The organism is Bradyrhizobium cenepequi, assembly GCF_020329485.1.
Taxonomy (GTDB): domain Bacteria; phylum Pseudomonadota; class Alphaproteobacteria; order Rhizobiales; family Xanthobacteraceae; genus Bradyrhizobium; species Bradyrhizobium cenepequi.
In genome coordinates, this window is sequence record NZ_JAGKJI010000017.1 from 1 (window position 1) to 56,663 (window position 56,663).

At 59.8% G+C, this 56,663-nt stretch carries 54 protein-coding genes and 9 pseudogenes (1 of these 63 running past the window's edge); 37 read left to right on the forward strand and 26 right to left on the reverse strand.

The features are described from left to right. The 5 genes from J6497_RS18855 to J6497_RS18875 form a co-directional block, all read left to right on the forward strand. Positions 1–374, forward strand: a 374-nt coding sequence (locus tag J6497_RS18855) for a PaaI family thioesterase (protein ID WP_225705789.1), incomplete at its 5' end; no start/stop codon positions are given. Positions 375–496: 122 nt separating this feature from the next. Beyond that, entirely contained in the window at positions 497–748 is a 252-nt protein-coding gene (locus J6497_RS18860; RefSeq protein ID WP_225705790.1) for a hypothetical protein, read from the forward strand. Positions 749–1,000: 252 nt separating this feature from the next. Continuing rightward, on the forward strand, positions 1,001–1,564 hold the full coding sequence (locus J6497_RS18865) for a GNAT family N-acetyltransferase (RefSeq protein ID WP_225705791.1): 564 nt from the start codon (positions 1,001–1,003) through the stop codon (positions 1,562–1,564). A gap of 65 nt (positions 1,565–1,629) precedes the next feature. Beyond that, positions 1,630–2,466: a DMT family transporter gene (locus tag J6497_RS18870; RefSeq protein WP_446479927.1), complete on the forward strand. Its 837-nt coding sequence runs from the start codon at positions 1,630–1,632 to the stop codon at positions 2,464–2,466. Positions 2,467–2,811: 345 nt separating this feature from the next. Further along, entirely contained in the window at positions 2,812–3,459 is a 648-nt protein-coding gene (locus tag J6497_RS18875; protein WP_225705793.1) for a hypothetical protein, read from the forward strand. Positions 3,460–4,824: 1,365 nt separating this feature from the next. On the opposite strand, the gene J6497_RS18880 is transcribed toward J6497_RS18875, so the two are convergent. From J6497_RS18880 to J6497_RS42450, 3 genes are all read right to left on the reverse strand, one after another. After that, complete coding sequence (locus tag J6497_RS18880; RefSeq protein WP_225705794.1) at positions 4,825–5,289, reverse strand: YybH family protein; 465 nt, start codon at positions 5,287–5,289, stop codon at positions 4,825–4,827. Between the two features lie 236 nt (positions 5,290–5,525). After that, positions 5,526–5,774: a hypothetical protein gene (locus tag J6497_RS18885; protein WP_225705795.1), complete on the reverse strand. Its 249-nt coding sequence runs from the start codon at positions 5,772–5,774 to the stop codon at positions 5,526–5,528. 354 nt (positions 5,775–6,128) lie between these two features. After that, positions 6,129–6,374: a hypothetical protein gene (locus tag J6497_RS42450; protein ID WP_249793636.1), complete on the reverse strand. Its 246-nt coding sequence runs from the start codon at positions 6,372–6,374 to the stop codon at positions 6,129–6,131. A 938-nt stretch (positions 6,375–7,312) separates the two neighbouring features. Between J6497_RS42450 and J6497_RS18895 the strand changes: the two genes are divergently transcribed. Beyond that, positions 7,313–7,807, forward strand: coding sequence for a DUF3455 domain-containing protein (locus J6497_RS18895; protein WP_225705796.1), 495 nt, complete (start codon positions 7,313–7,315; stop codon positions 7,805–7,807). A gap of 246 nt (positions 7,808–8,053) precedes the next feature. Here J6497_RS18895 and J6497_RS18900 read toward each other — a convergent pair whose 3' ends face one another. The 4 genes from J6497_RS18900 to J6497_RS18915 are packed head-to-tail and all read right to left on the reverse strand — an operon-like array spanning position 8,054 to position 12,358. Continuing rightward, positions 8,054–8,209, reverse strand: coding sequence for a hypothetical protein (locus J6497_RS18900; RefSeq protein WP_225705797.1), 156 nt, complete (start codon positions 8,207–8,209; stop codon positions 8,054–8,056). 18 nt (positions 8,210–8,227) lie between these two features. Continuing rightward, positions 8,228–9,550, reverse strand: a complete 1,323-nt coding sequence (locus J6497_RS18905) for an MFS transporter (RefSeq protein WP_225705798.1) — start codon at positions 9,548–9,550, stop codon at positions 8,228–8,230. 26 nt (positions 9,551–9,576) lie between these two features. Continuing rightward, positions 9,577–11,268 (reverse strand): FAD-binding oxidoreductase, encoded by a 1,692-nt coding sequence (locus tag J6497_RS18910; protein WP_225705799.1) that lies wholly within the window; start codon positions 11,266–11,268, stop codon positions 9,577–9,579. 10 nt (positions 11,269–11,278) lie between these two features. Beyond that, positions 11,279–12,358 carry a pyridoxamine 5'-phosphate oxidase family protein gene (locus J6497_RS18915; protein ID WP_225705800.1) on the reverse strand — a complete coding sequence of 360 codons (1,080 nt, stop codon included), beginning with the start codon at positions 12,356–12,358 and terminating at the stop codon, positions 11,279–11,281. A gap of 444 nt (positions 12,359–12,802) precedes the next feature. Between J6497_RS18915 and J6497_RS41990 the strand changes: the two genes are divergently transcribed. From J6497_RS41990 to J6497_RS18930, 4 genes and pseudogenes are all read left to right on the forward strand, one after another. Continuing rightward, a complete protein-coding gene (locus tag J6497_RS41990) occupies positions 12,803–13,015 on the forward strand; it encodes a globin family protein (RefSeq protein WP_376708232.1) in 213 nt (70 codons plus the stop codon). Between the two features lie 81 nt (positions 13,016–13,096). Beyond that, positions 13,097–13,280: pseudogene (locus J6497_RS41995) on the forward strand (hypothetical protein); the annotation flags it as partial. A gap of 256 nt (positions 13,281–13,536) precedes the next feature. Continuing rightward, on the forward strand, positions 13,537–14,796 hold the full coding sequence (locus tag J6497_RS18925) for an NAD(P)/FAD-dependent oxidoreductase (RefSeq protein ID WP_225705801.1): 1,260 nt from the start codon (positions 13,537–13,539) through the stop codon (positions 14,794–14,796). Between the two features lie 19 nt (positions 14,797–14,815). Beyond that, positions 14,816–17,521 carry a nitrate reductase gene (locus tag J6497_RS18930; protein WP_225705802.1) on the forward strand — a complete coding sequence of 902 codons (2,706 nt, stop codon included), beginning with the start codon at positions 14,816–14,818 and terminating at the stop codon, positions 17,519–17,521. Between the two features lie 203 nt (positions 17,522–17,724). On the opposite strand, the gene J6497_RS18935 is transcribed toward J6497_RS18930, so the two are convergent. Next, on the reverse strand, positions 17,725–18,324 hold the full coding sequence (locus J6497_RS18935; RefSeq protein WP_225705803.1) for a TetR/AcrR family transcriptional regulator: 600 nt from the start codon (positions 18,322–18,324) through the stop codon (positions 17,725–17,727). A 1,288-nt stretch (positions 18,325–19,612) separates the two neighbouring features. Between J6497_RS18935 and J6497_RS42000 the strand changes: the two genes are divergently transcribed. The 7 genes and pseudogenes from J6497_RS42000 to J6497_RS18975 all read left to right on the forward strand — a co-directional run bounded on the left by J6497_RS42000 (position 19,613) and on the right by J6497_RS18975 (position 27,991). Continuing rightward, positions 19,613–19,810 carry a twin-arginine translocation signal domain-containing protein gene (locus J6497_RS42000; protein WP_225705903.1) on the forward strand — a complete coding sequence of 66 codons (198 nt, stop codon included), beginning with the start codon at positions 19,613–19,615 and terminating at the stop codon, positions 19,808–19,810. Continuing rightward, positions 19,738–20,333 (forward strand): annotated as a pseudogene (locus J6497_RS18945) (superoxide dismutase). The gene J6497_RS42000 and the pseudogene J6497_RS18945 overlap by 73 nt, the downstream one beginning before the upstream one ends. Before the next feature lie 677 nt (positions 20,334–21,010). Further along, on the forward strand, positions 21,011–24,220 hold the full coding sequence (locus tag J6497_RS18950; protein ID WP_225705804.1) for an efflux RND transporter permease subunit: 3,210 nt from the start codon (positions 21,011–21,013) through the stop codon (positions 24,218–24,220). Between the two features lie 78 nt (positions 24,221–24,298). Beyond that, positions 24,299–25,492 (forward strand): efflux RND transporter periplasmic adaptor subunit, encoded by a 1,194-nt coding sequence (locus J6497_RS18955; RefSeq protein ID WP_225705805.1) that lies wholly within the window; start codon positions 24,299–24,301, stop codon positions 25,490–25,492. A gap of 117 nt (positions 25,493–25,609) precedes the next feature. Next, a pseudogene (locus tag J6497_RS18960) lies at positions 25,610–26,322 on the forward strand (IS5 family transposase). 294 nt (positions 26,323–26,616) lie between these two features. After that, complete coding sequence (locus tag J6497_RS18965; protein ID WP_225705807.1) at positions 26,617–27,108, forward strand: hypothetical protein; 492 nt, start codon at positions 26,617–26,619, stop codon at positions 27,106–27,108. Between the two features lie 586 nt (positions 27,109–27,694). Next, the gene (locus J6497_RS18975) at positions 27,695–27,991 is read left to right on the forward strand and encodes a hypothetical protein (RefSeq protein ID WP_225705808.1); all 297 of its coding nucleotides are present in this window, start codon (positions 27,695–27,697) and stop codon (positions 27,989–27,991) included. Positions 27,992–28,414: 423 nt separating this feature from the next. On the opposite strand, the gene J6497_RS18980 is transcribed toward J6497_RS18975, so the two are convergent. Continuing rightward, the gene (locus J6497_RS18980) at positions 28,415–28,642 is read right to left on the reverse strand and encodes a hypothetical protein (protein WP_225705809.1); all 228 of its coding nucleotides are present in this window, start codon (positions 28,640–28,642) and stop codon (positions 28,415–28,417) included. 621 nt (positions 28,643–29,263) lie between these two features. Between J6497_RS18980 and J6497_RS18985 the strand changes: the two genes are divergently transcribed. Continuing rightward, a complete protein-coding gene (locus J6497_RS18985) occupies positions 29,264–29,473 on the forward strand; it encodes a cupin domain-containing protein (RefSeq protein WP_225705810.1) in 210 nt (69 codons plus the stop codon). 590 nt (positions 29,474–30,063) lie between these two features. Here J6497_RS18985 and J6497_RS18990 read toward each other — a convergent pair. Next, positions 30,064–30,402: an ATP-dependent DNA ligase gene (locus J6497_RS18990; protein WP_312010335.1), complete on the reverse strand. Its 339-nt coding sequence runs from the start codon at positions 30,400–30,402 to the stop codon at positions 30,064–30,066. Positions 30,403–30,466: 64 nt separating this feature from the next. On the opposite strand from J6497_RS18990, the gene J6497_RS41565 reads away from it, so the two are divergent. Next, a complete protein-coding gene (locus J6497_RS41565; RefSeq protein WP_312010321.1) occupies positions 30,467–31,102 on the forward strand; it encodes a hypothetical protein in 636 nt (211 codons plus the stop codon). Here J6497_RS41565 and J6497_RS19005 read toward each other — a convergent pair. Beyond that, complete coding sequence (locus J6497_RS19005) at positions 31,065–31,448, reverse strand: hypothetical protein (protein WP_225705918.1); 384 nt, start codon at positions 31,446–31,448, stop codon at positions 31,065–31,067. The genes J6497_RS41565 and J6497_RS19005 overlap by 38 nt on opposite strands. Here J6497_RS19005 and J6497_RS19010 point away from each other — a divergent pair. The 4 genes and pseudogenes from J6497_RS19010 to J6497_RS19025 all read left to right on the forward strand — a co-directional run. Next, positions 31,396–31,905: pseudogene (locus J6497_RS19010) on the forward strand (IS5 family transposase); the annotation flags it as partial. The gene J6497_RS19005 and the pseudogene J6497_RS19010 overlap by 53 nt on opposite strands. 43 nt (positions 31,906–31,948) lie before the next feature. Beyond that, positions 31,949–32,053: pseudogene (locus J6497_RS19015) on the forward strand (flagellar motor protein PomA); the annotation flags it as partial. A gap of 70 nt (positions 32,054–32,123) precedes the next feature. Then, positions 32,124–32,300 (forward strand): hypothetical protein, encoded by a 177-nt coding sequence (locus tag J6497_RS19020; protein ID WP_225705919.1) that lies wholly within the window; start codon positions 32,124–32,126, stop codon positions 32,298–32,300. Positions 32,301–32,329: 29 nt separating this feature from the next. Continuing rightward, the gene (locus J6497_RS19025; protein WP_225705812.1) at positions 32,330–33,031 is read left to right on the forward strand and encodes a LysR substrate-binding domain-containing protein; all 702 of its coding nucleotides are present in this window, start codon (positions 32,330–32,332) and stop codon (positions 33,029–33,031) included. A 786-nt stretch (positions 33,032–33,817) separates the two neighbouring features. Here J6497_RS19025 and J6497_RS19030 read toward each other — a convergent pair. Further along, complete coding sequence (locus J6497_RS19030; protein WP_312010323.1) at positions 33,818–34,222, reverse strand: hypothetical protein; 405 nt, start codon at positions 34,220–34,222, stop codon at positions 33,818–33,820. A gap of 37 nt (positions 34,223–34,259) precedes the next feature. Here J6497_RS19030 and J6497_RS19035 point away from each other — a divergent pair, with 37 nt between their 5' ends. After that, complete coding sequence (locus tag J6497_RS19035; protein ID WP_225705920.1) at positions 34,260–34,631, forward strand: hypothetical protein; 372 nt, start codon at positions 34,260–34,262, stop codon at positions 34,629–34,631. 56 nt (positions 34,632–34,687) lie between these two features. On the opposite strand, the pseudogene J6497_RS19040 reads toward J6497_RS19035, so the two are convergent. Then, positions 34,688–35,259 (reverse strand): annotated as a pseudogene (locus J6497_RS19040) (transposase); the annotation flags it as partial. A gap of 577 nt (positions 35,260–35,836) precedes the next feature. On the opposite strand from J6497_RS19040, the gene ligD reads away from it, so the two are divergent. Beyond that, a complete protein-coding gene (gene ligD, locus J6497_RS19045) occupies positions 35,837–36,760 on the forward strand; it encodes a non-homologous end-joining DNA ligase (protein ID WP_225705813.1) in 924 nt (307 codons plus the stop codon). 332 nt (positions 36,761–37,092) lie between these two features. Next, positions 37,093–37,449 carry a hypothetical protein gene (locus J6497_RS19050; protein ID WP_225705814.1) on the forward strand — a complete coding sequence of 119 codons (357 nt, stop codon included), beginning with the start codon at positions 37,093–37,095 and terminating at the stop codon, positions 37,447–37,449. Between the two features lie 184 nt (positions 37,450–37,633). Here J6497_RS19050 and J6497_RS19055 read toward each other — a convergent pair whose 3' ends face one another. Beyond that, positions 37,634–37,921, reverse strand: a complete 288-nt coding sequence (locus J6497_RS19055) for an H-NS histone family protein (RefSeq protein WP_312010324.1) — start codon at positions 37,919–37,921, stop codon at positions 37,634–37,636. A gap of 161 nt (positions 37,922–38,082) precedes the next feature. Between J6497_RS19055 and J6497_RS19060 the strand changes: the two genes are divergently transcribed. After that, a complete protein-coding gene (locus J6497_RS19060) occupies positions 38,083–38,277 on the forward strand; it encodes a hypothetical protein (protein ID WP_225705815.1) in 195 nt (64 codons plus the stop codon). Positions 38,278–38,349: 72 nt separating this feature from the next. On the opposite strand, the gene J6497_RS19065 is transcribed toward J6497_RS19060, so the two are convergent. Together J6497_RS19065 and J6497_RS19070 are read right to left on the reverse strand one after the other, a co-directional pair. Continuing rightward, a complete protein-coding gene (locus J6497_RS19065) occupies positions 38,350–38,757 on the reverse strand; it encodes a hypothetical protein (protein WP_225705816.1) in 408 nt (135 codons plus the stop codon). 20 nt (positions 38,758–38,777) lie between these two features. Then, positions 38,778–38,993 (reverse strand): hypothetical protein, encoded by a 216-nt coding sequence (locus J6497_RS19070; RefSeq protein ID WP_225705817.1) that lies wholly within the window; start codon positions 38,991–38,993, stop codon positions 38,778–38,780. A gap of 177 nt (positions 38,994–39,170) precedes the next feature. Here J6497_RS19070 and J6497_RS19075 point away from each other — a divergent pair, with 177 nt between their 5' ends. Beyond that, the gene (locus J6497_RS19075; protein ID WP_225705818.1) at positions 39,171–39,764 is read left to right on the forward strand and encodes a hypothetical protein; all 594 of its coding nucleotides are present in this window, start codon (positions 39,171–39,173) and stop codon (positions 39,762–39,764) included. Between the two features lie 7 nt (positions 39,765–39,771). On the opposite strand, the gene J6497_RS19080 is transcribed toward J6497_RS19075, so the two are convergent. Beyond that, on the reverse strand, positions 39,772–40,533 hold the full coding sequence (locus J6497_RS19080; RefSeq protein WP_225705907.1) for a COG3904 family protein: 762 nt from the start codon (positions 40,531–40,533) through the stop codon (positions 39,772–39,774). Between J6497_RS19080 and J6497_RS41570 the strand changes: the two genes are divergently transcribed. Continuing rightward, complete coding sequence (locus J6497_RS41570; RefSeq protein WP_225705921.1) at positions 40,429–40,671, forward strand: hypothetical protein; 243 nt, start codon at positions 40,429–40,431, stop codon at positions 40,669–40,671. The genes J6497_RS19080 and J6497_RS41570 overlap by 105 nt on opposite strands. 120 nt (positions 40,672–40,791) lie before the next feature. Here the strand turns inward: J6497_RS41570 and J6497_RS19090 are convergent, their stop codons facing one another. Continuing rightward, entirely contained in the window at positions 40,792–41,064 is a 273-nt protein-coding gene (locus J6497_RS19090) for a hypothetical protein (protein WP_225705819.1), read from the reverse strand. Between the two features lie 862 nt (positions 41,065–41,926). Between J6497_RS19090 and J6497_RS19095 the strand changes: the two genes are divergently transcribed. Further along, positions 41,927–42,241: a DUF417 family protein gene (locus J6497_RS19095; RefSeq protein ID WP_312010336.1), complete on the forward strand. Its 315-nt coding sequence runs from the start codon at positions 41,927–41,929 to the stop codon at positions 42,239–42,241. A 1,137-nt stretch (positions 42,242–43,378) separates the two neighbouring features. Then, positions 43,379–43,813 (forward strand): hypothetical protein, encoded by a 435-nt coding sequence (locus J6497_RS19100; protein ID WP_225705820.1) that lies wholly within the window; start codon positions 43,379–43,381, stop codon positions 43,811–43,813. 70 nt (positions 43,814–43,883) lie between these two features. On the opposite strand, the gene J6497_RS19105 is transcribed toward J6497_RS19100, so the two are convergent. Continuing rightward, positions 43,884–44,192, reverse strand: a complete 309-nt coding sequence (locus tag J6497_RS19105) for a COG4705 family protein (protein WP_225705821.1) — start codon at positions 44,190–44,192, stop codon at positions 43,884–43,886. A 59-nt stretch (positions 44,193–44,251) separates the two neighbouring features. Beyond that, on the reverse strand, positions 44,252–44,965 hold the full coding sequence (locus J6497_RS19110; RefSeq protein WP_225705822.1) for a DedA family protein: 714 nt from the start codon (positions 44,963–44,965) through the stop codon (positions 44,252–44,254). Between the two features lie 1,022 nt (positions 44,966–45,987). On the opposite strand from J6497_RS19110, the gene J6497_RS19115 reads away from it, so the two are divergent. Then, positions 45,988–46,170 (forward strand): hypothetical protein, encoded by a 183-nt coding sequence (locus J6497_RS19115; RefSeq protein WP_225705823.1) that lies wholly within the window; start codon positions 45,988–45,990, stop codon positions 46,168–46,170. Between the two features lie 430 nt (positions 46,171–46,600). On the opposite strand, the pseudogene J6497_RS19120 reads toward J6497_RS19115, so the two are convergent. Further along, positions 46,601–47,043 (reverse strand): annotated as a pseudogene (locus J6497_RS19120) (hypothetical protein). Positions 47,044–47,081: 38 nt separating this feature from the next. Continuing rightward, a complete protein-coding gene (locus J6497_RS19125; protein WP_225705824.1) occupies positions 47,082–47,303 on the reverse strand; it encodes a hypothetical protein in 222 nt (73 codons plus the stop codon). A 488-nt stretch (positions 47,304–47,791) separates the two neighbouring features. On the opposite strand from J6497_RS19125, the gene J6497_RS19130 reads away from it, so the two are divergent. Beyond that, a complete protein-coding gene (locus J6497_RS19130) occupies positions 47,792–47,971 on the forward strand; it encodes a hypothetical protein (RefSeq protein ID WP_225705825.1) in 180 nt (59 codons plus the stop codon). A 183-nt stretch (positions 47,972–48,154) separates the two neighbouring features. Then, on the forward strand, positions 48,155–49,333 hold the full coding sequence (locus J6497_RS19135) for an MFS transporter (protein WP_225705826.1): 1,179 nt from the start codon (positions 48,155–48,157) through the stop codon (positions 49,331–49,333). A gap of 1,190 nt (positions 49,334–50,523) precedes the next feature. Here the strand turns inward: J6497_RS19135 and J6497_RS41575 are convergent. The 4 genes from J6497_RS41575 to J6497_RS19150 form a co-directional block, all read right to left on the reverse strand. After that, positions 50,524–51,339: a KUP/HAK/KT family potassium transporter gene (locus J6497_RS41575; RefSeq protein WP_312010325.1), complete on the reverse strand. Its 816-nt coding sequence runs from the start codon at positions 51,337–51,339 to the stop codon at positions 50,524–50,526. Beyond that, on the reverse strand, positions 51,336–52,409 hold the full coding sequence (locus J6497_RS41580; protein WP_312010326.1) for a KUP/HAK/KT family potassium transporter: 1,074 nt from the start codon (positions 52,407–52,409) through the stop codon (positions 51,336–51,338). Before J6497_RS41580 ends, J6497_RS41575 begins: the two co-directional genes overlap by 4 nt. Before the next feature lie 785 nt (positions 52,410–53,194). Continuing rightward, positions 53,195–53,404 (reverse strand): OpgC domain-containing protein, encoded by a 210-nt coding sequence (gene opgC / locus J6497_RS42455; protein WP_312010327.1) that lies wholly within the window; start codon positions 53,402–53,404, stop codon positions 53,195–53,197. Positions 53,405–53,776: 372 nt separating this feature from the next. Beyond that, complete coding sequence (locus tag J6497_RS19150; protein ID WP_225705827.1) at positions 53,777–53,914, reverse strand: hypothetical protein; 138 nt, start codon at positions 53,912–53,914, stop codon at positions 53,777–53,779. A 1,255-nt stretch (positions 53,915–55,169) separates the two neighbouring features. On the opposite strand from J6497_RS19150, the gene J6497_RS19155 reads away from it, so the two are divergent. The 3 genes and pseudogenes from J6497_RS19155 to J6497_RS19165 form a co-directional block, all read left to right on the forward strand. Then, complete coding sequence (locus J6497_RS19155; RefSeq protein ID WP_225705828.1) at positions 55,170–55,472, forward strand: hypothetical protein; 303 nt, start codon at positions 55,170–55,172, stop codon at positions 55,470–55,472. A 105-nt stretch (positions 55,473–55,577) separates the two neighbouring features. Further along, positions 55,578–55,865 (forward strand): annotated as a pseudogene (locus tag J6497_RS19160) (DUF1614 domain-containing protein); the annotation flags it as partial. A gap of 140 nt (positions 55,866–56,005) precedes the next feature. Continuing rightward, positions 56,006–56,663, forward strand: a pseudogene (locus J6497_RS19165) (YeiH family protein); it runs 310 nt beyond the window's last position.

The window sequence follows — 56,663 nt, forward strand, 5'->3', positions numbered from 1 at the left end:
ATCTCCCCGGTCTCCTTGGGATGCGCTTTCGTAAAGTGGAGGCTGATGAAGTTGTCGCGACGCTTGAGGTAAGCCGCGCCCTCGGCGCCTGGAATGGCTATCTGCACGCCGGCACCGTGACGTCACTCGCTGACACCTGCTGTGGTTACGGGACTTTGCGCGGCCTTCCGGCCGGCGCCAGTGGTTTCACCACCATGGAGCTCAAGAGCAACCTAATCGGAACGGCACGCGAGGGCATCGTGGTCTGTACGGCGCGTCCGATACATAAAGGACGTACCACGCAAGTGTGGGACGCCGAAGTGCGCCGCGAGGCCGATGGCGTCGCAATCGCTTACTTTCGCAACACGCAATTGGTCCTGTGGCCGAAAGCGTGATTGGCAGTCGTCGGCTACGCCGTAACCCGGCTCCGTCCGGAGTGGTGTCCGTCGATCGGCTCCGCCGTCGGTCGCAGAGGGAGCAATTTTTTCTTTGGCTTCCATTCGACTGAGCTGCCGGTGTGGCGCACCCGGCACGATTCGAACGTGCGGCCTCCACCTTCGGAGGGGATGCCGAGCATGGCAAGCCGGTCGAGATCGACGCGTTGCTGACCGTGACTCGCGATTTAGGCCAAATGGTTGGGGTGCGGACGCCGTTCATCGATGGCGTTCTCGGCCTCGCTCGTCTGAAGGCAACCAGTCTCGGCCTACTCGAGAGGACTGCCGAGCTGGAAGAGTTGCATTGCCAAGCAGATCGTCAAGTCTGCGATTGATCAGTTCGTGTGATTAAAATCCAATTATTCGATATTGGATTTGAGAGCCCCGCACTGAGACCTTACGCCTATCGATAAGCCGGACCTACGCAGATTGTAATGGATCACACAGGCGTTACCCGACACATGTTCGATGCGAACGATGCTGAGGCGCTCGCCAAGGCAGAAGAACGGTTCACCGACAGCAAAGGACACTTGCTCGCCCACAGCACGACCACGTGTCTCATTTTTCGGGCGCAGAGCGATTGAGGTATGGCTTACCAAATCCAGCGTTATCCTGCCGAATTGATCGACGTGGTACGTCTGACTGCTGGCGAACGTGTCGTTATCCGGCCTGTCTTGCCGCAGGATCTGGAGCTCCTGAACACGTTCTTCCATGGTCTTTCCGCTGACGCGCGGTGCAGTCGGTTCATGCATCCTGTCAGTGAACTGTCTTCCGAACTGTTGCGGCAATTCACGCAGGTGGACTATGCCAATCATGTCGCGCTCGTTGCCGAAGTCTTCGTCGATGGCTGCGAAGTCGTGATTGGAGAGGCGCGCTATGCGCGGGCGGCCGACGCCTCGTCAGCAGAATTTGCGGTATCGGTGGCCGACTCCTGGCAGGGTAACGGCCTCGCAAAACTGCTCTTGGGCAGACTTGAACGCTTCGCGTCAGAGGCCGGCGTTCGTCAGATAACGGCTCAGACATTTGCTAGTAATAAGAAAATGCTGGCGGTGGCAGCAAAAGCTGGCTTCAAGATTTCTGCGAGTCTCGGCGCGCCGGGCGTAATGCGGCTTGTAAAGAGACTGGCTCCGCTGCAGCAGAGACCGAAATGACGCCCGATACCCCTTTTACGAATGGTCGGCCCGGAGTCATCTCCAGGTCGCACGCTTGGGGCCCGCTGCTTGTGGTCGCGACCGCCGTTGGTTGGGGCCTCGGCTGGCCCATGATGAAGATCGCCATGCACGATTGGCCGCCGCTGTTCGCCCGCGGCTGCGCCGGGCTGGCTGCCGCGCTCGGCCTCGCCATCATCGCGGTGGTGCGAGGACAGAACGTCTTACCCTCGCGCAGCCTGGCGTCGCGGCTCGCCCTCGGGGCAGCGATTAATGTGTTCGCCTGGATGGGCTTCACAGCCTTGGCGCTACTGTGGCTTACGGTGGCACAAGCTGCGCTGCTGACGTTCTCCATGCCGATCTGGGCGACGCTGCTCGCTTGGCCGATCCTTGGGGAGCGCCCCAGGTTGCGAAGTGTGATCGCCCTGTGCCTCGGCGTGGCCGGATTGGTCCTCCTTATGGGAGCAAATTTGGGAGGCGGGATCGAAACGTTTCCGGGCGTGGCGCTCGCCCTTGTCGCGGCCATCCTGTTCGCCCTGGGCGCAGTCACCTCCCGAGCGCCTATTCCGCTGCCGCCGATGGTCTCAACCGCGTGGCAGATCGGCCTCGGTTCGGCGGCAATGATCGTCGTTGACTTGACCCTCAACGGGTCGGATATCAGGCCGCTGAGCTTCGCTGGAGCAGGCGCGCTCGCCTACATGGCGGTGTGTCCCATGGCTCTCTGCTATCTCTCGTGGTTCGCTGCCCTTGAGCGTGTTCCCGCAGCGACGGCATCGACCGGGCTTCTACTGGTCCCGGTTGTCGGCGCGCTGTCTGCCGCTGCGATTCTCGGCGAGGCACTAGGTTTCCGGGAAATCTGCGCGTTCGTGCTGACTCTTGGAGGGGTGGCACTGGAGTTGCACTAGGGCATCTACACATCTTCCTGAGTCTTTTCAGCGAGTTGTCGACAGAATGCTGAAAAGCCGCGCATTTTCGCTAGACCCGACGCGGGATATCTCGTCCTCAGGTAACAACTAAGTCTTTGATCATGAGTCAGTTTTTCAGATCGAAGAGATGTGTAGATACCCTAGTGGAGTTGCAGGGACGCAGATGACGGACCACCCGGAGCAACGCGAAGAGAGACGTCCAACTAGTCAAGCCTGCGATTGATCAGTTCGTGTGATTAAAATCCAATTATTCGATATTGGGTTTGAGAGTCCCGCGCATTCTAACCTTACGCCTAGCCATACATCAAACGATAGGGTGCTCTCATGATGTTACTTACACACACCGCGGACGCCGAGGGTACCGGCGCGCTGCCGTGGCAGGAGAGTTTCACCGCGCGTCTCGAGGCGCTCGCCCTCCTGCAAACCTTGAACGCAGAGCTTCTAAGCCACGACTGCGCTACGCTGACTCTGGACCGCTGGTGTGCCGCCCACCGGTTGGCCTCGCCGGCTCGTATCGTGGCCGATCGCGCCGCTGGCGCGGAGCAAGCGCCGACGGATGAGCAGCGTCAGCTTCTCGGCGTCAGCGCGACGGAGCCTGTCCGCGACCGCAGAGTGCGCCTCATCTGCGGCGACCACATTCTCTCGGAAGCGGATAACTGGTACGTACCCGCCCGGCTGACACCGGAGATGAACCGGCTGCTCGACACCACCGACATCGCTTTCGGCCGAGCAGTGCAAGCGCTTAATTTCCGGCGCCACACGTTATCGGCGAAGCTGCTCTGGCCACCGCTGCCGCAGGACTGGGAAATGGGCGCCCCGCTGCCGGAGCGGAAAGGGGCGACGCTCACAATCCCCCACGCGGTGCTGCAGCACTGCGCTGTGCTTTCCCTGCCGGACGGCACCCCGTTCAGCGAGGTGGTCGAGACCTACACTCGGGAGGTGCTTGCCTTCCCAGAGCCACAACGGCCCTAGTACATCCACAAGGGCGACAACGTCACGATCTGTTGCGCCTCCGGCAACCGTGGCTCGGACGCGATCGATGATCCGGATCGCGTCATAGTCGATTGGCCTCGCCCGCATATGACACTCCCAGGCGGTCACCGACCGCGGCGTAGCCGCGGCCGATTCTTCAACATCGATCTGATCAACAAGCTCGAAGCGGATAGCCGTGCCGCGAGGCCACATCGCCAATTAGCCAAGCCTGCGATTTGATCAGTTCGTGTGATTAAAATCCAATCATTCGATATTGGATTTAAGAGCTCCACACGCTGACCATACGCCTATCGATACATCGACGCTCATTTTTCGGGTGACGAGACGTCAAACGGCGAAAGCAAAGAAAAAGGCAATGATGATGAAGGCAAGATCCGATCAGCGGACCGCAGAGCTCACGATCGATATTCCGATCTCACTGCGCCAGTCGCTTGAGGACGAGGCGCGACGGGCATCAACCACGCCATCCGCGGTGGTGCCCACCTGCTACAACCGTAACCGACTCGCTCGGCGCCAATTATGTCGTAACGCGCAGCCACGAAGATCGGCGCGGTAAACTGTTTTTCCGTAAGCATTCTGAGCCGTCGCCGGAGCAGCGCAGCTCCCTGTTCCCGAAAAAGAAGGGATCATGGCCAAGAAGGTCCGCGACTCCGATCGATTTCGTCGGGCCGGTGCGCGGCGGTGAATAATGACAGGCACATCGAATGCGAACGGATTTCTCGCAGCAACGAGCCCATCGTCCTGACCCAAGCGAAGGTCGAGAATGATTAGACCGGGCCGGTGTTTCCTCGAGATGGCAGCGCAGTTCAGCCCGACTGGACGCAGCCCTGGTCGGCATACCGTGCTCTTACAGAGTTCCGATCACCATCTGCCGCAAGGTGGGATCGTCATCAGCAACAATGATATCACCTACATCTACCAGCATGGTTGATCTCTTGAATTGGCAGCCACCAACCGGGATGCAGGTCTAGCCTTGAACACGAAATCTGTTGGCTATTGCGGACGGACGAAGTGAGTCCCTCCGTCACCGGAATCTATTCGCTGAAACCGGATGTCATGTGCCAACGACGTACTTTGATATGTGTCGATGACGCACAAAGATATTCTCCTTTTGACGCGATCTCATTTCGAGAGCAAACCTAAGGTCCGCGCGATCGCCGCTTCCATCGCATTCGGGCGGCTTTGACGTGACGTCAAAAACCCACGTGGTTGACGGCTTTGTCGATGCGGTCTGGTCGGAGCGGGCTTTTGGGTAGCGAAGGATAGTATAGGTCTACACTAGGCCGCTTGGTTCCGAGGCGTCGAAAAGGTCGTCCTCTGGATGATAGGCTGCGTCACTGCCGTCTATTGGTCGACCGACTCCGGCACGCTCGGTTCGACAAGGCGCATGTGCCATCCATCGGCGTCGCGCTGATAAACTGCGACGATGCTGCCGTGCTCTTTGCGAAGATGGCCATTTGTTTTCGGTACAGTGACGGTGAATTGGGTTAGGCCATACCCGCCATTGCCCTGGACGTGCGCTTCGACAACTTTGATCGAATGGTCCTGGGCACCGGCGGCGAAGCGCTTGGTATAATAAGTCGTAAGGGCCTGCCGACCACGCACGATCGACCCGGACGGTGCGACAAGCACACCGTCCGAGGTGTAGAGCGCGGCCATGCCCGCTGGATTCTTGGCGGCGTAATTGGCGTCATATTGCTGCGCCAGCGCGCTCGCAGCCTGCATCAATTCCGCCTTCGTGACATCCGCAGCCGAGGCCGGGGTGACGATAGCCCCGGCTAACAGGGCAAGGGTGAGCAATCTGATCATTTCGGGTCTCCTGGAGCTAATCTGGAGGGCAGATCACGCGCGTCCCCACAGTTGGCAGGTAGTTTTGCAAAAGTGTTTTCTGCGCGCGCGGCGGCGCCGGCATGGATCAGCAATCCTCAGCGAGCATTTGGGTGCCATCCATCTTTTCTGTAGCCGAAAACTTCAGACATTCGACGTCACTGAAACATCGGGCTGCGCCGAAGGTCGCCAAGATATCTCTTGATATCAAAGGACCCTTAGTGGTGATGTTGCCCGCGCATGTGGTGGCTTACATGGTGCTGCATGTTGGCGTTACTATTCCGCCAGTCGTTATCGCGATAGTAGCCACCATCGGTGTACGGATTCCCCGGTCCCAGGTTTTGACAATTTGCATTCGGGTAGAACTGCGCGCAATAGCCAGGATCTGAGATAACGGCTTGCGCCAGCGCGGGGGTTACGAATGCGGCTGTGGCAACAGCAGCGGCGGCCATCAATGCGAATTTCATCTTGGTCTCCTGGGTAATGGTACTGACTACATGGGAGCGCGCCGTGAGCTCCGCCATTTGTGTTTTGGGTAGCTCCTTCAAACGTGATGATCGACACTGGAGGTTGACCGTCATCACGGTCTAGCGTTGCATCGATACCAATGCAGCAAGCCGGATGAATCATTATTAAGTTGCATCCGCGGATGCGGCGCGCATGCTCGGCAAAGGAGCAGGCTCTTCGTGGGAGAGGAAACATGAAGACCATTTCCATGATGGTGGTAGCTGCAACAATCGCATTTTTCTGCGATCTCTTTCGCCCCGGCGGCAGAGCCAGCAAAGGCAAAACCTCACAGAACTACCGAACATTACTGCCTGTCATAAGAGGCCGGAGGTGACTGCGGCTTTACAAGCTACGCGCAATGTGAGGCCACAGCTTCCGGCATCGGTGGCGACTGCACGCGTCAAGCTGCGAAAGTAGCAGAACATCCAGCGCAGGGGTGACGAACCTGCATCCTGGATTGATTTCACCAGCTTTTCTGCAGCGTCGAGATCTAAATAGGAATTCAATGGTTTCGGACGGATTGCGAAATCGCAACCTTGGCGAATGCGCAATCTGATCATTGTCGTTGTCGTGCTGGCCGCTGTGTGGCGATGAGGCAGGGGTCCTACCGACCTCTGCCCACTGTCCCCACGCAAGCAGCGAAGGCGCCTTCACTTTTTATGCGACTGACGATCGGGGCATCCGGAAGACGGAAGCATGGTCAATCGGGATGGAGAGCTATGGTGGACCCTAAATCGGAATTTAGTGGCGTCGCCGAGTTATAGACCTAGCTTCAACAACATTCCGGGGGCAGTCTGACGAACGGAGCTCCCCATGTCGAATAACACGACAAAATTCGCTGCAGCATTGTTCCTGGTCCTGGCCACGCCTGTCGCTTCATTTGCGCAAGGCGGCGGCTCAGCTGCGGCGGGACATTTGGGCTCGGCCACAGTGGGTACAGGAGGGGGCCGACCAAACGCTGCTGTGCTTGGCACGCTGGGTAACATGTCGGCCGACCCGAGCAGGATTGGAAACGCTTCCAGGATACTCCCGCTTCCGCAGCCGAACATACACGTTCCGGCGATTCCGCAGTTCAAGTAGATTTGCGGCGCATCAAGCGCGAGAGCTTGATCCTATGCAGCTCACGCTTGAGCCGGATGGACTCACCTGGCGCCATGGGACGTACTGCGAATGTTGGGGTGATCCCGAACGGGAGCTTCAACCATGAGCACTATTCCTCTTCACGTTCAGAGACGCGTCGAGCAACGCTGGACCGCTCGGTTCGGTTCGTCAGGAAACTCGGACCCGCCAAACAACGTCGGGCTGAAAGGCTCGCCTGGACGTCGTGTGGCAGCCAGGACAGCCTCCGCAGGAAGCGCGGCGGCCGGATGCATCGACGCCATGTGCGACAAAGCCTTCCAGGACCTGCCGCTCTCCGCATCTGAGGTCGGACGGCCATCCGTCACCGGTGCGAGCAGGTATGAATAGCCTCTCACCCTAATACGATAAGGACTACTCCATGCTCATCCGCTCGCTTTTCACCTTTGCCGCTTTTGCTCTTTCCGCGGTTTCTGCGACGGCTCAGGACATTCCGGCCAAACTCGCGCTCCCGCAGGAGCGCCCGCTCGTCGGCGAGTACGCCGCCAAGGGCGTTCAGATATACGTCTGCGGTGTCAAGGGCGCCGCCACCGAATGGAGCTTCAAGGGCCCTGAGGCCAAGCTTGTCGACGCACAGGGCAGGCCGTTCGCCAGGCACTACGCCGGCCCGACCTGGGAAGCGCCCGATGGCTCCAAGATCGTCGGCAAGGTTTTAGCAACTGAGCCTGCTCCGAAGGGGGGCGCAATTCCCTGGCTGCTATTGTCGACAGAGCCTTCGGGATCCGGGGTACTTGCCGGTGCGCGTTTCGTGCAACGGGTCAACACCTCCGGCGGAGTCGGGCCGATCGGCGCGTGTCCGACGGCCGGAACAGAGCGGCGTGTCGACTACACAGCTGACTACATCTTTTACAAGTGATTGTTGACCGGGATTGTCAAAAGCAAGGAATTAGCTCGCCTCTAAAAATGTGCCCAACGCAAAGCGAAAGGTTGGCAGTCGCCGTGCGAAGACCGGAGGCGACAGCGTTACGTCACGCGTCGACGCCGAGGAGCTCGGCGGCGTCATGTCCGAGAAGCTGGCGGAGCTGTTCGCGGAGAGTGCGACCGAAGAGCACGCGCTGCGCCCGGTGCGGCGCCGGCGCTTGGATTCGTAGTCCGTCGGGCGCTAATGCTTCCCGGGAAAGCCGCCGAGGCCGTTAAAGGTCATATACAGCGAGTAGCCGCTGACCGCGATGGCGACGGCCATTTCGAACAGCAGGACGGCGACGCCGTATTTGTACCAAGGCTCGCGCGGCGCGACACGAATATCAACCGGGTTCATTGCATCTCCTGGAGAGTTTCACGACGGCTTCGGTGCAGAGCTCAGGCCGGCCAGAATGCGTCCAAGCAGACCATGCTCCTGCGGGTGCCGCTCGTAACGCGCGGCCCAGAAGTAGAACAGGATGAACGGCGCGAACATGTAGAGTGCGACGTGCAGATATCCCACGTGACCGTTGACGCTGCTGGCAAAGATCAGCGGATAGGCGATGCCGCCGACGGTTGAGATCCCGCCGATGAAGCCGGCGGCAATACCGGGGCGGTCCGGAAAGAGCAGCGGAACCAGGGCGAAAGTGCCGCCGGTGCCGAACGATACAAAGATGCCGAGCGCCACCAGCACCGCGATCGACCAGGGCAAGAAGCCGTAAAGCCCGGCAACGCTCAGCCCGATCATCGACAGCATGATCAGGATGAGCGCGATTCCCAGCCAATGCAGGCGCGGCGCGTAGGGCAGTTCCTTGGCAATGAAAGGCAACGGCGTCCAACCCTTGCGTTGGAAGAGGTCAGACATAAAGCCGGCGAACGGCCGGAACAAAGACGCGTTGAACGATGCCACGGCCGCGAACGTGCCGGCCGCGACCTGAACGCCGGCAACGCCGGTGAAGCCGAGCGCAAGAATCTCATCGTGAAAGCCGCGGGCGAAATAACCCGGCAGCCAGGCGTTCAACGCGATTTCCAGGCCGAACGACATCGCATAGGCCAGCATCAAAGCGATGGCGATATAGCGGGTCCACACGAACACCATTCCGCGCAGATCGCCGCCGCGCCGCACCACGTCGCGCCGCTCCATGGTCTTGGCGGCACTACCGCGCCACAGATACCAAGCGGCGACGACGAGAGCGATCATACCCAGCCACAGAAATGCGCTCTGATAGTCGGTGCCAAAGATGCGCGGCAGCAACAATGCACCGGCGCCAGCGCCGACATTGCCGGTGCCGGCGTAAAGTCCCTCGGCGGTGCCGATCTCGTGAGCGTCGAACCATTGCGCCACGTGCTGGACACCGACGACGAAGGAGACGCCGGCAATGGCGACGACCACTCGCTCGACGAAAAGCAGCTCGTAGTTGGTGGTGAAAGACGACGCGATCGAAACCAGTCCGCAGCCGGCAAGGATCGCGGCGAACGTCCGCGGAGCGCCATATCGATCGGACGCCCAGCCGGCGAAGATGCGCCCGGCCGGCGTCATCCAGATGGCCGAACTGGCGAGCAGGCCAAGGTCCTTGATCGTGAGATGATACGTCGCCGCGATGCTCGGGCTAAACGCAGCCGTGGAGAACCACATCAGGAAGCACCAAAAAAAGCCGACGGTCGCTATGCCAAGCTGTTCAACCCTGTGGCCCCGCATCAATGTTTGCTCCGCTGCGCCGTCTTTCACGCTTCCACCTCGAGATCGGAAAGGGCGACGCTGCAACAAGCAAAGGCGATACCGTTCTCCTTGCGCCGGCGGTCCTTTTCAAACTCCGGTTTCTCGGAAAGCGCTCCGGTGAAGCTCACCTCGCACTCTGCGCAACTCCCGGTCCGGCAGGCGTAATCCATCTCGATTCCGTGGGCTTCCGCCAGTTCCAGGAGGGTCACGGTCTCGTCCGTCTCGACCGTCCTGTCGCTCTTGATGAAGTGGACACGGTGCCGCGGCTCGGACAGCGCCAGCGGCTTCGGCACACGCGTGCCTCCCCCCGCGACCCGGCCGGATCCGAAACTTTCGCTATGAAGCTTGGCCTGATCAAAGCCGAGCTCCTGGAGGATCCTCCTTACCTCCGCGGCGAAGGGCTCGGGCCCGCACAGGAAGACGTGCCGCTGATCGAGGTCGGGGACCAGCGCATGGATCATCGACTTGTCGAATCGCCCGGTGAGGCCGGTCCAGGATTCGGTTCGCCCGGGCCTAGCGGAGGTCAGGGTGACGGCAACGCGGAAGCAGGCATGCCGGGCCGAGATGAGCTCGAGCTCCTTGCGGAAAATGATGTCCGCAGGCGATTTAAACGAGGCCAGGAACTTCACATCCAGATCGGCGGTTGTGTCGACGATCCAGCGGCTCATCGACATCATCGGTGTGATCCCGCTGCCGGCGCCGATGAACAGCATCTTTGACGCCGGACAATCGAAGCAGCTGAATTTTCCGGCCGGTCCCTTGATGGTCAACCGCCCCCCAAGCATAACATGGTCGCACAGCCAGTTCGACACACGACCACCGGGTACGCGCTTCACAGTCAATTCGAGAACATGCGGCCGGGACGGGCTCGATGAGATGCTGTAGGACCGCTCGATATACTCGCCATCGATGGTGAGAAGGAGAGTCACGAACTGACCCGGTCGATAGGAGAACAGGAGCGGCTTTTCGCCGACGAGCCGAAAGGTCTTGGCATCGGCGGTTTCCTCGATGATGTCCACCACCTTCAAGCTCGTGACGCCGCCCGACCAGAGCGCGATGGCGGCGCGATCCTCGATGCGATTGGTCAGTCCCGGGCTGGAAGGGGGCGGGGACAGGACATAGAAATAGGAGGGAATTTCCGCCAATTCCTCGGCCTCGACGATTTCCTCCCCTGCGGCGGCCGGAGAATTGGCAAGGCGGATACGCAGTTGATAGCCCGGGATGTCGACTAGGGACCCATCCCGTAGCGGGACCGGCACACCCGCCTTGATCTTTTTTCGATCGAGAAGCGCCCCGCATTCAAGATCGATCGCCCGGAGATAGAACCTGTCGTCCTTCTTGTGGAAAGCGGCGTGAAACAGGCCGAGCTTGTAGGCCTCGAGTTGTATATGGGCCCGGGGATGTCGTCCGACGACGGTCCAGCTGCCCAGCGGATCGATCGGCACATCCTCGATCTCGACACCGTTCTGCAGGATGATGATCTTGTCGGGCGAGTTGGCATATGATTCCTCGCCCGCGAACAGCCGATCGATCCAGGTGTTGCGGCGACGTATGAGAGTTTCGGATTGCGGTGTCGACGATCCGGCGGGACCGTCCGCGACGACGACCGGCGCCGGCAGGCCGGCGAATAGCTGTCCCCAAAATGCCGGTTCGGGTGGGTCCGATCCTACATTCCCATCGCCATCCCGTATGGTCATGGTGCGCTCCTCACCGCCAGCACTGGCGATCTAAGAGATTCAGGACGGCTTCGCGCGTGGTCTCGATGACCTGCATCACGCCTTCGATCTCCGGGCCGCCGATCTTCAGCTCTTCCAGAGTTTCCTTGAGGATCGCGAATATCCGGTCGAAATGCCGCGCCTCCAGCCCCATTTTGCTGACCAGCTCGACGCCGCTGTACTGGTACGGACCGCCAAGGGCCATGGCGAGAAAGGATTTCTGCTTGAGCCGCTGAGCCGCCATATCGCCATCGTCGAAGAAGCGCCCGACGAGGTCGTCCTCGAGGAGCTTGCGGTGGAACAGATCGACGGCGATCTCCATCGCCTGGTCACCGCCGATCCGGTCATAGAGCGGGATGTCTTTCAGCTGGAAATAATCCCCCTTCTTCGCGGCGACGCTGTCGGTTCCCCAGTCGATCGGTCGCTCCAGCTTTTTTAGCAGCGGGATATGCTTGGAGCATTGGATGTAGGCCTCCTCGACCTCGACCATCACCCACCGATTCGGCCGTCTCTTGCCGTCCTTCGCCAACTCGGCCAGCACTTCCTTGGGCAGCTTGTCGGCAAAGGCTTCGAGCTCGTCGCTCTGCACGATGCGCGCCTTGCCATTGACATGCAGGCCGACGGAATCTCGATAGCAGTCGAGGATCAGTAGGGCGATGTGCGGATTCTCCGAAATGTTCCCCAGACTGGCAAATACGCCGTTGCCGCGGTATTCAGGATAGAGGAGATGCCTGTTCCCCAGCACATGGATGAAGCCGGGCTCGCCGAATCTCGGGCTGCAATCGCATTCCCCGTGACGATCGGCGGTGCCGACGAACATGAACTCCTGCCGGGAGATGAATTCTTGCATCCGCGGGGCGAGAAAATTCAGGACCTGCCGGGCATAAAAGGTATGGGCCCGATCCTCGGAGGCATATTTCGCCTGCAGCGCGTGCTCGCCGTCGGAGCCGGGCAGGAGGCTCGGGGTTTTCAGCTTTGCCGGACCACCGGGCTGGCCCTGCGGGTGGCCACCCCCGGAAGGCGGCGGATTACTTGCTGGGCTGCCAACCCAAGATACTCGATGCAGGTTCATATTTGTCCCACCCCGAACAGCCGCCCATAGAACAAGGCGGCGGCTTGCGATGTCGGCGCAACCAATCCGCAGCGCGGACCAAGCACGCCCTCTGCATCACCATGTGCAAACGTTTCGACAGTCAGTCCGCGGGTGAGACCGGCAGCCTTAGCTAAGACGATCATGGTCCTGCGTAACATTGTAGGCGCTCCTTTTGGGCCGCGACGGCGTCCATTCGACTGACAAAAAATTCACGATCGTTCGCCTGGATCGCGAAAATCAGATCCAGGCTCCACTGTCGAGCTGGGATGGACGAAGAATATGTTCAAGAACATATTTTGACTGGCGGTATCGTCGCGCCAGTTGGAGGCGCGTCGCCGACTCGTTCATGGCCGCTTACAGCCAATTCGCTCGGCGTTGCCGCGTCATACCCGACACATTTGCGGCGTGCTCCGCGCTCCGCGCATGCGTGGTCCGCGCTGGGATTGGTTGCACCGACATCGCAAGCCGCCCCTTGTTCTATGGGCGGCTGTTCGAGATTGCGCCGGCGGCAAGCCCTTGTTACGCGTCGATATGACGGAACAAGGCTGCAAGCTGATGGCGACGCTGGGCGTTGTGGTCAACAGTCTGGGCAATCTCGAAGCCGTGTTGCCGGCGGCGAGCGCTCTTGCCAAGTGACACGTCGACTATGGCGCGAAGGCAGCCGACGCCCATTGGCGCGGCGCTGCTGTGGACGTTGGAGCAGGGTTTAGGATTACGATGAGCGAACCGCTCGTCATCGTTGGCAACGGCATGGCGGCTACCGGCTTGTGTGAAGAGCTCGCCCAGCGTGCGCTCGGCCGTTATCCCGTCTCGGTGATCAGTGAAGAGCCGCGGCTTGCTGATCGGTGAAGAGCTGTGGCTTGCCGATAATCGTGTGCTGCTTTCGTCGGTGCTGGCTGGCCATGAACGAGTCGGCGACGCGCCTCCAACTGGCGCGACGATACCGGCAGTCAAAATATGTTCTTGAACATATTCTTCGTCCATCCCAGCTCCACAGCGGCGGCGGAGCATCGATCTGATTTTCGCGATCCAGGCGAACGATCGTGAGTCGAATGGACGCCGTCGCATCCAAAAGGAGTGCCTACAATGTTACGCAAGACCCCGATTACACGCCCGTTGGCGCGGGCGCTGCTGTGGACGCTGGAGCAGGGTTTAGGATGAGCGAACCGCTCGTCATCGTCGGCAACGGCATGGCGGCTGCCTGCTTGTGCGAAGAGCTCGCCCAACGTGCGCTCGGCCGTTATGCCATCGCAGTGATCAGTGAAGAGCCGCGGCTTGCCTATAATCGCGTGCTGCTTTCGTCGGTGCTGGCTGGCGAAGTGCGCGCGAGCGACATCTCACTGAAGCCAGCGGCCTGGTGGAGCGATCGGGGCATCACCTTGTACTACGGCGTCGGCGTGACAGCGGCGGATATTGCCGCACGCACCGTGACGCTGTCCGACGGCAAAGCGTTGCCATTCGCCAAGCTCGTATTCGCCACCGGCTCGCGGCCGATCTGCTTGCGCATCGCCGGCGCCGATCTCCCTGGTGTGCTAACATTCCGCGACCTGAGCGACGTCGCGTCGATGTCGCGGGCCGCCTGCCGGAGTGCGCCCATTGTCGTGATCGGCGGCGGGCTCCTGGGCATTGAGGCGGCTTACGGTCTCGCCAAAGCGGGCGCATCGGTGACACTGGTTCATCTCATGGATCGCTTGATGGAGCGCCAGCTCGACGCACGCGCCGCGTTGCTGCTCAAGCGTGCGGTCGAGGCGAAAGGCATCCGGGTGCTGCTGGACGTCGCGGCGGCGAGATTCGTCGGCAATGGTCACGTCGAGGGTGTAGAGCTCAAGGACGGCCGCGTCCTTGCGGCCGACACGGTCGTTGTTGCGGTCGGCATCAAGCCGAACGCCGAAGTCGCCGCTCACGCCGGCATCGCGGTCAATCGCGGCATCGTCGTCGACGATCATCTCGTCAGCAGCGCATCCGATGTTTTCGCAATCGGTGAATGCGCCGAGCATCGCGGCGTCTGCTACGGTCTGGTCGAGCCCGCTTACGAGCAGGCGCGCGTGCTGGCCGAGCGCCTCGCCGGCCGCGACGCACGCTATCTCGGCAGCGTGAATGCCACCCATCTCAAGGTCTCCGGCGTTCATGTGTGCTCCGCCGGCGATTTTCTCGGCGCGCCCGGCACCGAGTCGGTCGTGCTGAGTGATCAGGGTCTCGGCACCTACCGAAAGCTGGTGATTGCCGGCGGTCGCGTCGTCGGCGCCGTGCTCTACGGCGATACGGCCGACTCGTTTTGGTATCTCGATCTCATTCGTTCCGGCGCCGCGATCGATTTCGTCCGCGAGGATCTCATTTTCGGTCGAGCGTTGGCCGAGCGGCAAGCGGCGGCCGCGCGACGAAACAGCTCAGTCGAACAGGAAATGGCGGCAGGTTGATGCGTACGGTGAACCGGTCATGAACACTTTATCGCGGCATCCTCCCGCCGTGCGCACCACCTGCCCGTATTGTGGCGTCGGCTGCGGCATCCTCGCAGCCGTGGACCGGCAAGGCGATGCGACTATTTCCGGCGATCCCGCGCATCCGGCCAGTTTCGGGCGGCTGTGCTCGAAAGGCGCGGCGCTCGGCGAAACGCTTTCGCTCGACCAGCGCTTGCTCCACCCCATGTTCCGTCAAGCAGGCGGTTCTCTTGCACGTACCGATTGGGACACCGCAGTGGCAAAGGTCGCAAACGGCCTGCGCACGATCGTTGATCGCGACGGGCCGAACGCGATTGCGTTCTATCTTTCCGGCCAGTTGCTCACCGAGGATTACTATGTCGCTAACAAGCTGATGAAAGGCTTTCTCGGCTCGTCCAACGTCGACACCAATTCGCGGCTGTGCATGGCCTCTTCAGTTGCCGGTCATCGCCGCGCCTTCGGCGCCGACGTGGTGCCCGGCATTTACCGGGATCTCGACGAGGCCGATCTGATCGTGCTCGTCGGCTCCAATGCGGCGTGGTGCCATCCGGTGCTCTATCAGCGGATGATTGCCGCGAAAAACGAGCACGGCGCCAGATTGGTCGTTATCGATCCGCGGCGCACCGCGACGGCGGACGCGGCGGATCTGTTCCTGCCGATCGCATCCGGAATGGACACCGCGCTTTTTTGTGGGCTGCTTGCCTACCTCGCCGATACACGCGCCCTCAACGACAGCTACATCGCGGAACATACGAGCGGCGTTGCTGAAGCGCTTGCGCGCGCCCGCGAGATCGCCGGCGACGCGGCGGCGACCGCCAGTGCGAGCGGGCTCGATCTCGACGAAGTTGCCCGCTTCTTTGAGCTGTTCGCGCGAACCGAGCGCGTCGTCACGTGCTACTCGCAAGGGGTCAATCAATCCGCGCAAGGCACTGACAAGGTGAATGCGATCATCAATGTTCACCTCGCCACCGGGCGCATCGGCCGGCCGGGCATGGGACCGTTCTCGCTGACCGGCCAACCCAACGCCATGGGCGGCCGCGAAGTCGGCGGGCTTGCCAATCAAATCGCCGCCCATATGGGTTTTTCGCCCAGCGAAACCGATCGCGTCCGCCGCTTCTGGAACGCGCCGCGAATGGCGGCGAGCGAAGGCCTCAAGGCCGTCGACATGTTCGAAGCAATCGAACGCGGAACGATCAAGGCGCTCTGGGTCATGGCGACAAATCCGGCGGTGTCGCTGCCGCGCGCGGGCGCCTTTCGCGCGGCGCTGAAAAAGCTCGAATTGTTCATCGTGTCCGAGACCACGCTCCACAACGACACCGTCGATGCGGGTGCGCATGTGCTCTTGCCTGCGGCCGCTTGGGGCGAGAAAGACGGCACCGTCACCAATTCGGAGCGGCGTATTTCGCGCCAGCGAGCGTTCCTGGCGCGCCCCGGCGAGGCGCAGCCCGATTGGTGGATCGTCAGCGAAGTGGCCCGCCGCCTCGGCTTCGAGAGCGCGTTTGCCTACCGTAAGCCGGTCGATGTTTTTCGCGAGCATGCAACCCTGTCGGCGTTCGAGAATGATGGTCGGCGCGGCTTCAACTTGGGTGGTCTCGCGGCGCTCGCCGACCATGACTATGACCGGCTCGACCCGGTGATGTGGCCTGTGAAAGCCGGAGTCGAATCAGGCGAAGCGCGCTTCTTCAGCGCCGGAGCGTTTTTCACGAGTGATCGGCGTGGCCGCTTCATTGCACCAGAACATCCGCGCGTGCGTGCGGCGACGAGCGACGCTTTTCCGCTGCGCCTCAACACCGGGCGCCTGCGCGATCAGTGGCACACGATGACGCGCAGCGGAAAGAGTCCGCGGCTAGGCGCGCATTCACCCGAACCGATGGTCGATATTCACCCCGATGATGCGAGTAGGGCGGGCATCACCGATGGCGGTTTCGCCAAGGTCACGACGCCCCATGGCGGCGCCGTGCTTCGGGTTTGCGTTCGTTCGAGTCAGCAACGCGGATCGATTTTCGCGCCAATTCACTGGAGTTATTCGACGGCAGCCGATGCGTGCGTCGGAGCGCTGGCGATGGCGGAAAACGATCCGTTTTCCGGCCAGCCCGAACTCAAGGCCACGCCCGCGCGCGTCGACTCTCTTGAGTTTGCCTATCGCGGCTTTGCGCTCACGCGCGACTTGATCGGGCTCCCCGACGGAACGTGGTTCGCGCGCGTCGCCGTTGCCGGAGGTCACGGACTTCTGTTCGCGACCAACGAATTGCCCGCCCGATGGCATGGTCTGGCCGAAAAGCTGATATCCGGCGACCCGGAGCGTGCGGAATATATCGATCTGCCGCGTGGCATCGTGCGCATCGCCGCGTTGCGCGCCGGCAGGATCGAGACCTGCATTTTCTCCGGGCCGTCACAAAATCCGCCGCGATGGGAGGTCGTGCGCGCGCTGTTCAACTCCGGAATTTTGGCCGAGCGCGACCGCCGTCTTCTTCTTTCCGGCCAAAGCGCCGAGGACGTTGCCGAAACCGGACCGATCGTCTGCGCCTGTTACAGCGTCGGACTTGAAGCCATCCGCCGCGCTGTGGCTGAAGGGGGTGCCGCAAACGTCGCCGATATCGGGCGGAGCCTTCGCGCCGGCACCAATTGCGGCTCCTGCGTTCCGGAATTGCAGGGAATTATCAAGCGGACCACGTCCGCGGTCGGCTCGCGAACCACCAGCTAAGCTGATGGCGTCAAGCTTGCGGTCCTGGCGTCTGCCTGTGTTTGCGTGGAAGGAGCAGTAGCCCGCTTTGCCTTTCTTTCAGCCGACTATACGACGGGCGCTTCCGGGCGTATCTCACGCCAACGACGCGAAGACCTTTCGGACCTCGCTCGGGCGTGAATGCGATGGATGCGGTTACCCAGGGCCGTGTGCTCTGTCGCCACTCATTCCGACCTTCGGCGCGGCCACTGTCCGAGCGACAGCGCGATGCCCATTGCGGCTTCGCGTATTTCGTCGGCGAGCACGCGATCTTCGATCGAGCGCGCCAACACCATACCGCCAACGCATAGCGTTGCAATCGCGCGAGCCCGGGATCGGGCCGCCTCTCCGTTACGCTGCAATGCCTGCTCAAAAACATCGATCATGACCCTGAGCACGGTTTCGAATGCTTGCCGAACACGGTGCTCCTCGCGCAAAAAGTCGGTCGGAAATGCGATCAGGGGGCAAGTTCCGTCGATATCCTCGAAACGCTCGCGCGAAAGATAGTCCCGGACGAACTGTGCCGCGCTGCTAACAGCGCGCGGATCGATGCTCACTCCGTCGCTGCTTAAAAGCTGCTTTTCATTCAAAATTTGGGTGACCGCTTCGGCGTAAACATCACCCTTGCTCTCAAAGTAACTATAGAAACCTCCCCGGGTGAGCCCGGCATCAGCCATAACGTCGTCGATTGACACCGTATCGAACCCGCGGCGGTTGAAGAGCCGCCGTGCGCTCCGAACAATTCTTTGTTTGGTTAGGCGACGGTGATCGGCAGGATACGACATCGAACCTCTCTCTGGCGACAAGCTAGTGCCTCGATCTCGAAAGCCACATGCAAGCAGTAGGCTTGCTTCGGAGCGGTTTTTAAACTGCGGCACCGACGCAACCGTTCCAAGCAAAACTCAATTGACAAAAAAGTTAGTATTGATTCTGATCGTACGGTAGGAAGCGGAAAATTGAAGGTTCGTACATTCATCCAAATCAGCGGAATCGACCCGGTAAGCTACTCGCCGGGCTGCAACGAACTCTTTCAGGCGTTAGCTCTACCGCTTCGCTTCGACATTTTGCGTTAGTCGAGAGGAAAAGCGGCCGCGCACTTTCTCCGGCACAGCTCTCTCGCCGACATGCTATCGGCCAACCGAGGGCGGTAGGTGATAAACGACAAGGCCGCATCTCTCATCGGCTGATGCTCTATCGCGAGTTCATTGGAATGGCTTTTCTCGAGATGTGAAGTGATAAGATCTGGAGTCGCGGGTTGATATCCATTTTTTCGGAATGCCCAAGACATGGAGCCATTGTAGGTTCGTAGCGGGCCGGTACCATTAAATTCACTTTTAGAAAGGCAGCCGGCGCGCTCAGCGATTTTGGCGGAAATGAGGTGCTAACTGTAGCCGGCGGTCCGCGCAGAAGGCCAGGTCGCGACGCGCTTTCACCCTGCTTCCAAGACGGGGAAGGAAGGCGGCAGCGCGAGCAGGCACGCTGCCAACTAAAGCTCATATTGCCTAACTTAAGCGGCCGAGTCCTCGTTCACAGTGTCGGATCTTGGTTGGGGGCCGATCGCCCGCCGGCCGAACTGCACGATGGCTGTACCTTGACTGTCCGCCATCGGCGCAGCGCCGAACGAACGCCACATCGCGTCCGGCGGAATCGTCGAATTCAAATTGGCATCAGCCCGTTCACACCGCCGGCGCGAGAAGTTCGTTACGAACCCGTAATGAGAATGCGTCTTCTTGCATGAGGCATTGCATCGCGTGCGCATCACACTTGGATCTCAGGAAATTCATTCGAAATTCTTGGCGATTGGGCGATCAATGCCCTCGCGATCCCGCAGGTTCTAACGATCATCCGTCCCGAGACGCTGGTCATCTGGCCGGCATTCATTGTTATTGGCGCTGGAAGTCATTGCGAGACGGGATTGCGGGGCGACCGACCTGGTCTGGACGGCTGAGGCTGCGTTGTGGTCCAAGTCGCGACAGAGTGACCCGCTTCGAGGGGCTCGAGATCACGCCGTTGCCATGAGCCGAGTCTAAACGGCATCGAAACTTGGGGCTGTTCAGCACTGGGAGCGACCAAATGAACTCAATAACCGAGCGTCGAAGCTTTATCCAGGGAGCGGGTCTCGTCGTCGCCGCAGCCTCAACGGCCGCGTTCGCCGGAACGCCCTCGTTCGCCCAAAGTAATCCGCAGAAAGGGCGGCCATGCCTTATCAGGCAAAACCGCTGTCACTCGATCCGAAATCAATCTCTGGCATTTCCGAAAAGGTGCTCGTGAGCCATTACGAGAACAATTATGTCGGCGCAGTGAAGCGCCTTAACGCGATTGGCGCACAACTTGCCGAGCTCGATTTTGCTAGGCACCGAACTTTGTGATCAATGGACTGAAGCGCGAAGAGTTGATCGGGGCGAATTCGATGATTCTGCACGAAATCTACTTCGATGGACTTGGCGGCGGTGCCGAGGCGAGAGGCGGACTGGCGGATGCGATCGCCCGCGATTTCGGGAGCCTCGATCGATGGCGGGCCGAGTTTTCCGCGATGGGTAAGGCGGAAGGTGGCGGCTCGGGCTGGGTTATCCTCGCTTATTCGCCGCGCGACAAACGCCTCGTCAATCAATGGGCGGCGGATCACACTACGACGCTGGCCGGCGGCCGTCCGGTGCTCGTGCTCGACATGTATGAACACGCCTATCATATGGACTACGGCGCGGCGGCTGCGCGGTAAGTCGATGCCTACATGGAAGCGATCCGGTGGGACAATGCGGCTAGACTGTACGATCTGTACAGCCATGAGGCCTGACGAGTTTGATGGAAATCAATGGTGCCACAGATTGGCTGTCGGCACGAGTCATGCCGGCGGCCAAACTTACGAACGCTGAAGCCATGAAGATCGTGAAAAGCTATCGCAGAAGCAGGTAGCTGGGCCATGAGCAAGCTTGTCTCAGGCAAGACACCCCTCGCGTCTGAGGTAGATGATCCTCTAAATTTCTAAGCCTGGGACCAGCGCCTACGTTTCATCACCGCCACACACTGACGATCCTCTAAGGCCGAAAGGCAATTCAACACGACAATCCGGATGGCCGAAATATCCTGGAGCGCTGAGCGCTAGGGCAAACTGGTTGCAGCAGGGTTTGCCGCGTCCATGGGGCCGTTGCTGGCCGCTATTCATCCGCAAACTCACGCAGTCGAAAGGCGTCAGAGCCTGCGCATCACAAGGTGGTGCAATGGGACCTTGGTGTCTTCCTCGACGGGCGTTGTCGAATTATGTGTTTCTCGTCGGGGCCTGCAGACCCCCGGCACTCCAAGACGGTCCGCCGTCCAAGCTCTGCTCAGGCTTGAGGTCGTTGGATCTCGAGGGGTTGAGCATATGGACGGAAATACGAGCCGGATTTTTCCGAAACGTCCCGCTAATTTCCATTGGTGCCGTCGAGCGGCGCTCGCTCGTCCGGGCGCGGTAAAGCCGGCTGAGGCGTCACGATGAACTTGGTGTCGTTTGCATTGCGACGCCCGATCTCACTTTTGGTGATGGTCGTAGCCGTTGCTTTGGCGGGTTTTCTGGCGGTCGATCGCATGTCGCGGGACATTTTCCCAGATCTCGGCGTGCCCGTCCTGTATGTGGCCCAGCCGTACGGCGGCATGGACCCGGCGCAGATGGAAGGGTTCATCGTCAACTATTATGAGTACCACTTTCTCTACATCACAGGCATCGAGCACGTCGAAAGCAAATCGATCCAAGGTGTGGGGCTGATCAAGCTCCAATTCCATCCCGGCACCAACATGGCGCAGGCCACAGCGGAGACGGTCGCCTATGTCGATCGCGCCCGTTCCTTCATGCCCACCGGAACCGTGCCGCCTTTCGTGATGCGGTTCGACGGCGGTAGCGTTCCAGTCGGCGACCTCGTCTTCTCCAGCAAGACCAAGACAGTCGCCGAGCTGCAGGACGCGGCGCTCTTCAAGGTGCGCCCGTTGTTCGCGACCTTGCCAGGCGTGTCGGCACCGCCGCCCTTCGGCTCGAGCCAGCGTACCATCCTCGTCCGCGTAGATCCCGCCAAGCTGCGTTCCTACAACATGTCGCCGGACGAGGTGGTGCAGGCGTTGGCTGCCGGCAACACGGTCAGCCCATCGGGTAACGTCCGCATCGGCGAGCTCTTGCCGATGGTGCCGGTCAACTCGGTTGTCGGGGACTTCAAGGGCCTGAACAACATTCCCATCCGCTCGCACGGAACGCAGACGATCTTCATACGCGACGTCGGATCGGTTGAAGACGGCACCGACATCCAGACCGGATACGCGCTGGTGGATGGACGCCGCACGGTCTACATCCCCGTCACCAAACGAGCGGACGCCTCGACACTCGCGGTCGTCCAGGCCGTCAAGGCCAACTTGCCACGCTTCCAATCCGTACTGCCGGACGGTGTTGACGTCAGTTACCAGTTCGACCAGTCCCCCTACGTGACGCGCGCCATCCAGGGCCTGTTCGTCGAAGGCGCTCTCGGCGCGGTGCTCACCGGCCTCATGGTGCTGCTGTTTCTGCGAGATTGGCGCAGTTCGCTGGTCGTGGTCTTGAACATTCCGCTCGCGATCCTCGCGTCGGTGACGGCGCTCTGGGTATCGGGTCAGACGATCAACATCATGACTTTGGGCGGGCTGGCTTTGGCCGTCGGCATCCTGGTCGACGAGGCGACAGTCACCATCGAGAACATCCACACCCGTCTTGCTGATGGCCGCAGCCTTGCCCGTGCCGCGAGCGAGGCCACGGCCGAGACGACGGTGCCCCGGTTCGTCGCCATGCTGTGTATTCTGGCGGTGTTCATTCCTGCCTTCGTCATGACCGGCGCCGCGCGCAACCTGTTCGTACCGCTGGCCTTGGCCGTCGGTTTCTCGATGGTGGGCTCGTATCTGCTTTCAAGTACCTTCGTGCCAGTGCTCTCGGTGTGGATGCTGCGCAATCCGAGCACGCATCACACGCCGCAAGAGACGTCTTTCGACCGGCTGCGCGCCAGGTACGATCGGTTCGCGTGCACCGTCATGAGACGGCGGCGCACCGTCGTGCTTTCCTATCTCATCATCAGCGGCGCAATCATTTTCCTGGTCGGCAGCTCTCTCGGCACCGAGATTTTTCCGATCGTGGATACCGGTCAGCTCCAATTGCATCTGCGGGCTCCGGCGGGCACGCGCATCGAGCGCACCGAGCAGATCGCGCTGCAGACACTCGACGCGATCAAGCGCGAGGTCGGTCCGGATAATGTGGCAATCAGCCTCGGTTTTGTCGGCACGCAGCCGCCCAATTACCCCATCAATACGATTTATCTCTGGAGTTCCGGCTCCGAGGAAGCGGTGCTGCAGGTGCAGCTCAAGCGCGCCGCCGGGATCGGCATCGAGGATTTGAAGGAGCGGCTGCGGCAGAAATTGCCGCAGGAACTGCCGGGCGTGCGCTTCTCATTCGAGCCAAGCGACATCGTCAGCCGCATCATGAGCTTTGGCGCGCCGACACCGATCGAAGTGGCTGTGAGCGGGCCGAACCTCGCAGATAGCCGCCAATACGCCGATAGACTGCGAGCGAAATTGGCACAGGTGCCGACGCTGCGAGACCTGGGATTCGAGCAGGAGCTCGATTACCCGACCGTAAAGGTCGCCGTGGACCGCGAGCGAGCGGGTGTTCTGGGGGTGACGGCGGATAACGTGGCAAAATCCGTCGTCGCGGGCACGTCATCCAGTCGCTACACCTCCGCGAATTATTGGCCCGATCCCAAGACCGGCATTGGCTATCAGGTGCAGGTCGAGATCCCCGAGCACCAGATGAATTCCCTCGAGGAGGTGAAGAACCTCCCCATCGCTCGCCGGCCGGGCCAACAGATCGATCTCCGCAATGTGGCCGGCGTTACCGACGGCACGGCGCTCGGCGAATATGACCGCTACAACATGCAGCGCATGCTGACGCTCAGCGCGAACATCTACGGCGAGGATGTGGGACACGCGGCAGCCCGCGTGCAGCAGGCGATCAGCGATGCGGGAAAGCCACCCGATCGGGTGAACGTGACCGTGCGCGGGCAAGTCCAGCCGATGGCGGAGATGTTCGGAGGCCTGGGTCTGGGACTCCTGATGGCGGTGGGTGTTATCCTTCTGCTGCTGGCGGCCAATTTCCAATCGTTCCGGCTTGCCCTGGCGGTGGGGCTGACAATTCCCGCCGTGATCGCCGGGGTCGTACTGATGCTTTGGCTCACGCGGACCACGCTCAACATTCAATCCTTCATGGGCGCGATCATGGCGATCGGCGTCGCCGTGGCAAACGCCATCCTGCTCGTGACGTTCGCGGAGCGCAGCCGGGTGGAGGGCCGCGAATCATGGGAGGCGGCAATCGAAGGCGCACGGAGCCGTCTGCGTCCGATCCTGATGACGAGTTTTGCGATGCTGGCCGGCATGATGCCGATGGCGTTGGGGCTGGGCGAGGGCGGAGAGCAAAGTGCGCCGCTGGGACGGGCGGTGATCGGCGGTCTCCTTGGCGCAACGTGCGCCACGCTCATCGTCCTGCCGGCGATCTTGGCCATGCTGCAGTCGCGGCATGCCCGGATTTCCGCGTCGCTCGATCCTGACGACCCGCAGAGCCGCTACTTCGAGGCGGAGCCGCGGCTCGCGACGGTGCCGGATCGTGGCGACGCTGAACACCATGCTTGGGCGGCGGAATAAGCGAACAGCCAGAACAGATTTTGAAGGCGGAACACGATGAATTCAACGAGTCGAACAAGCATAAAGGTGTTGGTAGTCGTGGTCGGCCTCGGCGCGGGGGGCGCCGTGGCCCAGCGACATCTGGCGGCATCGCCATCACAGGTGAATTCCACGAAGGCGGATGGCCCCCCGCGGGTCGAGGTTGTGCGTCCGCGCCGCGCCACCGTGGCCCAACATCTCCAAACCAATGCCTCCCTCGAAGCCTATGAGGAAGCGGATCTCTTCGCCAAGGCCTCCGGATACCTGTCCGATGTTCGCGTCGATATCGGCGATCACGTGAAGGCTGGTCAAGTGCTCGCGGTGATCGACGTCCCCGAAATGAAGCAGGAGCTTGCCGAAGCAGAGGCCCAGCTCGAGTCCAAGAAAAGTTCGCTGGAGAGCGCGCGCCGCCAAATAGACCACAACAAGGCAAACCTTGCGCTTCAGAACGCCTTGGCGAAAGACCGGGAGCAGCTCGGCGAGGGAAGGGGGTTCATCAGCGACCGGACCCTCGATCAGGTGCACGCCAACGCGGACATCGCCAAGGCGGATCTCGGCGTTGCGGAAGCGAACCGCGCCCTCGCGGCCAACCAGCTCGACGTCGCCGCCGCGACCGTGGAGAAGATCAAGGCGCTACTCGCCTATACGCAGATCGTGGCGCCTTTCGATGGCGTGGTGGCGCGGCGCCTGGTGAACCGGGGCGATTTGGTCCAGGCCGCCACGGCCACGCGGACGACACCGTCGGCAGGGTCACTGTTCACGGTGCAGCGAATCGACACGATCCGGGTGTTTTGCGACGTTCCGGAGAACGCCGTACCTCACCTGCACATCGGCGATCCGGCCAACGTCAAGCCGGCTGGATTCGACGGTAAGCCGTTCATCGGCAAGGTAACCCGCTTCTCCATGCGTCTCGATCCAGAGACCCGCAACATGCGTACCGAGATTGATCTGTCCAATCCCGAGGAACGGCTCTATCCTGGCACGTATGCAGAAGTCTCTCTGGAAATGAACCGGCGTCCCGATGCGCTTACCATACCCGCCGCTGCCGTAGGTTCGGATGGCGACGGCAACTTCGTGTATACCATTTCTGACAATCGGATCACACGTCTCGCCGTTAAGACTGGTCTCACCGATAATGGTCGCGTCGAGGTGACTGCTGGCCTGCCGGAGGAGGCACCAGTGGTCGCAACCACCAAGGGCGTGCCGCCACTAAGAGCGGCGGTTCTGCCGCAGATGGTCCGCGAGAATTCCTAGTTGAAGAAATACGCGGTCAACTAGGGTCTGTTGGGATTCAGGATTCTCATTCGAGCTTGGCTGTGATTCAAGCTTCGGATGGAACGATTCGTTTTGACTGACGCCCAATGGGCGAAGATGGAGCCGCTTTGTCTGGGCAAACCGAGCGACCCCGGACGCAGCGGCAAGGACAACCGGCTGTTTGTCGAGGCGGTGCTATGGATCGCCCGCACGGGCAGCCCGTGGCGCGATCTGCCTCGCGCTTTCGGCCATTGGAACAGCGTGTACACGCGCTTCCGCGACTGGGCGAAGGCGAATATCTGGAAGCGGCTGTTCGACGCCGTCTCCGATGATCCCGACTTGGAATACGCTATGGTCGACGCCACCATCGTCAAGGTCCACCGCCACGGACAGGGCGCAAAAGGGGGACTCAAAGCCAGGCCATCGGGTGCTCGAAAGGCGGCATGACCACCAAAATCCTGGCGCTCACTGATGCGCTCGGCAATCTCGTGCGCTTCGTGCTTCTGCCGGGACAGCGCTTCGACACGGTCGGCGTGCCGCCGCTCATCGAGGGATTGGCCTTCGACGCGCTGATCGCCGACAAGGCGTTCGACAGCAACGCCATCATCGCCGAACTCGATGCGCGCGGCGCCAAGGTCGTCATCTCCCAGCATCCGCGCCGCGCGAGACCTCTCACCGTCGACCAGGAAATGTACAAATGGCGGCATCTGATCGAAAACTTCTTCTGCAAGCTCAAGGAATTCAAGCGTATCCCACTGCGCGCTGACAAGACCGATCAAAGCTTCGCAGCCATGATCCATCTCCCGGCTGCCGTGATAAACTCACGATGAATCCCAACAGACCCTAGTCCACCTAATTCCCTGTTGCGTCCGGAAAAATCCCTTTTCCTCGAACTGTCTTCCCTGTTCATCCGAGTAGGGAAATGCTCGAAAAGTCGCTGCGGCACAGCGGTTTCCGGCTCCGAGATCGTCTCCCAGACCTCTAAAACCGCGAATTTCCCTGTAAAATTCCCTTGTTTAGCAGGGAATCTGCGCGGAGACAGGTGCGATCAGCACTGCGTCGCCAACCATCTTCAAGTACTTCTAGTTTCGATTTCGTGCGCAATGATTTGAATCACGGCGGCCATGTCCGTCGATGTCAAGGCCTACGCTAAGGACGTCGAGGAACAGATAAAGCAAATCCGCGACGATCTTGCGCCCCTCGAATCATCCGATGAGCCAGCGCCCCTTATGGATATCGAACTTCACCAAGCCTTCCTCTCGCATTTTCAACAGGAGGGATTGGCAAGTTTCCTCATTCACGACACTGGCGCGTTTCATGACTTCGTAGACTTTAAGCGGCCTCTCGCGGAGCGCGTTCAGGATATTTTCTCGATCATTCAGCACAACTGGACTCCTACAGTCATTACGGAATCATTGAGGATACGAAAGCTGGTCTTCCGTAACTACTCGCTCAATATTCTCGGTCTTGCTCTTGATGCGGTATCTAAGCCGCCCGTCTGCCTCAACGGGCATACGCCGAACGACGGTGTAAATCATCGACGGATCAGTTGCGGAACGACCTTGTGGTCCTTGGGGCTGGTGGTGAACGTCTTCATTGAGCTTGTAGGCATGTGACATATGCCTTCCCCTGAGAGTCAGGGCTGCTCTAGCGTAGACCTTGCTGTGATGCAACGCACCTATTGCTACTCCAGCGAGGCTCGCACTTAGATTCGTTGGCCCATCTACGCGGCGCACACGCGTGAGAAAAGAGGTGGGGCAAATGCATGAGGTTCCCTCTCTGCCCATCTTCGCAGCCATTCTAAGACCGGCGCAACGATACCGCTGCACCAATTACCGAACCCCATCGCGATACGGCGTGATCGGCACGGAAGGACTGATAGTCAGGTGGTCGGGGACGACGATGTCGGATGCGCGGGTGAAGTGTGTGCCCAACACCATGATCATGGGCGTACGCTGGGGAACGCGTAGTGCATTTCGAATCCGACCCCGAAGCTTCATTCGAATTACATCCGGTTTACAGCTTCGAGATGGCCCGCCAAGCGGCCAAATACAACCTATAAGCCGACTTGATCGGACAAATGCGCACATTCTGCGAGAAAGCGATAGCTATTCGTCACTTTCTGATCGAGGCGTCGTCCGACTGCTGCCGCCGGCGGGTATGAGGTAATGACCGACGAAGAAATGATCGAAAGCGCATCGCATGAGTGAAACCCCGATTGACCTCGACAAGCACCGTGGCATGGCCGCGCAAAAAGCCACCGATATCCGTCGCGTGCTCGCCGACGTCGAGACCAGTACAAAACGGCTGCGCGATCATCAGGCGGCTGTCGAGCGCCAGCTGCTTGCCGTGCCGGCGACCTCCTGGCCCGAGGCGGTCGCAAGAGCGCGTTACGTTCTGAACCTGTATGCAGCGGACCTCGCGCCGACCGATATGCATCACCGCGATCTGGTGACGGCGGTGCTTGCCGACCTCACCCGGCTCGCTGGTGAGGGCTGAACGAACCGAGTGCTATCCCTTACTAGCTGAAAGCGTCATCCTCTGCGTTCGATGCAGCATCGAACGACCCAACTGAAAGCGTCCGATGCAAAATCTTTCGCCTCGTCACGTCAAGACTGACGAATCGCTTCGCCTCGGTGTGGTGTCCGGTTGGTATTCCACGAAGGTCAGCGGAACATTCGTGTCGGACCGCACGATACCGAAGCCGACTGTCTGCGCAAGATTGCGGAGATCGACCCTCCGCAGGTCAGGAAGAAATGACCATCATAGGAGCGTGCGCTATCGCTGCTCCATCAGCCGGGAGGCAGACCGAATGGCGCTCGCACGAGGCGTGATAATCCGGACTGCACCATCAAGAAATATGCTCCGTGGGGGCTCCCGGCGGGCCAGCCGTTACCCCCCGGGCGACGATAGCCGAACTTGCTAGCTCAACAAAGTGCGGACCTTCTTCTCGGCGTCATAGATTTCGACCTGAAGCATCGGATAAGCCGACTTCAGCGCGCGACCGGCGGCTTCTGCACCGTCGGTCGTGTCAAACTCCGACTTGAAATGGCCGTCGACAATTGTCGCAAATCCTTCGACAGGGGGCCGGTCGGCTCGCATTGCTTTCTTCGGCTCTGGCTCGTCAATAGAGAGAATGGGCTTTTTCATCATTGTTCCTTTTACGATGCCGCGATCATGATTCTGCTGGAGACCTTCGAGCCTTGATCGTGTAGCTTGCTACCACAAGAGCTGCCATGCTCTTTTGCGGCTGCCGCTTGGCCGTCGTTCAGCTGATCCGGGTCAAGGCAACCAGTGGAATGCCGGCGGCAAGGGCTCACGGACGAGTTCACTCACCACTGGATAATCATCAGACCGAGGAAAGCCGGCACCATGATTGGAGGGACAAGGCACTCATGCAGTTTGAATTTTTGGATGGTGGACATACCGACCGCCCTCTCTTTGTGGCGGGAGTAAAGGTCTCTCGGTCACCGATAGCAGCCAAGGGTGGACGGTGACAGCTACAGCAGACGCCCTTTCTTGCGCGATGTCGAGAAATCGCTGAGGCAGTGGCGGTTGCGCCGTTTCCACTATATTGACCGCGCATCGCGCGAAGCTTGCTATCGGGTGCCCGAGTATCCATATGATCGATAGCGTCACCGGTTTCCTGCAAGAAGGCGTGTCCGGAGACGCGACGCCTTAGCGGCACAACCTTAGCCACGCAAATCGTAGTCGGCGATATCGAGCAGCGGCACGTCGTTCCGGCGTGCGCGTCACGCGTCAGGACAACCTATGCCCATCGAACACGCGTCCGTGCGGGCTATGCACAAGCCCTGGGGCGTCAGCGATCTCCAGCCATGGAGCGACATCGACGGCACGAGTGACGCCGTGGGAGAGCTGTGGTTCGAGCGGGCCGATAAGAACGCGCCTGTCCCTGCGCTGCTGCTCAAGCTGTTATTCACAAGCGGGCCATTGTCGCTTCCAAAAACAGTATCCGTATGAGGTGGCGTGCGGTCCTGCGTCCGCCACCATCAACAGCGGTGACGCGGTTGCCTTTGTACGTCTGGATCGCAATTTCCCCGGCAAGGGAGTCAATAGTCCGGGCATGCGGGTGCTCCTGTTCGAGGGTGATGTCGGATCGGGTCACACCACTGCTGGCCTCGGCAGGATAGTAAGTAAGTCCGCAGCTCCATCAGCCGTCTGTACTCTGCATCACACCTCTCAGCGCGGCAGATTGCCGCGAAATCTCGTATAGAAGCTACGCTATCTGAAATACGGTAGGCCTCAGCGGGCCACGCTCACCGCACCGATTTATGGCCCGCCCTTCAGAACTGATCTTGCACGCGCCGAAACGCCGGATGCTTCGGGTTCTTGACCTTGACCCAGTGGGTACAGCGGCCCGCGAGGTAGGCGCGCCCGCTGTGCTTTGAGACCAAGCCCTCCAGTCCCATCAAGCAGGCATGTCGAAACAGGTCCGGGCCGATTGTGCCTTGCTCATAGGGGGCAGCGTGGATGCCCTAGGTTCGGCGAGCGAGCAGTCGCGCAAGACGGACTTGCACATTGACAATGGCAGTCGCCGATGATCGTCGCCGTCACCCCGCCAGCATGTCGAAGGCGTAGAACTGGACCTCGCCATCGTAGCGCCCGAATGCAACACGGCGAAGTCGGACGGGCCCGTCGACATTGAGCACCACGGCCTCGCCGTCGAGGACGAGGCTGGACTTGAACTTGCGCGCGGTCTCGACAATCCAGGGATAGCGGTCGGTCCAGTTGTGGCCGCCTCTGCTGTTCAGCCGCACGCGGTCGCGCTCGCGGATGACCATCATCCGGTAGCCGTCATTCTTGATTTCGCGGAACGAGTCCGGGCCAGATGGGACATCGTCGGCTTTGACCGGCAGGGCGATTCCAAATGCCTGCTCATAGAGGCGTATATATAAGAATGGACGATTTGCGAATCCGGTTTACTGACGGCCAGCCGCCGACCGGCTGGAATGCTTGCCGATCGTCATCGCTGAGGCTTTGGTTATGCGTTCCTCGCCCTCGATTATCCCAGGGGCCGACCGGGATATCTATCTGGTGCTCGACGACCACGGGCGATGCCTCGGTCGGGCGTGGCCCGAAATGAGCGAAGAGGACACTGACCGGGAAACGTTGCTCCGCCACCTGATGGAGGGGCAGTATCACAACCCGATCCGGATCGTCAGTTTCAACACCAGCGAGGGCTGGTGGCAAGACGCCTCGGAGGAGATCGCCGCCGCGCTGCGCCGGACGCGGCGAGGTCCCGCCGACGCTGGAGGACTTTCTGGAACGGCACGGCCACCGCGTCGATATCCAGCTTTCGCTGCTCTAACCGGAAGCCGGTTAACTGACCTTGCTGCCGGACGGCCAGCTCCGTCGCACAAGCCGGACCCGCTCGATGCGCCCGCATTCCTCGCAGCGATATTGAATGATGTCCTTGCTGTCGTGGCCGGGGCTACTCCTCTCGAGCCGCATCGTCTTCTTGCAGATGATGCAGGAAATCAGCGTGAGCAGCGGGGTGCGATCGTCATTCACGGCTTTCTCTCGACCCAGTCTGAAAAGCACGAGCTGCCGTTCATCGCGACTGCGGTGTTCGCGTCTGTGACGTTTTGAATTGCCACCGCGCCGAACGGCTTTTGCCTTCACGCGCGACTACGCCGGCTTTTTCCGGCCGCCACAGACTTATGGTCAGCGAAGTGACCTTGCTGCGCAGCGTTTCGTGAATGGATATGTCATGGCCGAGTTTCAGCATTTCCCGCACAATGGCTTCTGCTGTCATCGGCCCGTGCTCCGCAAGAATCTGGCGCACCTGACGCCGAGCTTGATCTGGCCGACCGACTTGATGATATCCGCTCTTTTGTCCGTGTTGATGATCCTGTTGTAGGCGGCCGAGGGCCGCAGCTAGCGAGGCCATGTCGGACAATCCTGATTTCGAATATCTGATCGTCGATTCCAGCATCGACCGAGCCCATCAGCCCGCTGCCGCGGCAAAAAAGTCTGAAAGTCAAGCGCTCGGCCGCTCGCGCGGTGGTCTGATCACCAAGATCCATATGGCCGTTCGGGGGGCTCAGATCTCCGGTGCGGTTCACGCTGACCGCAGGTCAGAAGAGCGATGCACCGCAAGCCGCTGCATTAATCGAGGGATTACCTGCCGAGGTCGTCATGGCCGACACGGCTTATGACGCCGATCATTTGCGCCGGCCATCGCCGCCAAGGGGCGGTCGCCCGTCATGCCCAACCGTCACGAGCCCTCAAACATCTTTCTCGACAAGCATCTTTACGCCCAGCACCATCTCGTGGAGTGCTGCTTCAGCGATCTCAAGCAATTCCGCCGTGTCGCCACCCGCTTCGAAAAGACAGCCCGAAACTATCGCGCGGTCGTTACCCTCGCAGCCATCATACGTCTGACTGTCTGAGGTGTCGAGCTCCAGATCCTCTGGAAAAATGACCATGCGCCGACCTGGTGACGAACTGGCCCGGATCGCCGAGATCGCCCGCAAGCAGGGCCCGGTCGGCCCTGGAAGGGTCGAGACCAACGAGCCCTTTCTCGCCAACGGAATCCGTTAGCCACGGACCAACCGAGCGCCCACTCCTATGTACGACCAGACGGTCTGGATCATGTCGATGCCGAAGGTTGGCAGGGAAGACAGAAGACCACACGCTCGTGGAGAAGACCCCTGATGCCGATCTGTTGCGCGAGATGATTGCGGCCCAGCGTCTGATGGAGCTGGAAGTCGAAGGCCAGACCGGGGCGGCCTATGGCGAAAAGAACCCCCCCTGCTGCATCGCACGACGCGCAGCGTTGCGCTGACAGAGGCCGGAGGGCGCCTGCTGGCGCGGTTGCGTCCACTGCTCGACGAGCTTGACGCGGCGATCGAGTCGGTGAACGCGCACCGCGACAACCCGGCCGGGCACCTGAGGCTGACCATTCAGCCACTACTGGCGCACTTTGTGCTAGCGCCATTGCTTGCACGATTTCTGGAGGAATATCCGGAAATCACGCTCGAGATCTCGGTCCAGTCAGCCTTGACCGACATCGTTGCCGGGCGCTACGACGCCGGCATTCGCGTCGGCAGCCGCCTTGCCCGGGACATGATCGCAGTCCGAATCACCGGCAACGTGCGCTATGTTGTCGTCGCTTCGCCAGGCTATGTGGAGCGCCGTGGCTCTCCGCGGAGATCATCTGACCTCTACTCGCATAGTTGCATTCGACTTCGGCCAGCTGCCGGCGGGTTTATTCCATGGAAATTTATTAGTGAGGGCAAGGCCGCTGAGGTCGAGGTGAGGGGACCGCTTATCGCAGATGACCCGGAGCTGGTGGTCCGCGCCGCACTTGATGGCATCGGAATCGCCTACATCGACGAAGATTGCGTGGCTCCCATGATCGCCGACGGGCGCCTGATCCGCCTGTTTGAGAATGCTATCCTGCCGACTGCCGAGGGGTCCTTTCTGTACTATCCAGGCCGACGGCAAGACTCCGCGGCTCTCAAGGCGCTCATTGCTTTTCTTCGCACGAACTTGCGCCGGGAAACTGAGAAGTGAGCCGCTCTCGGATTCGCGTTACTTTCTGCTGCTCGGAAATAGCGTGCATCGTGCGATTCCCATCCTTGCGTCGAACGCCTGAGGTAGAGTTTAGGATACAGCCGCAAAAGGATGCTGTTGCCGGCGGATCGAGTTGACTTGTCGTCAAACGAAGCCGCTGTGGCAGCTTCGACTAGCTTGCGGTCGAGTGGCAGCGCTCGCCTCTCTAGTCGGACCTGGCAACTGACGGCGGTATCGGATCTCGGACGTGGAGTTATCCACCAATGCGTAGGGTTGGCAGAAGCCCAATGCTAGGAGCCTTGATCCTTCTGTACCCTCCAGTCTGTCGCGAAAAAGGACTCCGGCGCTCGCTATTCGTCGGTGCGTCTGGGGCGGTCCTCGGTAAATCTCGCTTTCCGACCCAGCCTCGGCGGGACGGCGAAAGCTAACAAGCGCTTGCAGTTCGGGTATATGGGCTCAACTATCTCATCAGTCATTGTCGATGTTGAACCAAAGCCCGCGCGCACTTGGATCAACCTATTCCTCCAACTATTCGGCGAGATCGCCGCGGCGTTCTTACCTCGGCTAACATTGGCGGCGATGTCCGCGAGCTCAAAAAACTGCCGCCTGGCATGAGCCCACCAGAGTGCGGGCGTGACCGATCCCTGCACCGTAAGCCCCGGGTGAGGGCCGCCTTCGAGATTTCCCGACGGCAAGCCGAAGCAACGCTATGGGACTTAGAGTATTTATCTTATTGACAATACTCATGGTTTCTTGTTCGCATAACATAGATTATGGAATATATTCCTAGATTCCGAAAAGCCGACGCTGCTGGTTTGCCCCCAACCGACGTTTCTTATGGTGCGTTCGCTGTCTTCGCAGGACACCGTCGCGTTGACGCCGCTTTCGTTCCCGCTTGCGCCGAACTGGCGCTATGGAAGGCATCGGTGACAGAGCCGTGGCCGGCGTCGGCTCCTCGACCGCGCGGACGGCAAGCAGCTCCGTTGCTTGGGCGGGTGCGGGCCGCGCCTCCATGATCTCGAGAACTGAGCGACCCTTGTCAGTGACACGCCAGCCGCCGTTCATCCGCTCGATGAGACCTTGGGAGAAGATATCCAGGTCGGGCACGCGGGCTGCCAATCGCTTCGTGCGTTCGGCCCAGTCCCGTCCGCTGGTCGCCAGAATCGCCATATCGCGCTTGAGGTCCGCCATCGGGGCGAACCCGTCTGGATAGCTAACCGGAGAGTTCATGAGTTTGAAAGCAACCACCGCCGGCGCTTCGAACGAGCCGATCCTGCATTGCCCCAAATGCAATCACGAGATCCGGCTAACGGAGTCTCTGGCCGCTCCCCTTCTCGCTGAAACCCGTCAGCGCTTTCAACAGCGGCTAGCCAGCGAAGATGCAGAGATGGAGCGTAAGACCGAGGCGCTGCGGCTGGAACGCGAGCAGATATCCGACACTCGTTGCGGCGATTCGGCACGTGCGCGAAGTGTGATAAGTAACGGTGGGACACCTGCGAGCCGAACGCAGAGATCAGAGTTGTGTGAAAATGCTCGCATAGGTTGGCCGGATTCGACCAAACTGCGCCGCAAATCACCCCAAAGTGTCGCCGCATCCTAAAAGACAGCGGTGGCAGATTTGGGAAATAAGAAAAACCCGCCGATTCGGCGGGTTGCGCCGCTTGCCGGTCTTACTCAGATGTCCATCAATCGCGATATGCGGGGTAACCGATCTATCTCTCAGGTCATGTACGAACTGCGTGACATCATAGGCCTTATCCGCTCCCAGAGTGATCCGCTTCGCGCACCCACGCCTGTCGATCAGGGCAAGCGCAATCTCCCGTTCGGCGGTGCCGGTCGCTTGGCTCACCCCACCCAAAACCGCTAAGCCATTGCGGTTCTCCATCAGAGCATGGCCCATATAGCTCAGCTTGGCTGGCTGGCTGCCCGTCACCCTTCTTGCAGAGCCGCGCCTCGGGATCGGTCGTGCTCGCATGGGTCTCGTTGGATCGCTTCTCCTTGTGGAAGCTGCGCTCGGCGTTGCGTCCCGGACCGTCCTCGTCTTTGTCGCTACCATCCTTCTTCCGGAAGCTCTTGATCGAAGCCCAGGCTTCAATCAGCGTACCATCCACCGAGAAGTGATCGCTTGATAGCAGGCGCTTGACCTTTGGCTGCGCCAAAAGCGCGTTCAGGAACTTGGCCGCAATCTCGCCCTCAAGCAGCCGGTCGCGGTTCACTGAGGATCGGCTCCTCGGCGTCCAATCGTCGCGATGGAAGCGCAGGGATTGGCGCGACCCGGCAGCTGGGCCGCCTTCTTCCACGAGTGGGAGAGGCGCGGACGGCCCCAGCTGCGGGCGGGCGCCCAGTCTACACGTCAGACCAGAACTACTTCTTCATCACCCCTCCGGGCGATGCGGCGTCGCCCTTGCGATCAGGCGCCCCGGCTGGACCGGCTCCTTGGGTGCTCGGCTCCTTGGCGGATGGGGCCGAGCTTTGTGCGGCTGGTCCCGTCCTGCTGTTCTTCATGTTCGCGCCGCCTCCGGTCGTCGAGCCACTCATGGACTCTCCTGTGGTGGTTTTACTGCCAGCCGGCCCGCCAGCTTGCGAACTACCTCCAGCGCTGCTGCCCGTTTGCGCCATTGCGACGGCCGATGACAATACAAAAACTGCGGCTAAACTGATCGTCTTAATCCTCATCATTTCCCTCACAGAGCTGCTGCCCGTCGCGCCAACCGATGCCACAATGATCCGTTCCCATCGGCAACTGCAGTTGGAACGAAAGGTCGCACCTCCAATTTGTCAGCCTTTCGTATTGGAGTTATTTGAGTGGCGTTTCAGCGCAGGAAGCCGGCGGCGATCGGCATCAAGGCGCCCTACCCGGGCTTCATCGAGCCTGAATTGGCCGCCCCGGTCGATCGAGTGCCCTCCGGGACGCGCTGGCTTCATGAGATCAAGTTCGATGGCTACCGCGTCCAGCTTCACATAGCCAACGAGGCAATCAGGATATTCACGCGGCGCGGCTACGACTGGACCAGGCGCTTCAAGAAGATTGCCGCCGACGCCTACGAGATCAATGCGGGGTCGGCGATCATCGACGGCGAGGTCGTGGTGCCATCGCAGGACGGGACCACGGATTTCTCCGTCCTGCAGAACGAGCTGAAAGGCAGGTCCACCAAGATCGTGATGGTGGCTTTCGATCTGCTGTACCTCAACGGCTATGACCTTCGGAAGCTGCCGCTGGTCGAACGCAAGACCCATCTTAAGAAGCTGATTGACGGGGCGCCCGTCCAGTTCAGCGAAAGCTTTGATCTCGACGGTCACGAGATGTACCAGCATGCCTGCAAGGTCGGGCTCGAGGGCGTTGTTTCCAAAGTGCGCGACAGCCGCTACGGCCCGGGTCGCGGCGGGGATTGGGTGAAGGTGACTTGCCGGCAACACGAGACGCTAACCATCGCCGGCTTCGCCCTGGACGAAGGCAAATGGGATGGCATTTATCTCGGCCGGCGCAAGGGCGACGCGCTCATTTATGCAGGCAAGGTCGACCACGGCTTTGATAAGACCTCGGCCGCAGATCTGCAGAAGCGCTTAACGCCCCTCATCCGGAAGATGCAGCCCTACGCAAAACGGATCGCACGCAAGGGCATATGGGTTGAGCCTAAACTGCTGGCCGAGGTCGAGTACCGCGCGAAGTCGGCGGAGGGCAAGGTGCGGCACCCCTTCTTTAAGGGCCTGCGGGAGGACCTGCGATGAAGTGGTGCGCCCGCTGCGACAACTGCCGATGGGTTTGCGAGAACCATCCTGATAAGCAATGGCTGGGAGACGACGCCTGCGAGTGCGGCGGAGCCGGTGCGCCGTGTCCAGTCTGCAACCACACTGACGAAAACATCCCACCGGAGCTGCCAGAGGGCTTTGAGGCCATCTCACTGGATAACGACAATACAGATTGAGTGGATCAAAATCGTCTAGTCTGGAGCGCAGCAGCTTCTAATCGCGAGGAGATCTCTGGCGCTCGTGCTTCTTTCCTCGTTTTTTGGAACTCTGAACCCGCTTGGCTCGTTCGCCATCAATAGGCGTGCAATCTCGTGGCCGATGTAATGATGGCGCCACTTCGGAATACGTATCGGCCGAACCTCCGGTATCACCTGAAGGTCCACTCCTTTCGCATCTTCACGGCCATCGCCGCATGGCTGCTCATTGTCGCAGCGTTCTATGAGAAGCCAGAGTTGCTCACCGGCGCTCAGCGCTCCCTGCAACGTGGCATAGAAGCCATCGGCGACGCGATCCCGCCGCCGTGGGGACCACGGATCGAGTTCGTCTTCCGAGAGCTCGGCGGTTTGATCTGGCTTCAGATCACGCTGTTTGTGCTTGTACTTCGAGTGGTACTGTCGACTATCGCTGCGATGTGGCGATTTGGTTTACGCCGAGAGCGCAACTTCTAATCTCAACAAACGCAGTAGCTGTCGCAAGTGGGCTAGCGCGTCGGTCGGGACCGGCGGCAGCATGTCCATGTCCTTCCCGCCGGGCGAACGGGTCGCCTGTCCAGGAGATGGGAACTGTTTCTTACGGCGGCCGCGGCCCGCCCGAACGTACCGCGCTTCGAGAGGCGAAGTCCGCCCCTCTAAGTCATATCCTGAATTCGTCCATTCGCCGGCCTGATTGCAACTGTTTTGCCAGCCAGCGCGGACACCTGCCCCGACCGGCCCACGTCTCAGCCGGATCATCAGGATTTCGATACTTGGGAGAGACTCGCGGATACGGTCGCCGTCCAGAAAGCGGTTGTTCTAACCGATTCAATCTGTCGACGAACCGTTGCTTCTGCTGTGTGATCTTTTCCTTCAGCACGTCTGAGATTTCGACGTGCAACGTCCATAGACGATCGAGATCCATTTTTTCGAGTTCAGCTCGCCGCATTTATGTCCCCATTGTTTAAAGTCGCTGGCCCGCCAAGTAAAAATAAGATTTCTTACCTTGGTTAAATTGAGACTAAAATGCGCAATTAAATCGGGATTTTATTGACGATCTCGGATTATCCCCGTGCGGCTTACGCGCTCTGTCGTGTGGTGGATCGCATAATGGCGGCCCAGCTCGGCCTGCCGGTCTTCCTGTGCTGCTGTTTTGGCGGCAATCACTTCGCCGTCACGTTCCCGCCTGCCAGGATCTTCGCCTCGAACGCGCGCCGCGCTGACTCCGGCAGCAGCGTACTCGTCAACGCTGCCAGCACACCCCGGTTGCGCACTTTCGCGATGATGTCGGGGCGCTGGCCGTAGCGTTTCCATACGCGAATCATCTCCGCGACTGTGCAATCGAACTTGTGTCTGACGATGTGGCCGAAGGCCGTGTTACGCGAAGTGACGTCCCGCGGCTCTGCGAGCGTTCGACCAAGCTCGAGTTTTTTCTCGATTATCCTCCGCACAGCCGCATGCTTGGTCTGCTTTGCTGCCGCCCTCGCCGCTTTGGTCTGCTCGCGGAGTTCTTCCTTGCTCGGTAGCGGCGGCGGTGAAGGCAGGGTGCGGCGCAGCTTGTGCTTCCAAGATCCGCTCCAGCGCGGACGGGGCCTCGCTCACGTAGAAATATTCCAGCGCACGCATTTGCTCGAAAACGTCGAGCAATGGAATTTGATCGAAAGCTTCGATGAGTTCGATGCCGCCATCCTTGTGTGGCCTGATTGCGTGGGAGACGGCCCGTACCATCATTTCGGATAGCGCGTTCTCATTCCCTTCCGATTCGGTGATGCAGCGGAGCGTCATTACGACGTGCCCCTGACCGTCTATATCGAAATATCGGAGATGTAGAGTTGCCGTTGCAGGTAGATCCGCGAGCCTTGGTCGAGTGCATCAATCTCGAGTGCAGCAAGGATTTTCTGCAGCTTCCCTTGCCATGGCTCGCGCGACCAGCGATGTATAGCGACGTCGACCGGCCCCGGCGCGCTATCGTTGTCCTCCCCCTCGTCCTCGATCTGGGCCGGCAGTGGTCGCGCCGCCATCTTTCCCTCTATCGTCTCCAAACAGAACTCTCAGCCGACCAATTTGCGCGAGGTGTTCGGTACACGACGCAAACGAGAGGTAGGCGCCTTTCCGCGCGTTTTCTTACTCATCTCCAGGAATACCCTGGCCGCTGTCTCGAACATGAGCATTCCCCGTATGCCTTACCAAACTCCTCAATGGTGACTACGTCGCAGCGAAGGATCTATCTGACGAACTCATCCAACTGGCTGAAGAAAAGAGCTCAATCTTCTGGAAGAGCGCCGGAATGTTACGGCGCGCAACAGTTCTGGCTTCAACAGGCAAAGCCTCGGATTGCGCTCGGTATATTCACCACCGCGATCCCCGCAACGCGATCAACGGGAACCACGATTTACCTGCCAGTGTGGCTCTCCCATTTGGCAAAGGCCTATGGTGAGCTTGGCCAATTCTATGACGCTTGGCGTTGCATTGAAGAAGCCAAGACGCTCCTCGAAACAACAAAGGAACAATGGCACGAGGCGGAGCTCCATCGCATCGCGGGCGAAATTGCGCTAATGCCGACAGAGCTGGATGCGGCAAAGGCCCAAGCCCATTTCGAGCGGTCGCTCGCGATCGCCCGCGGCCAGCAGGCGAGATCATGGGAGTTGCGCGCGGCCACGAGCCTAGCCCGCCTATGGCGCGATCAAGGAAAACCGGATGACGCCAAACAGCTGCTTGTTCCAGTCTTCGGTTGGTTCAGCGAAGGCTTTGGGACGCTCGATCTGAAACAGGCCAAGGCCCTGCTCACTTAACTAGCCGCTACTCTCGCCCAGGCCGGGCCGTCACGCCGCCCGTCCGCCCCATAGCTTCAGCCGACTTGGTTGATTTCGCCGGCTGTGGATTTGTCTCGGTTGCAACCGCACTGCTTACGAAGCGACCCTGCACCCGTTTGGGCGTCAACTCGACCACCGCTGCATTGGGGCTGCCCGGCTGATTAACCATACCAGTGGTGACGAGATTGGTCAGTCGCAATTCTTCTCGCGACAGTTCATGCAGATCTTCCCACGGCGGCACGTTCAGCGACAGCAACAACAGATCACCCGCGCCGCCCATGTCGAAGGTGTATTTTGCGAGACGGCCGATATCGCGTTCCACAATCATCAGATCATCTGCGCTGTAGGTTGCGGCCCGCGCATCGTCGGCGCGGTCACCCATCCAGATCTGATGCACGCGGACATGCGCCTGTTCCGGCACGTAGCGCAACTTGCCCGACAGCAGCAGAAAGACGCACATGGATTCGCAATAGGCCTCTGGCGACACGTTGGCGCGCACGCCGCGTGCGCTATGGGTAAGCACGCTCACTCCGACGGTCGTCAACATCCCGAGCTCGCGGAAGCGCCGTCCAAGCTCGATCGAGTCGTTGACCGAACCGCCGCTGGAATCCAGCACCATGGTCGCGCCACTGAGCTGTCGGCCGTGCGCGAATTCATCGAAATCCCTTGGACTATCGGCGGTCACTATGCCGACCGCGCTGACCCAGCCCTGGCAATTCGGCTGGCAGCCAACCCAGCTGAACTTCATCGGCAATTTGCGTTCCTCGAGGGCAACGGCGGCATGCGCCGAACCACCCAGCATAGCCATCAATGCGATGCAAAGGGCGGCGCCAACGAGCAGCATCCAACTTCGGATTTCCGCCCAACGAGCGCGAGGAGAGGCTAGATCTGAGATGCAGGCGCATTCCGAGGATTCGGCCCTCGAGATTGTCGCCAGGTTGATCGAGAGCGAGACGGCAAACAGCAACACCCGTATCACGAGCATGATTCCGTCACCTCGGCCTGGCTATCGGGTGGGGCTAGCCGGATCTCGACGGCGTACATACAGCGGCGACAGCTGGTGCTGCCCGGCCGGCGGTACGGCTTCAGAATCGAAATTTACCCGGGGCTGATGCTCGGCGCGCCATTTCGGGCCGGGGCCACGCATGTGGTGCAGCTCGGGCCGGTAGCTATCGCGCACGTCCATGATCAGGTTGTGAACGACGCTGGCGAAGTCAGAGGCTGACTCAGCCGCCTTGCGAGCAAAACCTGGCAATGCGGTTGCATCTATGATTCTCATCGCTGAACTCCTCCCGTTGTCTTGCCGCTCGACGCATCGGCGGTTACATTCCAAGTGTAGTCACAGATAATGGACCTAACCATTGCACAGAGGTGGATCCGTACCGGGACCTTTGGCTGTGCAGGGCATACTTAGGTTTAGGATTCTGCCCGCCTTTGCCTTGCGACTGATGGGAACGCCGCGCCTCGTTCGAGCAGCCGGGGTGACGCTGTTATTCTCCAAGTGCACTCGCAAGGTCGCAAAGCCATGCCAAGCGACAAGTCGAATCTTCCGAGATGTGCAAAACGCACTGTGCGTCTACCAGCTTAGCATTGGGCAGATTTCAGGTTTTGGCCCATCGCGAGATTTCGCTGCGCTGAAGAATTTGGTCGATATCGAGGGCGTGGCGGACATCAGCAAACCGCAACAATCCAGCTTTTATGAGTCGCCCTAAACCAACGGATGGTAGGCTCCTACTAAGTACGGCTTTGGCCATACCCGCGTGCAATGGCTTCAACGGGCGTTGGGTGCTACGGATCAAAAATCGATGTAGGAAGACGGATGCAATGCAGCGGAACCGGACCCGTGAGCCGGCAGTTGCAAGACAAGGTCGGCGGCGTAGCGCCCGCCGGCCTTTCTCTTGATCAAGCGGCGAGCTGAACTTCCCCACATTGTGGTGATTTGTGCCGTCACCTCGTGCGACCTTCATGATCAACGACGAAGGAATCCCTACCTCAGGCGTTGACATCGACGACCACGCGACCGCGGATGGTCCCAGCGAAACTGACGATAGATTTAGCGCAAACCCGTTCAAATCCGGGATCGGCGCCCGGACCCCACGCCGATTCACAGACTGGTCCCATTCATCCGCAACGGACCGCTGATTTGGTGGCTCTATCCGCTCTTCGGTCACGGCACCGCCAGCTATTTCCTCGGCGTCTTCGAGTGGACGTTCGGGACCCTGCTGCTCGCAGGCTTCTGGGACAAGGGCCTCGGCATCCTCGGCGCTCTCGGCTCGACCGGCACCTTCATCGCAACCGTCACGATCATTCCGTTCATGCCGGAGGGCTGGGACGCCGCTGCGGGAGGCTTCCCCGCGATGACCGGTAACATGCCTTTCCTCTTGAAGGACGTCGTTCTGCTCGCCGTCTCACTCTATCTACTGAGGCAGGATGCAATTCGACTGATCCGCCAATGACGTCACGGTATTCATGCAACTCGGCAACTCGGCGGCGAGCGCGAAGCTTGCCGGCGAGTTAATTTGTAAGCATCCAGAATTCCGACCTTCAAAACCCGAGCACTCAGACTAGCGCCTCGCCATGCGCGCATATCGTTTGATGGAAACGCGGCTCGGGAGACCGCATAGAGACGTGCTGATAGCACCAGCCTTCCCGGAAGACCGGCGGGCTCTGACATCACCCTGCCCCGGAAAACGTCCAACCGGAGGCGGGAGAGAGGCGCAAGCGAGCGGCCATAAAAACCCCGCCAACGGGAGAACCGGCCCCGGGCGGGTAGTTAGTTATGACGAGTTTCCGATAGCCATAACGATTGCCGGGCTAGCAATGATTTATGACAGTTGGATTACGGGTACCCCAGGGTGCCCTTCGGCGGCATAGCCGGTTTTGCAGATAACGCGCCATTTCGCTAGGCTCGTGCGGGAATTCGCACGCGCGGCCACGACCTTGCCCTCAATATTCATCGATACTTTGATGACGGCCCTATAATCCAGACGATCGGTGGCACGGTCGCCGCCGAACTCGCCTGACACGTTTGGGGCCGGAATTGGCCGCGGCCGGCAAAAAAGCAAACATCACGAAAATACGAGGAGTGAGACAGCTCACAGACGTGCCTCGCATTAGGCGCAACCAGACCCTTGCAAAGTGTTCGTCAGTTCCAACCGGATCGAGAAAATGAAAACGATGTCGGACTGATTGAGCCGGGCAGCGGCGCTGCCCGCGCGATTACACAGTAATCGACGGCAGTCCGATAACCAGGGCGCGAGGGATCGATGACTCTTCAGGAGTCGAGTCACCCCCGTGTTCACCGGCATGATTTCGTCACGGACGCCCTGTCGCGCCGCAATCAGTTTTGTTGTGCGCGAATGCCGTTGCGCAGGCGATTGACTCTGTAACGCGCGTTTCAAGCCGAGTTGAGCTTATTGAATGGGAGTTTAGTGGGACGGGCGCGCGGTCTCCGTACATCCAATATCAGGTATCCGCATCGGATGCTGCAAGCAGATAGCTCGCGGTCCAGACAGCACGCTCGCCTCACGAACCGTGATCGATTCGTCTTGTCCCACGCGGGTCTGCAATCGATCCATACTGGAGAAACGAAAATGATTTCATTCAAAGCTCTTGCAGCGGCCGTGCTGCTGGTCGCGACCGCAGCGATGCCGGCATTCGCGCAAGCTCCTGCGGGCGCGCCTCCGGGCGTGGTGCCGGGCGGTGTGAGCAGCAGCGACCGCGCCCTGTATATCAAGAATCTGCACGACTCCGGGTATAATTCGAAGAACGACTTCAATCCGAACGGGACCATAAGGGCCGCGATCCAGGAGCCGGGCGCGTTCGCGTTCTATTACCCCAATCTGGACGTTCTGAATGGAGGCGCGCCAACGCTTGCTGCCAAGGCTTCTCCCGACTGGCCCGCGTTGAAGAGCGCTTGTGCGTCGGCCGGCGGCGGCATCTCATACTGCGGCGACCGCTACGGCTCATATGCTTTTACGCCCGACGCATTCCCGCCTCATCATGCCCGCCGCCATCACCGGTCGTGACTCGACCGCGCGGTACGGCGCCGTGCGCGGCCCCACGGGCTGCGTGGTGCGCTGTGACGCAAGGCGGACCTCATATCAGGAAGCGATGGCGATCTCTCTTTGTTCTCGACTGCTCCCTCCAGATGACCAGGACGGCAATCAAGAGAGCCCCCGTGACGGCAGTGCTCACGGACAGGCCGAGCATGTTGCGTCCGGAGGTGAAATCCCCAGCCGTCGTTCCTGCGGCGCTGATCAAAACAACGGCCAGCCAATAAAACGGCAGCAAAAGAAGCCGCCCACCGCGCCCTGCCAGGAACAGCACCGCCATGATGGGCGAAAGCAGGATTGATGCTCCAGCATCGTCGAGGCCCATGTTAGGCGAGCAGAAGTCGCCGATCACGGTGCCCAACGTTCCCGAAATGAGAGCATGCAGACCCAGTAGCCGAGGTCCGCCTGGGCTCACGAGCGTCGATTTGGCCCCGTGCCGACCATGTCGGAGTTACCTCTGAAAGCCTGAGCCGCCATCGGAACGCCATCTTTCTTGCCACCCAACTCGCGTTCCGCATCTCTGAACAGTTGCTCCTCGTGATGTTTGTAGTAGCGCCAAATTAAGAAGAGGCCGATTGCTGCCGCTACGACCGTCGACAATCTAAACGGTCCCGCAAGACGGTGGAAACTCTGGCCCAGCACAAACCCGCCAGTACCGACTGCAATTGCCCATGTAATCCCGCCCAGCGCGTTGAACAGCAAGAACCGCATCGGCGGGAAACGATTAACGCCGGCGAGGACGGCGGCAAATACGCGAAGTACTGCGACAAAGCGCCCTAGAAAGACAATTTTGCCGCCATGTCGGAGGAAAAGGTACTCGCCGAGATCGAGCTTTTGCTGATCCAAACCTATCAAGTGGCCCCGCCTGAGCAACACAATGCGTCCAACTTTGCGTCCGAACCAATAGCCAATGTTATCGCCAACAATTGCGGCGGCTGCAGCGGTCCCAATAATCAATCGTATGTCCAGCGTGTCATGCAAACCTGCGTAGATAGCCGCGCCAATCAGAATGATTTCCCCTGGCAAGGGGATGCCGGCGCTCTCGAGCAAGATAATCCCGAAGATCGCGGCATACCCATAAGACGCAATGAGCCCGTCCACGGTTGCTTGAGTCAGAAAGGACATGCTTTTCAATCAGACCACAGGTAAGTATCGAGGGCTCCTCGGCGTCCCGCTCTACGCTGCTTGATGTCGCTACTCGGGACGGACGCGGCAAGGCTGTTTCTTGGCGCTCAGGGGGAAACCGAACGGCACAATAGCGAGGCGATGGAGCCTTCTTCCCGCAAGGCTCCTCCTTGTCTGGTCGGCTCTGCCCAACGCGAGGTGGGGTCGCAAGAGAAGTCGCGCAAGTTCAATGACGTGGTCTCCGGCCAAAACGGTGATAATCAGTTGGCGTCTGCGGGGCAGCGTAGATTTCGGACTGGTCCGGGTAGAAGCGGGTTGGCCCGAGAATCCCGCATGCACTGGCCAAAAGATATGTGGATGCGCCCTATGGGCGCGTCAAAACCAAATGCTTTCCACCAACCATCCGTTATCCGACCTGCGTGGGTTATCCCTCTCGCAAGATCATTTTGACCTCTTCAATCGGCCAGCTTTCTTCGGCGGGGAGAACTCGAACGCGTCCATTGTCTGCCGAGTTGATCAAGGCATGTGAGCCCACTTCATCATCTATACGAACCAGCCTTAGGTCGGTCTCAGGCTCCCAGCCAAGGGTTGCGTCAAGATGGGAAAACCTGCCATTGAGAGCCGTTCTCAAGCTCTACAATGTGGCTTTCTGAATGGGAGCGGATCTTCATTGCTTAGCAGCTTCCTTTCTAGCCTCGCACGCTTTTAGATGTGCCAGGGCCGAGACTTTCAAATGCGCTTGATCCGGATGTAATCAGATCGAACACGTTCTCCGTGGCAGCCTTACGGGCCTGAGCCAGGTCGGCTGCGCACACCGTCATAGCCTACGTAATGACGGTTGACCTCGATCGGGATTGACTATGCAAACCGAGGGTTGGCATACGGGCTTGTTCTTGCGACAAGCGGCGTGAACACGAATACGCACTCAAGGCCGAGCTTGAGGCGCGGCGCTCAGGGCGTGCCTCCGATCAGCTGCAGGCGACATCTCAGGCCCGGGCGACAGCGACATGAGTTAAACCCTGATGATCTGGCCGCGCGGCGAAGATGGCGCACCGATTTTCGTTGGTTTACCTTGCTCCGCGATTGCACACGTGCGCTTCGAGCATTTTGAAGAAGTGGTCGATTTCGTCGAACAAGCCGCTGCGAAGCACCTCGGCGAGGTGATCGTTCAGCACCTTCGCGTGATAACGAAATTCGTGAGGTAACTCGCGGGATGTGCCCGCGGTATTCAGCGAGTTAACGATGATGCGAGCGCTACCGGCGACACCCATGGCTTTGTTAGGCGGGCATGAGAGTTGTCCTCGATCCATCCCGCAATGTTGCGGGGCTGATCTCGTCGAGCGCTAGTTCAGGGATTTTCGTTCCGGTAGAAACATGCCCCAGTGCGAACAGCTAATCCACTCATCGTGATCGCTCATTTCGTCGACTCCTTATGTATCATTCACGACCTGCACAACATCGGTCTCTCTTGTTATACGGACAGTGTTTAGATAGTGGGCAACGGCCCGGTCACCATTAAAATTTTCTTCATATAAGCAGTGCGGCTCAATTCCGCTTGAGTCAATCTCGCCCATCTGCCTGTGCGACGATCAGTTGCCTTTTACTGGCGCGGAAGCTGACGGCAGCGAGTAACGTTCAGCAAGGAAGTCTGCGAAGGCCATTGCCGGCGCGTCGGCGAGCGGTTTGAACCGGAAAGGGCTGTGCTATCGATAACGCAGTGCGCTCATCAGTTTCCAACGCAATGTTTTGTGCGAGCATGACATCGCCGGCGACCAGCGATCCCATAGGCACGAAACACCAACCGACGGTCGGGCGATCTGCCTCGTCAATCTCAACCACGTTCGTTGCCCTGCCATAACAGATGCGATACCGCGCCCCGTATCGCGGCCGATGACGTCGAACCACTTCATGGCATCGAATTGTGCACGTTGCTTAGGCGAGAGCCATTCTCTTAGGAGCCTTATGCCGCGCTCCTCGTAAACGTCTTTGCCTATTAGGGTGCGGTTCAGGGCGCGGTACCGCTCGCACAAGGCTCGAACCCTGCGCGCCAAACTATCCCAAGGCAGGCGATACAACATGCGCAGCAATAAGGCTTTCGGCGAACGTGCCCCGACGATTAGCCGCCGACGAGTCGCGGATACAATAGCGTTTCTTGCGCGGTCGGATCGAATGATCGTGTGATCCTGACCTCGCCGGTGGGCTCGCGAACGGCGGGCGTAGATCCGCTTCCGACAAGCGCTTTAAACAGTGCTTCCGCCTTGCCAAGCGCCTCAGCATCGCTCGCTTCGAAGACGTGTCGGGTATCGCCGGTATGATCCAATACAATCTGTGTCGCCACGCTCCTTGGGTTTTTCAGCCCCAAGCTAGTTTAGGAGTGTAGCCGTGAATGGCTCGGCGAAAATTGAGCAGGCTCGGCAAAAATTGCGCCCAACGACTCCTTCGAGATTTTCTCATGATTGAGCTCGCGCCCCCGTTAATCGGCTTGCGAGCTGCACACCGTGATTGGAGAGGGCGGTTTGATCACGGCATTTTCTGACTCCATTGCTGGGCGGGATAAAATCCAATCATCTTCGGGCTTCGCGGCATGCCTGATGGCATCTCTGCGTATTGCAGACCCTCAGGATCTGTGCAGTACGAGCGCGGCAAGAATGCATCATCGGCAGCAACATAGAGCAAGCGCCTTTTCGAGCCGCAAACTAAGTCTGATCGTTTCAACGGTGTCTGCAGCCGCGGCGTCTATGCGGGCCCATTGTCACCATCTGAACTGACGTCGTCGCAGGCAGGATCAGGCTTGGGGTCTCAGTTGGTCAAAAGCGGAGTATCCGGATGACGGAAGATAAGACGGATCAACCGGAAGTTGAAAACTGCGCAGTTCAACTTTCGATCGCCGGTCAACGGATGGACGTCCTCCGGCGCAAGCTCTTGGCGGAAGGCTGGAATGAGACGGCTCCCGGGATTTTAGAGCGTTGCGATATTCTTGGTGTCAGGGAAAAGATAAATGAGTGAAGAAGCACCCGGCGTTCTGGCATCTGCTGTTCCAGTCGGTCGGCAAACCCCGCCTTCAGGACAAGCAGTGCAATATCTTCTCGAGAGCCCGGGCTGCCGACTCCCAATATTGGCGACCTTCCCGTGACACCTGTTGCGCTGAAACCACCCGGCTCCTCGCCGAGCAAATCCGCGTCTCGACCAATGCGTCAGGTGCAGCTGGCGGGGTTCGCGTTGGCCGTCGGTGGCTTCGGCATCGGTACAGGCGAGTTCGGCATCATGGGGCTGCTGCCCGACGTGGCCGGCGATATCGGCGTGTCGATCCCGCTGGCGGGACACGTCATCAGCGCCTATGCGCTCGGTGTGGTGGTCGGCGCGCCAGTAATTGCCGTTCTGGCCGCGAGGCTGCCGCGGCGAATGTTGCTTCTTGGCTTGATGATCGCCTTCGCAGCCGGCAATTTCGCGAGCGCGCTCGCTTCCGACTATGGTTGGCTTGTCGTGTTGCGGTTTCTAACCGGCTTGCCGCACGGCGCCTATTTCGGAGTAGCATCGCTCGTTGCCGCTGATATGGTGCAACCGAACCAGCGCGCCCGCGCCATTGGCCGGGTGCTGTTGGGGCTCACGGTCGCAACGCTGCTGGGTGTGCCTCTCGCAACCTCCCTCGGGCAGATGTTGGGGTGGCGGGCAGCCTTCGCCGCCGTCGCCGCCATTGGTGGCCTGGCAATTCTCCTGATTCGGCGCTTCGTTCCGGCGGTTTCAGGCGATGCGGACGCCAGCCCGCTCCGCGAGCTTGGCGCTCTCCGCCGTCTGCAGGTCTGGCTGACTTTGGGCATCGGCGCGATCGGGTCGGGCGGAATGTTCGCCGTGTACAGCTACATCACGCCGATGCTTGTCGATGTCGATGGCATTCGCGAGAGCATGGTGCCCCTCGTGCTTTTCGCCTTCGGTACAGGGATGATTATCGGCAACGTTGTCGGCTCACGTCTGGCTGATAGAGCGCTCCTGCCCACGATCGGCGGCGTTCTCATCTGGAACGCAATCGTGCTTGGCCTCCTAGTCTTCACGGCTGGCCATGCGTGGCTTGCTGTGATCAATGTGCTGCTGATAGGAACAGGATTCGCCCACGTTCCAGCGTTGCAGACCCGACTGATGGACGTCGCTGCAGATGCGCAGACGCTTGCAGCCGCCCTCAACCATTCCGCATTCAATGTCGCAAACGCGCTCGGGGCGTGGGTCGGCGGTGTCACCATCGCTGAGGGCTATGGATGGACGTCGACCGGATGGGTCGGCGCATTGTTTGCGCTCGGCGGCGTTGGAGTGTTCGCAATGTCGCTTCTCAGTGACGGCACCGTGCGGCGAGACGCCCCAAAAGGAGTCTTGTGACTCAAAGCGAAACCTCTTCGCCGCGACCGGAATGTCCGCCTGGGGCCGATTGTATTGCAAAGGTCTTTTTACGCACCTGATCAAAACAGTTCTAAACTGCAGAATCGACTTTCGAATAAGCGCGTGAGGGGCCTGCCGTCGATCGATTTGCGATTTTTGCGACGGTATCTGATAATAGGCCACTTCGGAAATTCCGACGCGCTTCACGACAAAACGCCCATCAGCATACCGCATATTCAGACAGCATCGGGGGTCTGGCGCGCGTGCCGGCGTTATACGTTGGTATCGCTTGCTCAATCGAATGAGGCGAAACGCTCTACGTGGGTACAATGGCCTGATCTGCTGGCCCGGACTAAGTCCCCGATAGGGTGTCCGGCCCTTTCACAACAGCAGGCCGCAGTTGGTTTGCCCATGAATGCGTCGAATCCATGATCATATGCTCGTGCAACGTCCTAGTTGACCACGAGATACGAGAGCTAGCGGAGACCGCTCTGCAGCCCTTGGATGCACGCCTGATCTGCAATCACCTTGGCTGTACAATGCAATGCGGCCGCTGTGCGCGCGGAATCAAGCAGACCTTCGACGAGGCGTTTGCAGGCTGCAGGACCGGATGCGCCCGTTGGCCAACGAGGGAGCGTCACGCTCAGGAGTGCGGCGAACCGACGAGTGGCCGCTACGGACCAAAGAAGGTGCCCTACCCCATTGCCACCAGGGGGCCAAAGCGTTGGGCCTCTTAAAATTGGCAGGCACGATCTCGGCGCTTCCGTCTCAATTGAAGTCATCCGAAGTCGTACTCAATTCGTCGCTCGGGAATTCGGTATCCATAACTCCGCCGCAGCAATTGCCCATCAACCCCACGCCGATTAACAAGACCGTACCTGCATCGTTTCGCTTGTGATGGTGTGGCTCGGTAGAGCAAAGCCGGCCGCACGCACGCCCACCATAGCGCTGTAGCGGGCGGACGGTCCTTGCGGTGGTCACCGGCGATACGCCGGTCTGATCGGGTTGCGAGACTCCAACGCAACCGAGGAACCTCGTGAATCGAACGGAACGCCTCGTCCCGGCGACGCTGACCGCGACAGAACATCGAATGCGAGCGCTGCGGCTGCCGCTTCAACGTGGCACGCTGCTACCGCACGGAAGCCGATGGCCCATCGTTTCATGAAGCAGTGGGCCATCGGCAGCAAAGTCTAAATCGCAAATTGCCGCCCGATCTCGACCATCTGGTCGTTAGGAAGGTTGAAGAAGCCGCTGACATGCTGCGCGTTGCGCTCCATGACCGCGAAGATTCGCTCTTGCCAAGCCGGCAAACCCTTGCCGTCGTCGCGGCGGATCACCGTTTCGTGCCCGACGTAGTAGGTCACATCGGAAAGATCGATGGTGCACCCCAGCGCCTTGCTCCTGGCGAGCAGTTCAGGAATATGCGGATGTTCCATGAAACCGTAATGGGCTTCGGCGCGCCAAAAGTTGGGGGCAACCTGCTCGATCCTAATCCGGTCCCTGAAGGAGACCCAAGGCACCGACATCACCCTGAGGTGCAGCACGAAAAGGTGCTCGTGCAAGGCGCGGTTATGCTTGACGTGCCAGACCATCACCGGCTGCGTATCCCGTTCGGTCCGGGTCGGAAACACGGCGGTGCCCGGCACTCGCGGTACATTCTTTGCAGCAATCAGCGCCATGAATTCCGGGACCGGAATCAGCGCCTCGTGCATGCGCTGTGAAACAGCAGCGGCGCCGCGATGCCAGACCCACATCACGCCATAAACCAAGACAGCTAGGATCAGCGGCACATAGCCGCCCTCGGCGGTCTTGGCGAGATTGGCGAGGAAGAAGGCGCTATCGACGACAAAAAAACAGCCCGCGACCGAGCCGGCCGCCAGCATGCTCCAACCCCAGATCTCGCGCATGGCAATGAAGAGCAGCGCTGACGTCAACAGCATTGTCAGCGAGACGGCGATGCCGTAAGCGGCCGCAAGATTGTCGGATTTGCCAAACCCGATGGTCAATCCATCAGCAACCAGTTGACCACGCCGATGTAGATCTGCCCATAGCCCTGCGACGAGGTCTGCTTGATCTGCAATCTCGGCAGCCAGCCAAGCTGAATCGCCTGCCGCGTCATCGAGAAAGCGCCGGTGATGATCGATTGACTCGCAATGATGGTCGCGATGGTCGCGAGCACAATCAACGGCAGCAGCAAGATCTCTGGGCACAGCCTGAAGAAAATATTGCCGTTGGTCGGAGTTCCTTCGAGGACAAGCGCGGCCTGCCCGGCGTAGTTCAGGATCAGGCTTGGAAACACGATCGCGAACCAAGCAAGCTTAATCGGTCCGCTCGCGAAATGGCCCATGTCGGCATAGAGCGCTTCGGCACCCGTCACACAAAGAAACACGGCGCCCAAGACGAGAAAGCCGGTGATGCCGTTGGAGAACAAGTAAGACAGTCCGTAGACCGGATTGAGCGCGGCAAACACCGCAGGATGCTTTGCAATGCCAAAGATTCCCATCGCGGCCATGGTCACGAACCAGATCAGCATTACCGGTCCGAACAATTGGCCAATCGTGGCAGTGCCCCGTGACTGAATGGCAAACAGTGCGAGCAGGATCACGACGGCCGCGGGAACGACGTAGGGCTGCAGCGCCGGCGTCGCCATGTACACCCCTTCCAGTGCCGACAGAACCGATATCGCCGGTGTGATCGCGCCGTCGCCATAGATCAGCGCCGCTCCGAACAGGCCGACGGCAACGATGGTCGGCCGGTGCTGCTTCTTGACGCCGAGAAGCGCCATCAAGGCGAGAATTCCGCCCTCGCCGTCATTGTCGACGCGCATAGCGAACAATACGTACTTGACCGTGGTGATGATGAAGAGCGTCCAGAGCACCAGCGAAAGCGCGCCAAGCACGGCAGCGGCATCGGGAGTTTTTTCGGCGGTGCCGAGAATCGTCTTGAAGGTGTAGAGCGGACTTGTTCCGATATCGCCGAACACGACGCCGAGCGCAGACACACCCAGGAGGGGAAGTGCGCTCTGCGGGCCGCGCCGCCTGGCTTCGCTAGTCGCTGATGTTCGATTTTCGCTCATGCAACTTCCATTCGGATCAGGCGAATTCACGGCTTGCTTTCGGCCTGCAGGTAGCTGCGCAGCACGAACGCGCCGAGCGGCCGTGACTGTCTTTCGAGTAGCGTGTCACGCTTGCACCAAATTCAGCGTCAAAGAGTCAGTTCGGCTCCGAGTTGGGCGGCGACATGCCGGCATATTTCAGACGCCGATGCAAACACGTTCATGACGCCTCGCAGCGTCGGATCCGCTGCAACTGCGGCAACGAAGGGCCGCGCCTGGGTCAAGCCCTCTACGGACCTCTGAACCTCCGATGAAGAGCCAAACAGCAACCCATTGCGTTCAAAGAATGCTCCGCTGTCCGGCTGTGTGACACCACTCAACTGGTTCGGATCCTTCGCGAGCGTCCGTGCCAATTCGTTAGTGGCTATCTTGGTTTGCTCAGCCGCAGGCGAAGCTACCCCGGCCGAGAGGCCTCTTTGCGAAAAGCTTGAATCAGCTGAACCTGGCGCGCGCGAGGCGGCATAGATGGCGGCTACCAGCAGAAGCAAACGTTCCAGCGATGATCACCGATCCACCGATTGCGCGCACAGAATTCGACGAGTCCGACAATCGCCTTGTTCATCAGAATCACGCCCAACGGATCACGGGCGGTTCTGTTTGAACGTGGTCGTGCGCCCTCTGCATTGCTGTTCAGATCTCGTAGTTCGCGTTTGTGTCATCTACGAGATGCTGCCTTTGTTTGGTGACTCCACTAAATTCGCGTTTAAGGAATCCGCGCCATACACTCCTGTTAGCCGGATATCTGCCTAGCTTGGAAGGACGGAACGCGCGGAGCGCGCAGGCCACCAAGGGCCGGGCGAAAACGCACATCCTGCCCACACTCGAAGCTGACGGCTCTGCTCAACCACGCTTGGACTGACGATGTGATCCAGAAAGATTGCCGAGTTCGCCAGGCCGCGAAATAGGTCCAGCCTGAGATCTCGTTCGGAGGGCGGTAATTGTGTGCGAACCAGCATAGCGCCTCATATCCGGGACGTTTGTCGGCCGCGGCGACAGCGGCGTTACCTGCGAGGCGCCTCACGTTTGTTGCCTTTAGGATTGATCAGATGCCACCTGCCAATCGCCGCGCAGGCATCACTCGAGACCATCTTTCAGCGAGCTCTGGCCGCGCCGGGCTGCAGAGCTGAGGCCTTAGTTGCATCAGCGTGTGAGGCTTGTTCAGCTCGCCGCTCGTAGTCCTCTGAAAGCGCCTTAAGGCGACCCGCAATCGTTTGGTCAGTCATATTTCGGGCGACGCGACACAAGGTCCGCGTCGTCTCCAAATATTCCTTGCTCAATATAATCGGCTCCGCGATCGATTTTCTCCAACTGCTGCACGACACTCTTTACTAGTTGTAGCCACTCGTGCCAGCCGACGCGCCGCCGAACTCGGAATTGCCAGTTCCGCTCAACGTGGTCGGACCATCTGCAGTGCCGTTGGGATTGGCGTAGTTTGCATGCAACGCTACCGCAGGCCTTCTGTACATGTGAAAGCTCCGGCTGTTCGACTCATGACGGATCGGATGTGCAAACGCGAACGTACCGGAGAGAGCGAATGTAAGGGCTAAGGCAATTGTCGTAACTTTCATGGCTGTGTCCTTTGCTGTTTACACAGCGACACGTGGTTTCCTTTTTGAGCACCGCCACTAAATTCGCGTTTAGCAAACCCAGCAAACGGGACGCACTGATATGGTTGCGACGATCAACGATGAAGCGCGGGTGGAATGCTTATCACCCAAGCCTGCGGAAGCCGTGGCGTTATCCAGCCAGCACTGCGCCTGCTCGTCGATCCAACCATGAACCGCAAAGCGCACCGGCGCGCTAACACCCCGACCGGGACGGACGGCCGCAAGTTCGTGCGTTTGCAGGTGGACTCTGAGCGGTCTGGAGCGATGAATCGTCGCGGCGTTGGCTGAATTGCAAAGCGAGCAAGACGCCTAAAGGCAAGACAGAACGCATCATACTTGCTTCACTCGATCTACCGTCCTCCAGATTGATAAGTACGCACGTGCGGACCTTGGCCAAGCCGTAGCCGCTTCACGATAGGTCAAATCCCGAAATCACCTTAGGGTGGAGCATCACCTTTGCCGACATGCGCACTGCTGCTGCGCATCACGCGTCGTGTTTGGGGATGTATTTACCCAAGACACACTTGTAACCTTCCAACTTCCACTCACGATACGGACCGTTGGCAAGCCAGTCGGCGATTCCAATTTGCGCGTTTACCTGGCACGCAGCCATAGTGATGCCCGACTGCTCACTGCTGGTAACAATTTTTTCCAGGCACAGCTGCCCGTTGCGGAGAATAGCGACAAGTGTAACAAGCATGGTGACCCTAGTTTGCTGAGGAGTACCAAGCGGCGGCCGAAACACGGCCACCTGACCGCTTCGAGGTCTCTGCGCTTCTAGCGTGAGATCCGACGCGTGCGATTGAGAATATGGGGCGCTATCAAACACGCCATTCTACCGCCGTTTCGATTGGATAGATTCTTTCGGTGCCCACATCATACCTTGGTATCGTAGTTTATTCTCACCGTGCACACGTGATCTTGAAGCAGTCTCCAGGTAGCGACTTCACTCCAGCGGGCTCATGTCTCGGAGTGTCCGAACGTGTAAGCTCGCTCCATCAGCATTGGAAAGCGCACGACACTTAAGGAGCGGCCGCGAGCACGCCGTTTTGCGATTTGGTGTACCAAAGGAGGTCTTTCGATGCGAAAGTCCCAGGCATTTCTTTCCGTTGCGGTGGCCGTCGTGCTCACGATGGCGCCGCAGGTGGCCACAGCCGGTCCTTGCAGCGGCGGCATCGAGGAATTTGAAACCGCCCTTCACCAGTTCGGCGGAAATCCGCTTAACGGACTGGGACGGCAATCAGTGAACCCTCAATTGAGCCACCAGCCAATGCCGGACCTCGCGATACGCTTGCAGCCGCAATTCTCGGCAACCATTGCACGCGCCAAACGACTTCACAGGCAAGGCGACCGCGTCGGCTGTATCGGCGCGCTCAATGCCGCCAGGCGCATGTACGTGCTGGTCGATAAACAATGAAGGTACCACCCAAAGCAGAATCAGCGCACCGCGCGCCAGGCGCATTCCATCGCTTGAGCTAGAAGGGTGAGGTACCATTTAATTGAAACTCTTGCGATCAGGAACGATTTAGATCTTCTGACAAGATGGGGGAGCCTCGGCGCGCCCATCGCTTCGATCGGTGGCGCAGGGACGTTTGACGGAATCTTCTTGACAGGCATTCTCGCAGTACTGCTCGCCGCCATCGCTTCGCGGTCGCAGCTGCGGCGTTTCATAGAGAAGGACGGCGTCGACTCTGGGGCAATAACGGACTCATGCACTGCAGCAATCGTCGCAGCCGCAGCCTACGACCCCAGAGCCGCGCAAATCATCGTCTCAATCGAACGTTTCGACAATAACGATCCGTTAGATTAATATGTTTGTCCCGCCGATATTTGGGCTGAGCCATAGGAGCCATCCCGATGACATCAGCCACAGACCGTTCCTATTCGTCCTCCGATCACCCAGCGCGGGCCGCTCCTGCGCGATCGGATTTCCGGTTTGCGCTCTCTACGCTGCCTGGCATTGCGCTCGGCGCCGCAATCGCCGTTGCCGCGTTTCTGGCCCGGTCGATTCCGGGGATTGCCACCTTCAGCCCGATGATCCTGGCGATTCTGATCGGGACGGCCTTTCACAACATTGTCGGCACGCCTTTGGCGGCACGGCCCGGCATTGCCTTCAGCCTTCGGCGCCTGCTGCGTGCGGCGATCGTCCTGCTCGGCTTCCAGCTCACGCTGACCCAGATCGCGTCCGTGGGCACCACCGGACTGCTCATCGTCGCCACCACCTTGACCGCCACTTTCGTGTTTACCGTTGCCGCCGGACGGGCAATTGGCGTCGACGGCAAGCTCACCGAGCTGATCGCCGCGGGCACATCGATTTGCGGCGCCTCCGCGATCGTCGCTGCCAACACGGCCACGGAAGCGCATGACGAGGATGTCGCCTATGCCATCGCCTGCGTCACCATCTTCGGCTCGGTCGGGATGTTTGCCTATCCGTTGCTGTTCCGCGTGCTGCATCTTGATGCCCAGGCATCCGGATTGTGGAGCGGCGCCTCCATCCATGAGATCGCGCAAGTCGTTGCCGCAGCATTCCAGAACGGGCAACGCGCCGGCGAAATCGGCACCATGGTCAAGCTGGCCCGCGTCACGCTGCTCGTGCCGGTCGTGTTCG

Coding starts and splice junctions, on each gene's coding strand:
- J6497_RS18880 (WP_225705794.1), bottom strand. CDS start 5,289: ATGATCAGATTGCTCACCCTTGCCCTGTTAGCCGGGGCTATCGTCACC.
- J6497_RS18900 (WP_225705797.1), bottom strand. CDS start 8,209: ATGAACCCGGTTGATATTCGTGTCGCGCCGCGCGAGCCTTGGTACAAA.
- J6497_RS19070 (WP_225705817.1), bottom strand. CDS start 38,993: ATGGCGGCGCGACCACTGCCGGCCCAGATCGAGGACGAGGGGGAGGAC.
- J6497_RS19030 (WP_312010323.1), bottom strand. CDS start 34,222: ATGGCGGACCTCAAGCGCGATATGGCGATTCTGGCGACCAGCGGACGG.
- J6497_RS19060 (WP_225705815.1), top strand. CDS start 38,083: ATGGCGGCCCAGCTCGGCCTGCCGGTCTTCCTGTGCTGCTGTTTTGGC.
- J6497_RS42000 (WP_225705903.1), top strand. CDS start 19,613: ATGAACTCAATAACCGAGCGTCGAAGCTTTATCCAGGGAGCGGGTCTC.
- J6497_RS18950 (WP_225705804.1), top strand. CDS start 21,011: ATGAACTTGGTGTCGTTTGCATTGCGACGCCCGATCTCACTTTTGGTG.
- J6497_RS18925 (WP_225705801.1), top strand. CDS start 13,537: ATGAGCGAACCGCTCGTCATCGTCGGCAACGGCATGGCGGCTGCCTGC.
- J6497_RS18980 (WP_225705809.1), bottom strand. CDS start 28,642: ATGAAAAAGCCCATTCTCTCTATTGACGAGCCAGAGCCGAAGAAAGCA.
- J6497_RS19115 (WP_225705823.1), top strand. CDS start 45,988: ATGATCTGGCCGCGCGGCGAAGATGGCGCACCGATTTTCGTTGGTTTA.
- J6497_RS18935 (WP_225705803.1), bottom strand. CDS start 18,324: ATGTCGTATCCTGCCGATCACCGTCGCCTAACCAAACAAAGAATTGTT.
- J6497_RS19055 (WP_312010324.1), bottom strand. CDS start 37,921: ATGCGGCGAGCTGAACTCGAAAAAATGGATCTCGATCGTCTATGGACG.
- J6497_RS18895 (WP_225705796.1), top strand. CDS start 7,313: ATGCTCATCCGCTCGCTTTTCACCTTTGCCGCTTTTGCTCTTTCCGCG.
- J6497_RS19110 (WP_225705822.1), bottom strand. CDS start 44,965: ATGTCCTTTCTGACTCAAGCAACCGTGGACGGGCTCATTGCGTCTTAT.
- J6497_RS19075 (WP_225705818.1), top strand. CDS start 39,171: ATGGTGACTACGTCGCAGCGAAGGATCTATCTGACGAACTCATCCAAC.
- J6497_RS19080 (WP_225705907.1), bottom strand. CDS start 40,533: ATGAAGTTCAGCTGGGTTGGCTGCCAGCCGAATTGCCAGGGCTGGGTC.
- opgC (WP_312010327.1), bottom strand. CDS start 53,404: ATGCTGGTTCGCACACAATTACCGCCCTCCGAACGAGATCTCAGGCTG.
- J6497_RS18875 (WP_225705793.1), top strand. CDS start 2,812: ATGATGTTACTTACACACACCGCGGACGCCGAGGGTACCGGCGCGCTG.
- J6497_RS18915 (WP_225705800.1), bottom strand. CDS start 12,358: ATGAACCTGCATCGAGTATCTTGGGTTGGCAGCCCAGCAAGTAATCCG.
- J6497_RS18910 (WP_225705799.1), bottom strand. CDS start 11,268: ATGACCATACGGGATGGCGATGGGAATGTAGGATCGGACCCACCCGAA.
- J6497_RS19150 (WP_225705827.1), bottom strand. CDS start 53,914: ATGTACAGAAGGCCTGCGGTAGCGTTGCATGCAAACTACGCCAATCCC.
- J6497_RS18930 (WP_225705802.1), top strand. CDS start 14,816: ATGAACACTTTATCGCGGCATCCTCCCGCCGTGCGCACCACCTGCCCG.
- J6497_RS41990 (WP_376708232.1), top strand. CDS start 12,803: ATGCGTGGTCCGCGCTGGGATTGGTTGCACCGACATCGCAAGCCGCCC.
- J6497_RS19035 (WP_225705920.1), top strand. CDS start 34,260: ATGAGTTTGAAAGCAACCACCGCCGGCGCTTCGAACGAGCCGATCCTG.
- J6497_RS18865 (WP_225705791.1), top strand. CDS start 1,001: ATGGCTTACCAAATCCAGCGTTATCCTGCCGAATTGATCGACGTGGTA.
- J6497_RS19130 (WP_225705825.1), top strand. CDS start 47,792: ATGACGGAAGATAAGACGGATCAACCGGAAGTTGAAAACTGCGCAGTT.
- J6497_RS41580 (WP_312010326.1), bottom strand. CDS start 52,409: ATGAGCGAAAATCGAACATCAGCGACTAGCGAAGCCAGGCGGCGCGGC.
- J6497_RS19135 (WP_225705826.1), top strand. CDS start 48,155: ATGCGTCAGGTGCAGCTGGCGGGGTTCGCGTTGGCCGTCGGTGGCTTC.
- J6497_RS19100 (WP_225705820.1), top strand. CDS start 43,379: ATGATTTCATTCAAAGCTCTTGCAGCGGCCGTGCTGCTGGTCGCGACC.
- J6497_RS19065 (WP_225705816.1), bottom strand. CDS start 38,757: ATGACGCTCCGCTGCATCACCGAATCGGAAGGGAATGAGAACGCGCTA.
- J6497_RS19005 (WP_225705918.1), bottom strand. CDS start 31,448: ATGCTGGAATCGACGATCAGATATTCGAAATCAGGATTGTCCGACATG.
- J6497_RS18975 (WP_225705808.1), top strand. CDS start 27,695: ATGAGTGAAACCCCGATTGACCTCGACAAGCACCGTGGCATGGCCGCG.
- J6497_RS18985 (WP_225705810.1), top strand. CDS start 29,264: ATGCCCATCGAACACGCGTCCGTGCGGGCTATGCACAAGCCCTGGGGC.
- J6497_RS18965 (WP_225705807.1), top strand. CDS start 26,617: ATGTCCGTCGATGTCAAGGCCTACGCTAAGGACGTCGAGGAACAGATA.
- J6497_RS42450 (WP_249793636.1), bottom strand. CDS start 6,374: ATGATCAGATTGCGCATTCGCCAAGGTTGCGATTTCGCAATCCGTCCG.
- J6497_RS18885 (WP_225705795.1), bottom strand. CDS start 5,774: ATGAAATTCGCATTGATGGCCGCCGCTGCTGTTGCCACAGCCGCATTC.
- J6497_RS19090 (WP_225705819.1), bottom strand. CDS start 41,064: ATGAGAATCATAGATGCAACCGCATTGCCAGGTTTTGCTCGCAAGGCG.
- J6497_RS18905 (WP_225705798.1), bottom strand. CDS start 9,550: ATGCGGGGCCACAGGGTTGAACAGCTTGGCATAGCGACCGTCGGCTTT.